Origin of the sequence: Pseudomonas sp. CBS (genome assembly GCF_024734645.1) — a bacterium.
In the GTDB taxonomy this organism is placed as follows: domain Bacteria; phylum Pseudomonadota; class Gammaproteobacteria; order Pseudomonadales; family Pseudomonadaceae; genus Aquipseudomonas.
The window spans coordinates 2,980,832-3,035,641 of record NZ_CP102929.1; the positions used below are offsets into that span (position 1 = coordinate 2,980,832).

General features: G+C 60.0%; 63 protein-coding genes and 2 tRNA genes (2 of these 65 only partly in view). 20 read left to right on the forward strand and 45 right to left on the reverse strand.

From position 1 onward, the window contains the following. A protein-coding gene (locus tag NVB75_RS13515) for an SDR family oxidoreductase (protein WP_258347556.1) crosses the window boundary here: on the forward strand, window positions 1–296 show its final stretch. It extends 463 nt beyond the left edge of the window; the window shows 296 of its 759 coding nt (coding positions 464–759); its start codon lies off the left edge, out of view; its stop codon occupies window positions 294–296. 15 nt (window positions 297–311) lie between these two features. Here the strand turns inward: NVB75_RS13515 and NVB75_RS13520 are convergent, their stop codons facing one another. Beyond that, window positions 312–1,319 (reverse strand): DUF481 domain-containing protein, encoded by a 1,008-nt coding sequence (locus NVB75_RS13520; RefSeq protein WP_258347558.1) that lies wholly within the window; start codon window positions 1,317–1,319, stop codon window positions 312–314. A 202-nt stretch (window positions 1,320–1,521) separates the two neighbouring features. On the opposite strand from NVB75_RS13520, the gene NVB75_RS13525 reads away from it, so the two are divergent. The 4 genes from NVB75_RS13525 to NVB75_RS13540 all read left to right on the forward strand — a co-directional run bounded on the left by NVB75_RS13525 (window position 1,522) and on the right by NVB75_RS13540 (window position 6,298). Next, window positions 1,522–1,836, forward strand: coding sequence for an MGMT family protein (locus tag NVB75_RS13525; protein ID WP_375378944.1), 315 nt, complete (start codon window positions 1,522–1,524; stop codon window positions 1,834–1,836). Between the two features lie 43 nt (window positions 1,837–1,879). Further along, a complete protein-coding gene (locus NVB75_RS13530) occupies window positions 1,880–3,421 on the forward strand; it encodes an AmpG family muropeptide MFS transporter (RefSeq protein WP_258347562.1) in 1,542 nt (513 codons plus the stop codon). Window positions 3,422–3,608: 187 nt separating this feature from the next. Further along, window positions 3,609–5,324 (forward strand): proline--tRNA ligase, encoded by a 1,716-nt coding sequence (locus NVB75_RS13535; protein ID WP_003208614.1) that lies wholly within the window; start codon window positions 3,609–3,611, stop codon window positions 5,322–5,324. A gap of 20 nt (window positions 5,325–5,344) precedes the next feature. Further along, complete coding sequence (locus NVB75_RS13540; protein WP_258347563.1) at window positions 5,345–6,298, forward strand: hypothetical protein; 954 nt, start codon at window positions 5,345–5,347, stop codon at window positions 6,296–6,298. Between the two features lie 115 nt (window positions 6,299–6,413). On the opposite strand, the gene dinB is transcribed toward NVB75_RS13540, so the two are convergent. Beyond that, a complete protein-coding gene (gene dinB, locus NVB75_RS13545) occupies window positions 6,414–7,472 on the reverse strand; it encodes a DNA polymerase IV (RefSeq protein ID WP_076015374.1) in 1,059 nt (352 codons plus the stop codon). A 291-nt stretch (window positions 7,473–7,763) separates the two neighbouring features. Between dinB and NVB75_RS13550 the strand changes: the two genes are divergently transcribed. The 4 genes from NVB75_RS13550 to NVB75_RS13565 all read left to right on the forward strand — a co-directional run bounded on the left by NVB75_RS13550 (window position 7,764) and on the right by NVB75_RS13565 (window position 12,333). Beyond that, window positions 7,764–7,840, forward strand: a tRNA-Met gene (locus NVB75_RS13550). A gap of 207 nt (window positions 7,841–8,047) precedes the next feature. Next, window positions 8,048–8,124: transfer RNA gene (locus NVB75_RS13555), tRNA-Met, on the forward strand. Between the two features lie 280 nt (window positions 8,125–8,404). Beyond that, window positions 8,405–11,047 carry a bifunctional lysylphosphatidylglycerol flippase/synthetase MprF gene (gene mprF / locus NVB75_RS13560; RefSeq protein WP_258347565.1) on the forward strand — a complete coding sequence of 881 codons (2,643 nt, stop codon included), beginning with the start codon at window positions 8,405–8,407 and terminating at the stop codon, window positions 11,045–11,047. After that, on the forward strand, window positions 11,047–12,333 hold the full coding sequence (locus tag NVB75_RS13565; RefSeq protein WP_258347567.1) for a virulence factor family protein: 1,287 nt from the start codon (window positions 11,047–11,049) through the stop codon (window positions 12,331–12,333). The genes mprF and NVB75_RS13565 overlap by 1 nt, the downstream gene beginning before the upstream one ends. A gap of 189 nt (window positions 12,334–12,522) precedes the next feature. Here NVB75_RS13565 and NVB75_RS13570 read toward each other — a convergent pair whose 3' ends face one another. Then, entirely contained in the window at window positions 12,523–14,424 is a 1,902-nt protein-coding gene (locus NVB75_RS13570) for a potassium transporter Kup (RefSeq protein ID WP_258347569.1), read from the reverse strand. A gap of 301 nt (window positions 14,425–14,725) precedes the next feature. Between NVB75_RS13570 and rimO the strand changes: the two genes are divergently transcribed. The 5 genes from rimO (at window position 14,726) to tsaA (ending at window position 18,664) form a co-directional block, all read left to right on the forward strand. Then, entirely contained in the window at window positions 14,726–16,066 is a 1,341-nt protein-coding gene (gene rimO, locus NVB75_RS13575; RefSeq protein WP_169386167.1) for a 30S ribosomal protein S12 methylthiotransferase RimO, read from the forward strand. A 103-nt stretch (window positions 16,067–16,169) separates the two neighbouring features. Then, on the forward strand, window positions 16,170–16,643 hold the full coding sequence (locus tag NVB75_RS13580) for a GNAT family N-acetyltransferase (protein ID WP_258347570.1): 474 nt from the start codon (window positions 16,170–16,172) through the stop codon (window positions 16,641–16,643). A gap of 71 nt (window positions 16,644–16,714) precedes the next feature. Further along, entirely contained in the window at window positions 16,715–17,425 is a 711-nt protein-coding gene (locus tag NVB75_RS13585) for an rRNA pseudouridine synthase (RefSeq protein WP_003208627.1), read from the forward strand. Window positions 17,426–17,502: 77 nt separating this feature from the next. Beyond that, window positions 17,503–17,964 (forward strand): DUF1456 family protein, encoded by a 462-nt coding sequence (locus NVB75_RS13590; protein ID WP_258347572.1) that lies wholly within the window; start codon window positions 17,503–17,505, stop codon window positions 17,962–17,964. Between the two features lie 4 nt (window positions 17,965–17,968). Further along, a complete protein-coding gene (tsaA, locus tag NVB75_RS13595; protein ID WP_258347574.1) occupies window positions 17,969–18,664 on the forward strand; it encodes a tRNA (N6-threonylcarbamoyladenosine(37)-N6)-methyltransferase TrmO in 696 nt (231 codons plus the stop codon). Between the two features lie 182 nt (window positions 18,665–18,846). Here tsaA and fpr read toward each other — a convergent pair whose 3' ends face one another. Then, complete coding sequence (fpr, locus tag NVB75_RS13600; protein WP_003189055.1) at window positions 18,847–19,626, reverse strand: ferredoxin-NADP reductase; 780 nt, start codon at window positions 19,624–19,626, stop codon at window positions 18,847–18,849. 124 nt (window positions 19,627–19,750) lie between these two features. Between fpr and NVB75_RS13605 the strand changes: the two genes are divergently transcribed. Continuing rightward, window positions 19,751–20,677: a LysR family transcriptional regulator gene (locus NVB75_RS13605; RefSeq protein WP_003208633.1), complete on the forward strand. Its 927-nt coding sequence runs from the start codon at window positions 19,751–19,753 to the stop codon at window positions 20,675–20,677. Here NVB75_RS13605 and NVB75_RS13610 read toward each other — a convergent pair. From NVB75_RS13610 to NVB75_RS13620, 3 genes are all read right to left on the reverse strand, one after another. Further along, the gene (locus tag NVB75_RS13610; protein WP_003208635.1) at window positions 20,674–21,036 is read right to left on the reverse strand and encodes a diacylglycerol kinase; all 363 of its coding nucleotides are present in this window, start codon (window positions 21,034–21,036) and stop codon (window positions 20,674–20,676) included. The two genes, NVB75_RS13605 and NVB75_RS13610, sit on opposite strands and share 4 nt — an antisense overlap. Window positions 21,037–21,111: 75 nt before the next feature. Then, window positions 21,112–21,762 carry a response regulator transcription factor ErdR gene (erdR, locus tag NVB75_RS13615; RefSeq protein ID WP_003208636.1) on the reverse strand — a complete coding sequence of 217 codons (651 nt, stop codon included), beginning with the start codon at window positions 21,760–21,762 and terminating at the stop codon, window positions 21,112–21,114. A gap of 254 nt (window positions 21,763–22,016) precedes the next feature. Then, window positions 22,017–22,727, reverse strand: a complete 711-nt coding sequence (locus NVB75_RS13620; RefSeq protein WP_177070521.1) for a tRNA-uridine aminocarboxypropyltransferase — start codon at window positions 22,725–22,727, stop codon at window positions 22,017–22,019. 209 nt (window positions 22,728–22,936) lie between these two features. Between NVB75_RS13620 and NVB75_RS13625 the strand changes: the two genes are divergently transcribed. Both NVB75_RS13625 and NVB75_RS13630 read left to right on the forward strand, forming a co-directional pair. Next, a complete protein-coding gene (locus NVB75_RS13625; protein ID WP_258347577.1) occupies window positions 22,937–23,377 on the forward strand; it encodes a quorum-sensing-regulated virulence factor family protein in 441 nt (146 codons plus the stop codon). A gap of 375 nt (window positions 23,378–23,752) precedes the next feature. Further along, on the forward strand, window positions 23,753–24,862 hold the full coding sequence (locus tag NVB75_RS13630) for a TIGR00730 family Rossman fold protein (protein ID WP_258347579.1): 1,110 nt from the start codon (window positions 23,753–23,755) through the stop codon (window positions 24,860–24,862). 168 nt (window positions 24,863–25,030) lie between these two features. On the opposite strand, the gene recX is transcribed toward NVB75_RS13630, so the two are convergent. From recX to NVB75_RS13820, 38 genes are all read right to left on the reverse strand, one after another. Beyond that, complete coding sequence (gene recX, locus NVB75_RS13635; protein WP_063027502.1) at window positions 25,031–25,498, reverse strand: recombination regulator RecX; 468 nt, start codon at window positions 25,496–25,498, stop codon at window positions 25,031–25,033. Window positions 25,499–25,506: 8 nt separating this feature from the next. Beyond that, on the reverse strand, window positions 25,507–26,565 hold the full coding sequence (gene recA, locus NVB75_RS13640; RefSeq protein WP_003208645.1) for a recombinase RecA: 1,059 nt from the start codon (window positions 26,563–26,565) through the stop codon (window positions 25,507–25,509). 83 nt (window positions 26,566–26,648) lie between these two features. Then, window positions 26,649–27,149, reverse strand: a complete 501-nt coding sequence (locus tag NVB75_RS13645; protein WP_063033904.1) for a CinA family protein — start codon at window positions 27,147–27,149, stop codon at window positions 26,649–26,651. Window positions 27,150–27,220: 71 nt separating this feature from the next. Further along, window positions 27,221–27,733 (reverse strand): lysis protein, encoded by a 513-nt coding sequence (locus tag NVB75_RS13650; protein ID WP_258347582.1) that lies wholly within the window; start codon window positions 27,731–27,733, stop codon window positions 27,221–27,223. Continuing rightward, entirely contained in the window at window positions 27,721–28,278 is a 558-nt protein-coding gene (locus NVB75_RS13655; RefSeq protein WP_258347583.1) for a glycoside hydrolase family 19 protein, read from the reverse strand. The genes NVB75_RS13650 and NVB75_RS13655 overlap by 13 nt, the downstream gene beginning before the upstream one ends. A gap of 28 nt (window positions 28,279–28,306) precedes the next feature. Next, window positions 28,307–28,744, reverse strand: a complete 438-nt coding sequence (locus NVB75_RS13660) for a phage tail assembly chaperone (protein WP_258347585.1) — start codon at window positions 28,742–28,744, stop codon at window positions 28,307–28,309. Further along, complete coding sequence (locus tag NVB75_RS13665; RefSeq protein WP_258347587.1) at window positions 28,744–29,865, reverse strand: hypothetical protein; 1,122 nt, start codon at window positions 29,863–29,865, stop codon at window positions 28,744–28,746. Before NVB75_RS13665 ends, NVB75_RS13660 begins: the two co-directional genes overlap by 1 nt. Before the next feature lie 11 nt (window positions 29,866–29,876). Beyond that, entirely contained in the window at window positions 29,877–30,476 is a 600-nt protein-coding gene (locus tag NVB75_RS13670; RefSeq protein ID WP_258347589.1) for a YmfQ family protein, read from the reverse strand. After that, on the reverse strand, window positions 30,464–31,504 hold the full coding sequence (locus NVB75_RS13675; protein ID WP_258347590.1) for a baseplate J/gp47 family protein: 1,041 nt from the start codon (window positions 31,502–31,504) through the stop codon (window positions 30,464–30,466). The genes NVB75_RS13670 and NVB75_RS13675 overlap by 13 nt, the downstream gene beginning before the upstream one ends. Then, entirely contained in the window at window positions 31,494–31,892 is a 399-nt protein-coding gene (locus tag NVB75_RS13680; RefSeq protein ID WP_258347592.1) for a phage GP46 family protein, read from the reverse strand. Before NVB75_RS13680 ends, NVB75_RS13675 begins: the two co-directional genes overlap by 11 nt. Then, window positions 31,892–32,401, reverse strand: a complete 510-nt coding sequence (locus tag NVB75_RS13685) for a phage baseplate assembly protein V (protein ID WP_017480159.1) — start codon at window positions 32,399–32,401, stop codon at window positions 31,892–31,894. Before NVB75_RS13685 ends, NVB75_RS13680 begins: the two co-directional genes overlap by 1 nt. A 16-nt stretch (window positions 32,402–32,417) precedes the next feature. Continuing rightward, window positions 32,418–33,455 carry a phage baseplate assembly protein gene (locus NVB75_RS13690; RefSeq protein ID WP_258347595.1) on the reverse strand — a complete coding sequence of 346 codons (1,038 nt, stop codon included), beginning with the start codon at window positions 33,453–33,455 and terminating at the stop codon, window positions 32,418–32,420. Between the two features lie 3 nt (window positions 33,456–33,458). Then, window positions 33,459–34,697 carry a DNA circularization protein gene (locus NVB75_RS13695; RefSeq protein WP_258347597.1) on the reverse strand — a complete coding sequence of 413 codons (1,239 nt, stop codon included), beginning with the start codon at window positions 34,695–34,697 and terminating at the stop codon, window positions 33,459–33,461. Further along, window positions 34,684–36,300: a hypothetical protein gene (locus tag NVB75_RS13700; RefSeq protein ID WP_258347599.1), complete on the reverse strand. Its 1,617-nt coding sequence runs from the start codon at window positions 36,298–36,300 to the stop codon at window positions 34,684–34,686. The genes NVB75_RS13695 and NVB75_RS13700 overlap by 14 nt, the downstream gene beginning before the upstream one ends. Then, window positions 36,300–36,425, reverse strand: coding sequence for a hypothetical protein (locus tag NVB75_RS13705; protein ID WP_010170085.1), 126 nt, complete (start codon window positions 36,423–36,425; stop codon window positions 36,300–36,302). The genes NVB75_RS13700 and NVB75_RS13705 overlap by 1 nt, the downstream gene beginning before the upstream one ends. A gap of 5 nt (window positions 36,426–36,430) precedes the next feature. Further along, on the reverse strand, window positions 36,431–36,727 hold the full coding sequence (locus NVB75_RS13710; RefSeq protein ID WP_017480155.1) for a phage tail assembly protein: 297 nt from the start codon (window positions 36,725–36,727) through the stop codon (window positions 36,431–36,433). Further along, entirely contained in the window at window positions 36,724–37,071 is a 348-nt protein-coding gene (locus NVB75_RS13715) for a phage tail tube protein (protein WP_010170089.1), read from the reverse strand. The genes NVB75_RS13710 and NVB75_RS13715 overlap by 4 nt, the downstream gene beginning before the upstream one ends. A gap of 64 nt (window positions 37,072–37,135) precedes the next feature. Then, on the reverse strand, window positions 37,136–38,632 hold the full coding sequence (locus tag NVB75_RS13720; protein WP_258347604.1) for a phage tail sheath subtilisin-like domain-containing protein: 1,497 nt from the start codon (window positions 38,630–38,632) through the stop codon (window positions 37,136–37,138). Further along, window positions 38,632–38,814: a DUF2635 domain-containing protein gene (locus NVB75_RS13725; protein WP_010170093.1), complete on the reverse strand. Its 183-nt coding sequence runs from the start codon at window positions 38,812–38,814 to the stop codon at window positions 38,632–38,634. The genes NVB75_RS13720 and NVB75_RS13725 overlap by 1 nt, the downstream gene beginning before the upstream one ends. Continuing rightward, window positions 38,811–39,395: a hypothetical protein gene (locus tag NVB75_RS13730; protein ID WP_258347606.1), complete on the reverse strand. Its 585-nt coding sequence runs from the start codon at window positions 39,393–39,395 to the stop codon at window positions 38,811–38,813. Before NVB75_RS13730 ends, NVB75_RS13725 begins: the two co-directional genes overlap by 4 nt. 59 nt (window positions 39,396–39,454) lie before the next feature. Continuing rightward, complete coding sequence (locus NVB75_RS13735; protein ID WP_258347608.1) at window positions 39,455–40,465, reverse strand: contractile injection system protein, VgrG/Pvc8 family; 1,011 nt, start codon at window positions 40,463–40,465, stop codon at window positions 39,455–39,457. 9 nt (window positions 40,466–40,474) lie between these two features. Continuing rightward, on the reverse strand, window positions 40,475–40,687 hold the full coding sequence (locus NVB75_RS13740) for a tail protein X (protein WP_017480150.1): 213 nt from the start codon (window positions 40,685–40,687) through the stop codon (window positions 40,475–40,477). Further along, window positions 40,680–41,063 (reverse strand): phage tail protein, encoded by a 384-nt coding sequence (locus tag NVB75_RS13745; protein ID WP_017480149.1) that lies wholly within the window; start codon window positions 41,061–41,063, stop codon window positions 40,680–40,682. Before NVB75_RS13745 ends, NVB75_RS13740 begins: the two co-directional genes overlap by 8 nt. Beyond that, window positions 41,063–42,490: a tail tape measure protein gene (locus NVB75_RS13750; protein ID WP_258347611.1), complete on the reverse strand. Its 1,428-nt coding sequence runs from the start codon at window positions 42,488–42,490 to the stop codon at window positions 41,063–41,065. The genes NVB75_RS13745 and NVB75_RS13750 overlap by 1 nt, the downstream gene beginning before the upstream one ends. Before the next feature lie 128 nt (window positions 42,491–42,618). Continuing rightward, complete coding sequence (locus NVB75_RS13755) at window positions 42,619–43,200, reverse strand: phage tail assembly protein (protein WP_258347613.1); 582 nt, start codon at window positions 43,198–43,200, stop codon at window positions 42,619–42,621. Window positions 43,201–43,251: 51 nt separating this feature from the next. Further along, entirely contained in the window at window positions 43,252–43,758 is a 507-nt protein-coding gene (locus NVB75_RS13760) for a phage major tail tube protein (RefSeq protein ID WP_258347615.1), read from the reverse strand. Next, on the reverse strand, window positions 43,758–44,924 hold the full coding sequence (locus tag NVB75_RS13765) for a tail protein (protein WP_010170109.1): 1,167 nt from the start codon (window positions 44,922–44,924) through the stop codon (window positions 43,758–43,760). The genes NVB75_RS13760 and NVB75_RS13765 overlap by 1 nt, the downstream gene beginning before the upstream one ends. Window positions 44,925–44,926: 2 nt before the next feature. Next, window positions 44,927–45,100: a hypothetical protein gene (locus NVB75_RS13770; protein ID WP_003208665.1), complete on the reverse strand. Its 174-nt coding sequence runs from the start codon at window positions 45,098–45,100 to the stop codon at window positions 44,927–44,929. Between the two features lie 89 nt (window positions 45,101–45,189). After that, a complete protein-coding gene (locus tag NVB75_RS13775; protein WP_258347617.1) occupies window positions 45,190–45,450 on the reverse strand; it encodes a tail fiber assembly protein in 261 nt (86 codons plus the stop codon). Next, entirely contained in the window at window positions 45,450–46,067 is a 618-nt protein-coding gene (locus tag NVB75_RS13780; RefSeq protein ID WP_258347619.1) for a hypothetical protein, read from the reverse strand. The genes NVB75_RS13775 and NVB75_RS13780 overlap by 1 nt, the downstream gene beginning before the upstream one ends. An 80-nt stretch (window positions 46,068–46,147) precedes the next feature. After that, the gene (locus tag NVB75_RS13785; RefSeq protein WP_258347621.1) at window positions 46,148–46,690 is read right to left on the reverse strand and encodes a hypothetical protein; all 543 of its coding nucleotides are present in this window, start codon (window positions 46,688–46,690) and stop codon (window positions 46,148–46,150) included. Next, on the reverse strand, window positions 46,687–47,325 hold the full coding sequence (locus NVB75_RS13790) for a phage tail protein I (RefSeq protein ID WP_258347622.1): 639 nt from the start codon (window positions 47,323–47,325) through the stop codon (window positions 46,687–46,689). Before NVB75_RS13790 ends, NVB75_RS13785 begins: the two co-directional genes overlap by 4 nt. Beyond that, a complete protein-coding gene (locus NVB75_RS13795; RefSeq protein ID WP_258347624.1) occupies window positions 47,322–48,317 on the reverse strand; it encodes a baseplate J/gp47 family protein in 996 nt (331 codons plus the stop codon). The genes NVB75_RS13790 and NVB75_RS13795 overlap by 4 nt, the downstream gene beginning before the upstream one ends. Further along, a complete protein-coding gene (locus NVB75_RS13800; protein ID WP_010170122.1) occupies window positions 48,314–48,646 on the reverse strand; it encodes a phage baseplate protein in 333 nt (110 codons plus the stop codon). The genes NVB75_RS13795 and NVB75_RS13800 overlap by 4 nt, the downstream gene beginning before the upstream one ends. A 12-nt stretch (window positions 48,647–48,658) precedes the next feature. Beyond that, entirely contained in the window at window positions 48,659–49,267 is a 609-nt protein-coding gene (locus NVB75_RS13805) for a phage baseplate assembly protein V (protein WP_258347626.1), read from the reverse strand. 3 nt (window positions 49,268–49,270) lie between these two features. Next, window positions 49,271–49,786 (reverse strand): hypothetical protein, encoded by a 516-nt coding sequence (locus NVB75_RS13810; RefSeq protein WP_258347628.1) that lies wholly within the window; start codon window positions 49,784–49,786, stop codon window positions 49,271–49,273. Window positions 49,787–49,808: 22 nt separating this feature from the next. Then, on the reverse strand, window positions 49,809–50,147 hold the full coding sequence (locus NVB75_RS13815) for a phage holin family protein (RefSeq protein ID WP_017480135.1): 339 nt from the start codon (window positions 50,145–50,147) through the stop codon (window positions 49,809–49,811). Between the two features lie 595 nt (window positions 50,148–50,742). Then, window positions 50,743–51,477: an XRE family transcriptional regulator gene (locus tag NVB75_RS13820; RefSeq protein WP_258347630.1), complete on the reverse strand. Its 735-nt coding sequence runs from the start codon at window positions 51,475–51,477 to the stop codon at window positions 50,743–50,745. 142 nt (window positions 51,478–51,619) lie between these two features. Between NVB75_RS13820 and NVB75_RS13825 the strand changes: the two genes are divergently transcribed. The 3 genes from NVB75_RS13825 to mutS form a co-directional block, all read left to right on the forward strand. Then, on the forward strand, window positions 51,620–52,372 hold the full coding sequence (locus NVB75_RS13825; RefSeq protein WP_258347632.1) for a zeta toxin family protein: 753 nt from the start codon (window positions 51,620–51,622) through the stop codon (window positions 52,370–52,372). Then, window positions 52,372–52,542: a hypothetical protein gene (locus NVB75_RS13830; RefSeq protein WP_003208685.1), complete on the forward strand. Its 171-nt coding sequence runs from the start codon at window positions 52,372–52,374 to the stop codon at window positions 52,540–52,542. Before NVB75_RS13825 ends, NVB75_RS13830 begins: the two co-directional genes overlap by 1 nt. Window positions 52,543–52,774: 232 nt before the next feature. Continuing rightward, on the forward strand, window positions 52,775–54,810 hold the 5' portion of the coding sequence (gene mutS, locus NVB75_RS13835) for a DNA mismatch repair protein MutS (RefSeq protein ID WP_258347634.1). Its footprint extends 544 nt past the window's final position; 2,036 of the gene's 2,580 nt are visible here — the first part of the coding sequence; it begins with the start codon at window positions 52,775–52,777; its stop codon lies off the right edge, out of view.

Here is a 54,810-nt window from a genome sequence, read left to right on the forward strand (position 1 = left end):
GCAACGTCGGCCAGACCAACTACTCGGCCGCCAAGGCCGGTGTAGCGGCCGCTACCGTGACCTGGGCCAGGGAGCTGGCGCGCTATGGCATACGCGTCGCGGGCATTGCGCCGGGGTTTATCGAGACGGAAATGACCTTGGGCATGAAGCCCGAGGCACTGGAGAAGATGACGTCGGGCATTCCCCTCAAGCGCATGGGGCGGCCTGAGGAGATTGCCCATTCAGCGGCGTACATCTTCGAAAACGACTACTACACCGGGCGAATCCTGGAAATGGACGGCGGGTTACGCCTTTAATTACCAGGCGGCTCGTTACCAGGCGACGCCGAACCCTGCGGTATAGCGGGTCTTGCTCAACGCGCTTTCCGAGTCGCCACTGATCACGTCGCGCTCGGCCTTGAGGTTGAGAGAAGCCCACTCGGTGACTTTGTAGCGCAGGCCCACTTCCGCATCCAGGGAGTAGTCGGACGGCCCGGCCAGTGGCTTGCCCAGCTCGCCATTGGTGAAGAATTCGACGGTCTTGCCCACCAGGTAGCGGTTGTAGTTCCACTTCATCGCCAGCGAGTAGAAGTTGTCTTTGCCGCCGTCCTGGTATTCATAGTCGGTGCGGTTGACCAGCGAGCCGAGAGAGAAGGCGCCCAGTTCGTCGTCCCAGAATTGGTAGCCCGGCCCCGTACCCACGGTGCGCTGGCGTGACAGGTCTTCAACCTTGTCGCGCTTGTAGGTCAAGCGGCCCTGCCAGAACCAGTGTTCGGTGATAAACCGGTCCAGGTCGTATTCCAGCGCCCAGTTGTCAGTGGTGGTCACGTCGTCCTGGAATTCGCGGTTATATTCGCCCTGGCCGGTATGGCGCCACTGGCCATGGCGGGCTGTGGTCTTGAAGTCGATGTCGTAGTCGTTGGTGTCTTTTTCCGCGCGCTTGTAGTCCAGCGCCATGTCGACATTGCCCTTCCACACCAGGTCTTCGATCACAGGCTTGGGCTTGATGATCTGCTGGATGCTCGCCAGCTCGACGGTCTTGGGCGCCTCACCGTTGGCCAGGATGACTTTGCCGTCATCGGCCGCGTGCAGGGATTTGGCCTTCTCGCCGGTGTAGGCATCCTGCTTGACCAGCAGTTCCTGATCACTTTCAAGGGTTTTGACCTGCTTCCAGTCCACCGGGATAGCACCGGCATAAGCAGTCTGGATCAGCAGCTTGCCGCCGTCGAAGACCTTGATCTTGCCGGTCAGACGGTCACCGTTCTTTAACCAGACGGTATCGGCGAGCAGAGGCGTGGAGGCGCTGAATACAGCGAGGCACAGCAGGGTTCTGGACAACATAAGCGGATATTGGGCTCGAGTTTGACGAAAAAACGGGCATTATCGGGTTGGATAACTTCTTAGCAAGGACTGACTCGGGTATTGGTATCGAGTTCCCCGTCCGGCAGCTCATTTTGCAGACATTTCCTACGAATAGACGGATATTTTCATCGGACATGCCACCGTGAACGAAACGACCGACACTCCGCAAAGCCCCGCTGAAATGCGCCGCACCGTGCTGTACCTGACTCTCGCCCAAGTACCTGAAGGCTGCGTGATCAGCTACGGGGAGCTGGCGCACCTCGCCGGTTTGGGTCGTGCCGCACGCTGGGTAGGGCGCACCCTGAGCCAACTGCCCGAGGACACCAAACTGCCCTGGCACCGTGTGTTGGGTGCCGGTGGTCGGATAAGTCTGCCAGTGGGCAGTGCTTCAGGTGACGAGCAACGCGCGCGTTTACGCGCCGAAGGTGTCAGCATCCTGAACAATCGTGTTGATATTCAGCGTCATGGCTGGCGCCCGGTAGAGCACAGCGGTTAGAGTGCGCGCTTTATTTGCGTAATTCTGAGGCAGACTCCAGCCCATGCCCCGTAAAACCTGGCGCGCCGCGCTCGCCGCCTATGCCAGCCCCTCGACGTTAGTACTGCTGTTGCTCGGCTTTGCTGCCGGCATGCCTTACATGTTGGTGTTCTCGACGCTCTCGGTGTGGTTGCGTGAGGCCGGTGTGGCCCGCGAAACCATCGGTTACGCGAGCCTGATCGGCCTGGCCTATGCCTTCAAGTGGGTCTGGTCGCCCTTGCTTGACCAATGGCGCCTGCCACTGCTCGGCAAGCTCGGACGGCGTCGATCCTGGTTAGTCTTGTCCCAGACGCTGGTTATCCTTGGATTGATCGGCATGGGGTTCTGCGATCCGCAAAAACACCTGTCCTGGCTGATCGCTATCGCGGTAATCGTCGCCTTTGCTTCCGCCACCCAAGACATCGCCGTAGACGCCTACCGCCTGGAAATCGCCGACGACAGCCGCCAGGCTGCGCTGGCCGCCAGCTATATGTCCGGCTATCGAATTGCGGCCCTGCTGGCGACCGCCGGCGCGCTGTTTTTCGCTGAAGGCTTTGGCTCCACTGGCTTCAATTACAAGCACTCGGCATGGACCGGCACCTACGTGCTGTTTGGGGTGCTGATGGTGCCCGCGCTGCTGACCACGCTGCTGATGCGCGAGCCCAATGTGCCATTGCGCACCCAACTGCAGGCCGGGCGCTACAGCTTTGCTCACCAGTTAGTCTCGGTGTTCGTGTTGATCGTGCTGCTGGTGTCGGTGCCGGCAATGTTCACCCAGCTGTACAACACTGACTTCGCCAGCGTGCTGTTCCAGGGCGTGAGCCTGCTGGATCTGCTGCTGGAAGACCGCGCGTTCCTGCGGGCCATCCTCTATATCATCCTTACCACCCTGTGCCTGTCGACCATGGGCCGCCGGGGCCTGGCGCCGGTACTCACACCGGTCAACGACTTTATCCTGCGCTACCGCTGGCAGGCCCTGCTGCTGTTAGGGCTGATTGCCACCTATCGCATGTCGGACACGGTAATGGGCGTCATGGCCAACGTGTTCTATATCGACCAGGGTTTCACCAAGGACCAGATCGCCGGCGTCAGCAAGATCTTCGGCCTGATCATGACCCTGTTGGGTGCCGGCATGGGCGGCCTGCTGATCGTGCGTTTCGGGATCCTGCCGATCCTGTTTATCGGCGGCATTGCATCGGCCGGCACTAACCTGCTGTTCGTGATGCTCGCCGACATGGGCCCGGACCTGCAGATGCTGATTTTCACCATCTCCCTGGATAACTTCAGTTCCGGCATGGCGACCTCGGCGTTTGTCGCGTACCTGTCGAGCCTGACCAACCTGAAGTTCTCCGCCACCCAATACGCGTTGCTCAGCTCGATCATGTTGCTGCTGCCACGTTTGATCGGCGGGTATTCGGGGGTAATGGTCGAGAAGTTCGGCTACCACAACTTCTTCCTGATCACCTGCCTGCTGGGTGTGCCGACGCTGCTCCTGATTGCCTTGCACTGGTTCCAGGAAAGCCGGCGGATTCGGTTGAATCCTCCCGAGGACACCTCCCCGCTGTAGGAGCAAGCTTGCTCGCGAAGCACTCACAGGCACCGCGTTTATCCCGGTTTCCCGTGTAATCGTTGACGATCTTCGCGAGCCAGCTCGCTCCTACAGACAGCTCTGCATCCTGATGCCTGTACGTCGGCGACAAGCGCCCGTACAATCCAACGTCATTTCAAGTCCAAGCAACCGACAACGGCCTACCATGCGCACCAGTCAATATTTGCTCGCCACACAGAAAGAAACGCCTTCCGACGCGGTCGTGATCAGCCACCAGCTGATGCTGCGCGCCGGCATGATCCGCAAACTGGCCTCGGGCCTGTACACTTGGCTGCCCATGGGCTTGAAGGTGATGCGCAAGGTCGAAGCCATCGTTCGTGAAGAAATGAACGCTGCCGGCTCTCTGGAAGTGTTGATGCCGAGCACCCAACCGGCTGAGCTGTGGCAGGAATCCGGGCGCTGGGAAGAGTACGGCCCTGAATTGCTGCGCTTCAAGGACCGTCACGGCCGCGACTTCTGCGCCGGCCCGACCCACGAAGAAGTGATCACCGACCTGATGCGCAACGAGTTGAGCAGCTATAAACAGCTGCCCCTCAACCTGTATCAGATCCAGACCAAATTCCGTGACGAAATCCGCCCACGCTTCGGTTTGATGCGTGGCCGCGAATTCATCATGAAGGACGCCTATTCGTTCCACGCTGACCAGGCGTCCCTGCAAGTCACCTACGACCGCATGCACACCGCCTACTGCAACGTGTTCACCCGCCTGGGCCTGAAATTCCGCCCGGTTGAAGCGGACAACGGTTCCATCGGCGGTGCCGGCTCCCACGAATTCCACGTGCTGGCCGAATCCGGTGAAGACGACATCGTGTTCAGCAACGGTTCCGACTACGCGGCGAACATCGAGAAAGCCGAAGCCGTGCCACGGGAAACCTCCCGCCCAGCGCCAAGCGAAGAGCTGCGCCTGGTGGACACGCCCGAGACCAAGACCATCGCGGCCCTGGTGGAGAAATTCAATCTGCCGATTGAAAAGACCATCAAGACCCTGATCGTGCGCGCCGAGGAAGAAGGCAAGCTGATCGCCCTGGTGATCCGCGGCGACCACGAGCTTAACGAAATCAAAGCCGCCCAGCAGCCAGGCGTTGCCAGCCCGCTGGTCATGGCCACCGACTCAGAACTGCGCGACGCCATTGGTGCCGGTGCGGGTTCCCTCGGCCCGCTGAACCTGCCGTTGCCAATCATCATTGACCGTTCGGTTGAGCTGATGAGCGACTTCGGCATCGGTGCGAACATCGATGACAAGCACTACTTCGGCGTGAACTGGGAACGCGACCTGCCGGTTCCGACCGTGGCCGACCTGCGCAACGTGGTTGCAGGCGACCCGAGCCCGGACGGCAAGGGCACCCTGGAAATCAAGCGCGGCATCGAAGTCGGGCACATCTTCCAGCTGGGCAACAAGTACAGCAAGGCGATGAAGTGCGAAGTGCTGGGCGAGAACGGCAAGCCGATCACCCTGGAAATGGGCTGCTACGGCATTGGTGTTTCCCGTGTGGTTGCCGCTGCCATCGAGCAGAACAACGACGAGAAAGGCATCATCTGGAGCGACGCCCTGGCGCCGTTCCAGGTTGCCCTGGTACCGCTGCGCTACGAAACCGAGCAAGTACGCGAAGCCACCGACAAACTGTACGCCGAACTGACGGCTGCCGGTTTTGAAGTGCTGCTGGATGATCGGGACAAGAAAACCAGCCCGGGCATCAAGTTCGCCGACATGGAACTGATTGGCATCCCGCACCGGATCGTGGTCAGTGACCGCGGCCTGGCCGATGGCAATCTGGAATACAAGAGCCGGACCGAAGCCGAAGCCCAACCGTTGCCGGTGGCTGACGTGCTGTCTTTCCTTCAGGCGCGTATTCGTCGCTGAAAACCAGATCAAGAGTCGTCATGTTCAAGCGAAACACCATAGCCCTGGGGGGTGCCACGTTATGTGGCGCCCTGCTGGTCAGCGGCTGCGCCAACCAAATGTCGCAACGCAGCGAGCACGAGGAACGTATCGAGCGCAAATTGCTCGATCACAGCCTGCAGATCGACGTGGGCGAACCCAAGGTGCTGGAGCTGCCGCAACGCCGGGTTCGCATTCACGAGCAAAAGACCTTTGAGGTCACCGAATTCGAAGTCACCCGTCGTTACGACCGCTACACGCCCTACCAGCCTTGGCGCAAACTCTATGAGATGCCCCTCGGCGCGGTTGCGCTCGTGGCGGGCGTCGGCGCCAACGTGGCGAATATCTTTGCCCTGGGCAACTTGCCTACCAGCGTGACCCGTGACTGGCTCAGCTACGGCGTAGACGGGATCAACCCGTTCATGAACGTGCAATCCCATGGTCGGGCGCAACAGAACCTGGCGGGCATCGATGAAGTCCAACGCGACAAGCGTGTGGAGTATTCGAGCCTGCCCTGGAGCGAACGCCCGGTGCAGGTGACCGCCGGCAAGCAAACCCATGAGCTGACCACCGACCGTAATGGCGTGCTGCGCCTGAACCTGCTGGACAGCCCGTTTGCCGAGCAGGACCTGAACCGCATCAGCATCCTGAAAATCAGCGTTGAAGATGCTCAGGATGACGTGCACTCGGACTCATCCCTGGCCGTCAGCAGCAGCCTGCGCAGCAAATTGCTCGAAGCTCACGGGTTGATCTACGACGACCTCGAAGACGACGAAGTCAACGAGTGGGTGCACCGGGTCAAGCGCCTGTCGGAGTTGGGCCTGGAAGAAGAAGCCAGCGAGCTGGAACAAAGCCTGATCGAACTGACCCGCAATGATCCGGAGTTGCAGCAGGAATTTTTGCAGGCATTGACCAAGGATGCGGGTCGGCTGGTGGCGGACCCCGGGGCACGCTGAAGCCGTTAAATGTGGGAGCGGGCTTGCTCGCGAATGCGGTGTGCCAGTTGATGCATGTGCTGGCTGACACGCCGCATTCGCGAGCAAGCCCGCTCCCACATTTGGTTTCCGGTTTCTACCAGGGAAATTGGAGCTGCTCGTTGCCGCTGCTCAAATCCAGCAAACGCACACCTATTCCCAGCAATCGCACCGGTTTGCCGCCGCGATTGAACGCCTGGGTCAGCAACTGCCGGTAACTCTCCAGATCCCGCCCTGCCCCGGCCTGCTCCAAGGTGGTTTGGGTAAAGTCGTGGAACTTCACTTTGACGAACGGCTTGCCCGCCCGGTAGCTGCTGTCGATGCGCGCCATGCGCCCGGCCAGGGTGTCCATCAGTTCAGGCAGTTTTTCCAGGCAACTGGGCAAGTCCGGCAGGTCGACATCGTAGGTGTTTTCCACGCTGATGGATTGCCGGCGGCTGTCGTTCTGTACGACACGGTCATCGATCCCACGGGCCAGGCTCCAAAGCCGCTCGCCGAAGCTGCCAAATTCACGCACCAGGGCCAGCTTGTTCCACTCTCGCAGTTGCAGGCAGTCTTCGATCCCCAGCCGCGTCAGCTTGTCGGCCGTTACCTTGCCCACGCCGTGGAGCTTTTTCACCGGCAACGCGGAGACAAAGTCTTCCACCTGATCGGGGGTGATCACAAACAGTCCGTTGGGCTTTTTCCAGTCGCTGGCGATCTTGGCGAGAAACTTGTTCGGCGCCACGCCCGCAGAAACGGTGATATGCAATTGGTTGGAGACCCGCCGGCGAATGTCCTGGGCAATGCGCGTGGCGCTGCCGCCGAAATGCGGGCTGTCGGAGACGTCGAGGTAGGCTTCGTCCAAGGATAACGGTTCGATCAGGTCGGTGTAGTCGCGAAAGATCGTCTGGATTTCCTTGGAGGCTTCTTTATAGGCATCCATGCGCGGTTTGACGATGGTCAGGTCCGGGCACAGCTTCAATGCGTGCCGGGATGACATGGCCGAACGCACACCGTAGGCCCGCGCCTCATAGTTGCAGGTGGCGATCACGCCGCGTCGATCTGCCGAGCCACCGACCGCCAGGGGCTTTTGCGCCAGGGTCGGGTCGTCGCGCATCTCGATGGCGGCGTAGAAGCAATCACAGTCGACGTGGATGATTTTGCGCTGCGTCATATATAAGGCGGTGGTTCTGGGCAGAAAACGAACAGGCGGGCAGTATCTCACTCACACCTGTATATAGCACCAGTAGTTTGAATCTTCCGCCTAAGCGGTAGGAAAATTCGCAGATGAATTCATTTTCTCAATCGAAACACACCCCCCAATAGAGCTGAAAGCCTCGGCCAGACTGGCCCCGCGACCTATCAAGGGGCCACCTTGGAGAGCTAACCGATTGAACCACAAGCGCTTTTCTTTGAATCAGCGGTTGACACACTCGCGTTCCTCTGTAGAATGCCGACACACAGACGCGGGATGGAGCAGTCTGGTAGCTCGTCGGGCTCATAACCCGAAGGTCGTCGGTTCAAATCCGGCTCCCGCAACCAAACATCAAAAAAGGCTACTCGAAAGAGTGGCCTTTTTTGTGCCTGTCTGTTTTAGCCCCTCTTTTCGATTGTCTGACAAAAATCCTTTCCCAATCGCGCACTTACCGCACGCGCGTGACAATCCGACGCTAATTTGCACTTATTTGACCCATCGTTCGATTAACGGTTGACACCCCGCCGTTGCTCTGTAGAATGCCGCCACACAGACGCGGGATGGAGCAGTCTGGTAGCTCGTCGGGCTCATAACCCGAAGGTCGTCGGTTCAAATCCGGCTCCCGCAACCAAACATCAAAAAAGGCTGCTCGAAAGAGTGGCCTTTTTTGTATCTGACGAAAAAGTCCTTTTGAAACAATGGCATGGCATCTTTCATGAAACCGTACACGGTTTGTAGAGTCCATCTCATTGCAAGCTATGCTAAGTCTTCAAGCACTGTCCTTCTACGACCAATGGGCGCTGTCGCCGCACTTCGCGATACGCGTTAATATTTGTAATTATTTTGTCCATAGGGATTGGTAACTTGGCTGGATACCTCCATCCTGTCGCGCACAATCCACGAGGTGATTGATGCGCGCCAACTCGTCTGAACCACAAGACTCTGTCACAGCGACACAACCGATCACTCCCACCCGTTTGCGCTGGCTGGATCTGTTGAGCAAGTACCGCCAACCCATCGGATTGGCCGTCACCTTGTTGCTGTTCGCAATCGCCCTTATCGCCTGTCGCCACCTGCTGCTTGAGCTGGACCTGTACGCGCTCCACGATTCGATCCTGGAAGTGCCGAAGCCTGCCCTGCTGGGCGCATTCGGTGCCGCTGTCGCCGGCTTTATCATTCTGTTGGGCTATGAATTTTCCGGCGCCCGTTATGCCGGCGTGAAACTGCCTGCCAAGACCCTGGCCTACGGCGGCTTTACCGCTTTCGCCATCGGCAATGCGATTGGTCTGTCGATGCTCTCGGGCGGTTCGGTACGTTACCGCTTGTATGCACGGTACGGCATTGGTGCCTCCGAAGTGGCCCGCATGACCGTGTTTGCCAGCCTGGCCCTGGGTTGCGCCCTGCCGCCACTGGCGGCCCTGGCCACCCTGAGCAACTTGCCCGCTGCGTCCAACGCGCTGCATTTACCCGCGAGCCTGCTGGGTGGTGTCGCAGGCGCCGTGCTGTTGTTGACGGTGGCACTGTGCATCGGCATCTACCGCCGCCGCCTGCCGGAACAACCGTATCCGGACAACCTGCTGGTCAAGGCCGGGCGCCGCACCTTGCGCCTGCCGGGCCGTCGACTGACCTTTCTGCAACTGATCATCACCGCCCTCGACGTCGCCGCTGCCGCCACCGTGTTGTATATGCTGCTGCCGGAAGCGCCACCCTTTGGCCCGTTCCTGCTGGTGTACCTGCTGGCCCTGGCCGCCGGCGTACTCAGCCATGTCCCGGGCGGCGTCGGGGTGTTCGAAGCGATCCTGCTGGCCGCCTTTGCCGACAAGCTTGGCGCCGCCCCACTGGCCGCCGCATTGCTGCTGTACCGGATGATCTATGTGGTGCTGCCACTGTTGATCGCCTGTGTATTCCTGCTGGTCAATGAAGCCCAGCGCCTGTTCCATACACAGCAAAGCCTGCGGGCGGCCTCGGGCCTTGCTGCACCGATCCTGGCCGTACTGGTTTTTTTGTCAGGCGTGGTCCTGCTGTTTTCCGGCGCAACCCCGGAAATCGACTCACGCCTGGAAAACATCGGCTTCCTGATTCCTCATCGCCTGATTGACGCTTCGCACTTCGGTGCCAGCCTGATCGGCGTGCTCTGTCTGCTCTTGGCCCAGGGCCTGCGTCGCCGGTTGTCCGCCGCGTGGATGCTGACCATGGTGCTGCTGCTGACGGGCGCCCTGCTCTCCTTGCTCAAGGGTTTCGACTGGGAAGAAGCCAGCCTGATGACCATGACGGCGGTGCTGCTGGCGATCTTCCGACGCTCGTTCTATCGCGCCAGCCGCCTGACCGAACTGCCGTTCTCGCCGCTGTATCTCGTTGCCAGCGTGTGCGTACTCGGTGCGTCGATCTGGCTGCTGTTGTTCGCCTACCAGGACGTGCCCTACAGCCATCAGCTGTGGTGGCAGTTCACCCTCGACGCCAACGCCCCACGTGGCCTGCGCTCGCTGCTGGGCGCTGCCGTGGTGCTGGTGGTGGTCTCGCTGACCTGGCTGCTGCGTACCGCGCGCCCGATCATCCACCTGCCGACACCCGAAGAGCTGGAGCGCGCCACCAAGATCCTGATGAACTCGGCGCAACCCGACGGCGGCCTGGCCCTGACCGGCGACAAAGCCCTGCTGTTTCACCCCAACGACGAAGCGTTCCTGATGTACGCTCGTCGCGGCCGCAGCCTGGTGGCGTTGTATGACCCGATCGGCCCGACCCTGCAACGGGCCGAGATGATCTGGCAGTTCCGTGACCTGTGCGACATTCACCACGCGCGCCCGGTGTTCTACCAGGTGCGGGCGGAGAACCTGCCGTACTACATGGACATCGGCCTGACCGCGATCAAACTGGGTGAAGAAGCCCGGGTCGACCTGAAGCGCTTTGACCTGGAAGCCAAGGGCAAAGAGATGAAGGACCTGCGCTACACCTGGAACCGCGGGACCCGAGACGGCCTGTCCCTGGAGATCCACGAACCCGGCCAGGCGCCGATGGAGGAGCTGAAAGTCATCTCCGACGCGTGGCTGACCGGCAAGAACGTACGGGAAAAAGGCTTTTCCCTGGGACGATTCAGCGACGACTACCTCAAGCACTTTCGGATTGCGATCATTCGCTTCGAAGGGCGCCCGGTAGCGTTTGCGAACCTGCTTGAGACCTACAGCCATGACCTGGCCAGTCTCGACCTGATGCGTGCGCACCCGGACGCGCCGAAACTGACCATGGAATTCATGATGGTCGGCCTGATTCAACATTATAAGAACCATGGCTACGCCCGCTTCAGCCTCGGCATGGTGCCGTTGTCGGGCCTGCAACCACGACGTGGCGCCCCGCTGACCCAACGCCTGGGCTCGATGGTGTTCCGCCGTGGCGAGCAACTGTATAACTTCCAAGGCTTGCGCCGCTTCAAAGACAAGTTCCAGCCTGACTGGGAACCCCGTTATATGGCCGTGCCCGCAGGACTTGATCCGCTGGTGGCACTGGCCGACACCGCCGCCCTGATTGCGGGCGGCTTGACTGGATTGGTGAAACGCTGATGATTCGACGCTCCTGGCGGTATGTATTGGCATTTTTGGTGGTACTGGCACTGATCCTTGGTGGCGGCTACTGGTACTGGAACCGCCCTGCACCGCAACCGACTCTGGAACAACTGCCACAGGCTGACGGCTCGGTCCTGACCCGCGTAACCCCGGGCACCGCGCCCAAGGCACGTGTAGCCGTGGCCGTGCTGGCCGATGAAACCCTGACCGACAGCCAACTGATCGCCCTCAGCCAGGGCGGCGCAGCGCAGATCGTCCAGGTGGTCCTGCCCAAGGACGACTGCAAGTTGCAGGAACAAGCCCTGCAAACCGCCCTGGGCCAGCTTGCCGGCCCGGCGACCCTGGTCAGCGGCATCGGCCCTGGCGCAGCCCTGGCCTGGCGCTGGCTGGCCGCGCAGAACGACGACAAGGCGAATGCCATTTCCGTCGGCTTCGCGCTGGCACAACCCGGCTGCAACGACCCGCTGCCGAAAACCTCGGCCCACGGCAACTGGTTGGTGGCCTGGAACGATAACCCTGACGATGATGCCGCCAGTTTCGTACGCGACACGCCGCGCGCCACTACCAGCATCAGCGACTATGACGTTCACTACCCGCAAGTGCTGAACAACGAGCTGCGCAAGCAACTGGTGGGTTCGGACAACGGTGGCCTGGCAATCCCGGTGGTCGAAGTGCCGGCTGGCCAGGCCAAGGACACCGTCACCCTGTTCCTCTCCGGTGACGGCGGCTGGCGTGACCTGGACCGTGACGTGGCCGGTGAAATGGCCAAGATCGGCTACCCGGTGGTCGGCATTGATACCCTGCGCTACTACTGGCAGCACAAGTCTCCGGAACAAAGCGCCAAGGACCTCGCCGAGCTGATGCAGCACTACCGGCAGAAATGGGGCACCAAGCGCTTCGTGCTGACCGGTTACTCGTTCGGCGCCGACGTGTTGCCGGCCATCTACAACCGCCTGCCGGAAAACGAGCAGCAGCGTGTAGACGCAATCATTCTGCTGGCCTTCGCCCGCACCGGCAGCTTCGAGATCGAAGTGGAAGGCTGGTTGGGCAACGCCGGCAAAGAAGCGGCTACCGGCCCGGAAATGGCCAAGCTGCCAGCCGACAAGGTGGTGTGCATCTACGGTGCCGAAGAAGTCGACGAGAGTGGCTGCACCGACAAGACGGCAGTCGGTGAAGCCGTGAAGCTGCCTGGCGGCCATCACTTCGACGAGAACTACCCGGCGCTGGCCAAGCGTTTGGTCGATATCATCGAGAAGCGCCAGGGCAAAACCCCGGCCGAATAAGCGCCCACAAAAAAGCCCCCGCTGCCGCAAGGCACCGGGGGCTTTTTGTTGATTGCACGTAGCAGCTGTCGAGCCCCGGCGAGGCTGCGTCGGCAGCACCGCCGCTTCACGATAAGACCTCTGGACCAGGTCGCGCCCCTCGCAGCCTCGCCAAGGCTCGACAGCTGCTACGGGGGACGCTGCCAGGGCTTACATTTCTACCTGGGTACCGAGCTCGATCACCCGGTTAACCGGCAGCTTGAAGAAGCGCAGGTTGCCGTTGGCGTTCTTGAGCATGAAGGCGAACAGCCCTTCGCGCCAGCGCGCCATGCCTTTGATGCGAGAGGCGATCACGGTTTCGCGGCTGAGGAAGTAGGTGGTGCGCATCGGGCTGAAGTCCAGGTCATCCAGATGGCACAGCTTCAGCGCCTCGGGCACGTCCGGCTCGTCGGTAAAGCCGAAGTGCAGGATCACGCGGAAGAAGCCTTCGCCGTAGGAGTCCACCTCAAAACGGCGCGAGACGGGCACCCGCGGAATGTCTTCGTAGACCACCGTCAACAGCACCACTTGCTCGTGCAAGACCTGGTTATGCAGCAGGTTGTGCAACAGCGCGTGGGGCACGGCATCGGGCCGCGCGGTGAGGAATACCGCAGTGCCCTGCACGCGGTGAGGCGGCTGCACGCGGATACTGCTGATAAAGATCGGCAACGGCAGGCCACCCTCGTCGAGGCGGTCCACCAGCAACTGCTTGCCGCGCTTCCACGTGGTCATCAGCACGAACAGCACAATCCCCGCGAGTACCGGGAAGGCGCCGCCCTGGACGACCTTCGGCACGTTGGCCGCGAAGTACAGCCCATCCACCAACAGGCAGCAGACCAGGACCGGCACTGCCAATATCGGTGGCCATTTCCACAGCAGCAGCATGACTGCCGACACCAGGATGGTGGTCATCAGCATGGTGCCGGTCACCGCTACACCGTAAGCCGATGCCAGTGCGTTGGAGGACTCGAAACCCAGCACCAGCAGGATCACGCCGACCATCAGCGACCAGTTCACCGCGCCGATGTAGATCTGGCCCTGTTCGGCACTGGAAGTGTGCTGGATGTGCATGCGGGGGATGTAACCCAGCTGGATCGCCTGGCGGGTCAGGGAAAACGCGCCGGAGATCACCGCCTGGGACGCGATCACCGTGGCCAGGGTGGACAACACCACCAGCGGGATCAGCGCCCAACTCGGCGCCAGCAGGTAGAACGGGTTGCGCGCGGCTTCAGGATCGCCGAGCAGCAGGGCGCCCTGGCCGAAATAATTGAGCACCAGCGCCGGCAACACCAGAATGAACCAGGCGCGGGCAATGGGCTTACGGCCGAAGTGGCCCATGTCGGCGTACAGCGCCTCGGCGCCGGTCAACGCCAGTACCACCGCGCCTAGGATGGCCACGCCAATGCCCGGGTGAGCCTCAAAGAAACGCACGCCCCACATCGGGTTCATGGCGTTGAGTACTTCCGGATGCTGGGTGATGCCGTAGGCACCAAGGCCGCCCAGCACCAGGAACCAAGTCACCATCACCGGCCCGAACAACTTGCCGATGCGATCGGTGCCATGCTTCTGGATCAGGAACAAGGCCACCAACACGACAAGAGCGATCGGCACGACCCACTTTTCCAGACCATCGAACGCCAGCTCCAGACCCTCCACCGCCGATAACACGGAAATCGCCGGGGTGATCATGCTGTCGCCGTAGAACAGCGCCGCACCGCACAGGCCACATACCACCAGGAAACTGCGCAATCGCTTGCGCTCACCTGCCGCCCGTCGCGCCAGTGCGGTCAAGGCCATGATGCCGCCTTCACCCTGGTTATCGGCACGCAGCACGAACAGCATGTATTTGATCGATACCACCCAGATCAGCGACCAGAAGATCAGCGCCAGGATCCCCAGCACACCGTCATGGTTGACCTGGACCCCATAACCACCGGTAAACACCTCTTTAAGGGTGTAGAGCGGGCTGGTACCGATATCGCCGTAAACCACCCCCACTGCCGCCACCAGCATGCCGATCGGCTTTGCGTTGGACTGCTCGGCACCTGCTGCCTGACTACTTGCCTGACCCATCAACCACTCCTGCCCTTTGACCTGCGGTCTTTTATAAACAGCGCGCCTGCTGCGGGCGCCTATGCTGTCCACAGCATGCGCTGTTTTACTTCTCGTTACAGACGATTTATTGACCGAGGAAATTCACTCAGGTGCAACGGCGCGAAGCATAGCGCAGCACTCGTCGTATTTCCCTGCATAAAGCTGGTCAAGAGCGATTCCCGTCGATAGAATTGCGCACTTTTTGATCAGAGGCACACCAAGTGCCCGTCCGCCGCCTTTCGTGCACGACTGGTGGCGTCATTCAATACCGAGGTTAGACATGTCCACCACCATCGCAAAAGCCAACCCCAAGGTCGGCTTTGTATCCCTGGGTTGCCCAAAGGCTCTGGTCGACTCCGAACGCATCCTTACCCAACTGCGCATGGAAGGCTATGACGTCGTGTCCACCTACCAGGACGCGGACGTGGTGGTGGTCAACACCTGCGGCTTCATTGACTCGGCCAAGGCAGAGTCCCTGGAAGTGATCGGCGAAGCCATCAAGGAAAACGGCAAGGTGATCGTCACCGGCTGCATGGGCGTGGAAGAAGGCAACATCCGCAACGTGCACCCGAGCGTGCTGGCCGTGACCGGCCCGCAGCAGTACGAGCAAGTGGTCAACGCCGTGCACGACGTAGTGCCGCCGCGCCAGGACCACAACCCGCTGATCGACCTGGTGCCGCCGCAAGGCATCAAGCTGACGCCGCGCCACTACGCCTACCTGAAGATTTCCGAAGGCTGCAACCACAGCTGCAGCTTCTGCATCATCCCGTCGATGCGCGGCAAGCTGGTGAGCCGCCCGGTGGGCGACGTACTGGACGAGGCCCAGCGCCTGGTCAAATCCGGCGTGAAAGAGCTGCTGGTGATCTCCCAGGACACCAGCGCCTACGGCGTCGACGTCAAATACCGCACCGGTTTCTGGAACGGCGCGCCGGTGAAAACCCGCATGACCGAACTCTGCGAAGCCCTGAGCAGCCTCGGTGTATGGGTGCGCCTGCACTACGTTTACCCGTACCCGCACGTTGACGAGCTGATCCCGCTGATGGCCGCCGGCAAGATCCTGCCGTACCTGGACATCCCGTTCCAGCACGCCAGCCCGAAGATCCTCAAGGCCATGAAACGCCCGGCCTTCGAAGACAAGACCCTGGCGCGCATCAAGAACTGGCGCGAGATCTGCCCGGAACTGATCATCCGTTCCACCTTTATCGTCGGCTTCCCCGGCGAGACCGAAGAAGACTTCCAGTACCTGCTGGACTGGCTGACCGAGGCCCAGCTGGACCGCGTCGGCTGCTTCCAGTACTCCCCGGTGGAAGGTGCTCCGGCCAACCTGCTGGACGCTGCCATCGTGCCGGACGACGTCAAGCAGGACCGTTGGGAGCGCTTCATGGCGCACCAGCAGGCCATCAGCTCGGCGCGCCTGCAACTGCGCATCGGCCGTGAGATCGAAGTGCTGATCGACGAAGTCGACGAACAAGGCGCGGTTGGCCGTTGCTTCTTCGATGCGCCGGAAATCGATGGCAACGTGTTCATCGACGATGCCAGCGGCTTGAAGCCTGGCGACAAGGTCTGGTGCACCGTGACCGACGCCGACGAGTACGACCTGTGGGCTGAAAAGCGCGCATAAGATGTAAAGAATTGAAAAAGCCCTGCTTCTGGACAAGATGCGGGGCTTTTTTAGGTCTATCGTTTGGCCCATCAGCGCCAAACATCAGCAAGGGGCAGCGGGCATGCGCCAGCATTCGGTTATCCATACACCCAAATCCAGCGACTATCAGGAACTGACCCGCATCTGGGAGGCGTCGGTGCGGGCCACCCATGACTTCCTGCCGGACAGTTACATCGAGTTGCTGAAAAACCTGGTGCTGACCCGCTACCTCGACGCGGTGATGCTGATCTGCACCAAGGACGCGCGCCAGCGCATTACCGGGTTTGCCGGCGTGGCGGCGGGTAAGGTCGAGATGCTGTTTATCGATCCCGAGCACCGCGGCCAGGGCCTGGGCCGGCAATTGCTGCGCTATGCCATCGAGTCCATGAACGCCGACCAACTCGACGTCAACGAACAGAACCCACAGGCCCTGGGCTTTTACTTCAAGCAAGGCTTCGAGGTGATCGGACGCACGGACCACGACGGCATGGGCCAGCCTTATCCGTTGCTGCACATGCGTTTGCGCCAGGCCCAGCAACAGGCACGTCGCGGCTAAATGAAATGGAGCCGGGATTAACCGGCGCCACACAGGTACAATAGCCGCCCCCTTTTGTTTCGGCCCTTGTCATGACTGAACCCCTACGCCTCTCCAAACGCCTCATCGAACTGGTCGGTTGCTCCCGTCGGGAGGCTGAGCTGTTCATCGAAGGCGGCTGGGTCACGGTGGACGGCGAAGTGATCGACGAGCCGCAGTTCAAGGTCACCACCCAGAAGGTCGAGCTTGACCCTGAGGCCAAGGCCACTGCGCCGGAGCCGGTCACCATCCTGTTCCACGCGCCTGCCGGTGTGGATGCCGAGACGGCCATGGCGTCGATCAACGCCGAGACCCTGTCGGAAGAACACCGCTTCAGCAAACGCCCGCTCAAAGGCCACTTCCTGCGCCTGACCGCCAGCAGTGACCTGCAAGCCAAGGCCAGCGGCCTGCTGGTGTTCACCCAGGACTGGAAGATCCTGCGCAAGCTGACCGCTGACGCGAACAAGATCGAACAGGAATACGTGGTGGAAGTGTCCGGCGACATGGTCGCCCACGGCCTGAACCGCCTCAACCACGGCCTGACCTACAAAGGCAAGGAATTGCCGGCGGTGAAAGCCAGCTGGCAGAACGAGAACCGCCTGCGCTTTGCGTTGAAAAACCCGCAACCGGGTGTGATTGCCTTGTTCTGCGAAGCCGTTGGCCTGAAAGTCGTCGCCATTCGACGCATCCGCATTGGCGGAGTCTCCATCGGCAAAGTGCCGGTAGGCCAATGGCGCTATCTGTCCGGCAAAGAAAAGTTCTAAGACTTTTTTCGCCGCCGAATCTCTCGACACCGCCTGCCTGGGCGGTGTCCACAGTTGAATGACCAGGATTGCCCACCATGATTCACAATGACGTACTGCGTAGCGTGCGCTACATGCTCGACATCAGCGATAACAAGATGGTCGAGATCATCAAGCTCGGCGGCATGGAAGTCACCAAGGACGACCTGCTGACCTACCTCAAGAAAGACGAGGAAGAAGGCTTCGTGTTCTGCCCTGATGAAGTCATGGCGCATTTCCTCGATGGTTTGGTGATCTTCAAGCGCGGCAAGGACGAAACCCGTCCACCGCAGCCAATCGAACTGCCGGTGACCAACAACATCGTCCTGAAGAAACTGCGCGTGGCCTTCGAACTGAAAGAAGACGACATGCACGCGATCCTCAAGGCTTCGGAGTTTCCGGTGTCCAAGCCTGAGCTGAGCGCGCTGTTCCGCAAGTTCGGCCACACCAACTACCGCACCTGTGGTGACCAGCTGTTGCGCAACTTCCTCAAGGGCCTGACCCTGCGCGTTCGCGCCTAAGCCCGTGAGCTACAGCGTCTCGCCCATCGGCTTTGTCCGCTCCTGCTTCAAGGAGAAGTTCGCCATCCCGCGCCAGCCACAACTGGCGCCTGCCGCCCGGGGCGTGCTGGAACTGGTGGCGCCGTTCGACCAGGGTGAGGCGGTGCAGGGTTTGGAGCAGGTCAGCCATGTGTGGCTGCTGTTCCTGTTCCACCAGGCACTGGAAGACAAGCCCCGCCTGAAAGTGCGCCCGCCGCGCCTGGGCGGCAACACGTCCATGGGCGTATTCGCCACCCGCGCGACTCACCGACCGAATGGCATTGGCCAATCGGTGGTCAAGCTGGACAAGGTGGAGGACGGCCGTCTGTGGATATCCGGCATCGACCTGCTGGATGGCACACCGATTCTCGACATCAAGCCGTACGTGCCGTACGCGGACATCGTTGACACCGCGACCAACAGCATCGCCAGCGCTGCGCCACCGCTGATTCCCGTGCAGTGGCTGAAGATTGCGCTGCAACAGGCTGAAGGCCACGCTCAGCGCCTTGGCGAGCCATTGGTGGCGTTGATCGAGCAGTGTCTGGCGCAGGATCCAAGGCCGGCGTACCAGACGCCGGGGCCGGAGCGGGAATACGGGGCGCAGTTCTGGGATGTGGATGTGCGCTGGCACTATCCCGAAGCCGGGATGATTTGTGTGCTGGAAGTGATTGGCGCCAAGTAAATCCCGAAAACGAAAAAGCCCGCGCTGCCTCTAAAGGCAGCGCGGGCTTTTCTTTGGTGACTCAGTCACCTGTAGGAGCGAGCTTGCTCGCGAAGAACGCAAGTACACCGCGCTAATCCAGGATACCCGGGTTATCGTTAACGTTTTTCGCGAGCAAGCTCGCTCCTACCAGTGACCCACGGTCACTTCTCGACGAACGCACGCTCGATCAGGTAGTCACCCGGCTCACGCATACGCGGGGAGACCTTCAAACCAAAGCTGTTCAGCACTTCGCTGGTTTCGTCCAGCATGCTTGGGCTGCCGCACAGCATGGCGCGGTCGTCTTCAGGATTGATCGGCGGCAGGCCGATGTCACTGAACAGCTTGCCGCTGCGCATCAGGTCGGTCAGGCGGCCTTCGTTTTCGAACGGCTCGCGGGTCACGGTCGGGTAGTAGATCAACTTGTCACGCAGGGCCTCGCCGAAGAACTCGTTCTGCGGCAGGTGCTCGGTGATGAATTCGCGGTAGGCGACTTCGTTGACGTAACGCACGCCGTGGCACAGGATCACTTTTTCGAAACGCTCGTAAGTTTCCGGGTCCTGGATCACGCTCATAAAAGGCGCCAAGCCAGTACCAGTGCTGAGCAGGTACAGGTGTTTGCCCGGCTTCAAATCGTCAAGCACCAAGGTGCCCGTCGGTTTTTTGCTGATGATGATCTCGTCGCCTTCCTTCAAGTGCTGCAACTGGGAAGTCAGCGGGCCATCGGGCACCTTGATGCTGAAGAACTCCAGATGCTCTTCCCAGTTCGGGCTGGCAATGGAGTAAGCGCGCATGAGCGGGCGGCCATTAGGCTGTTGCAGGCCGATCATCACGAACTGACCGTTCTCGAAGCGCAGGCCCGGATCGCGGGTGCACTTGAAGCTGAACAGAGTGTCGTTCCAGTGATGAACACTGAGGACACGCTCGTGGTTCATGTTGCTCATGTACGGGGGACTCCTGGAAATGGGTCTGCGCCAAATGATGGATGCGCAATTGCACAGCATTCTAATGGCGGCGACAATATCTGTTAACTGGATTATTAAGATAAGGGTTATCGGTTATATCGATATGCGATTTACTCTACGTCAACTGCAAGTCTTCGTCGCCGTCGCCCAGCAGGAAAGCGTCTCGCGCGCTGCTGGCCTTCTGGCCTTATCTCAATCCGCCGCCAGCACCTCGATTACCGAGCTGGAGCGTCAATCCAGCTGCCAATTATTCGACCGCGCCGGTAAACGCCTGAGCCTCAACGCCCTCGGGCATCAGCTATTGCCCCAGGCAGTGGCGCTGCTGGACCAGGCCAAGGAGATCGAGGACCTGCTCAACGGCAAGTCGGGCTTCGGCTCCCTGGCCGTCGGCGCGACCCTGACCATCGGCAATTACCTGGCCACACTGCTGATCGGCAGCTTCATGCAGCAGCATCCCGAGAGCCAGGTGAAGCTGCATGTGCAGAACACTGCGCATATCGTGCATCAGGTGGCCCACTACGAAATTGATCTGGGTCTAATCGAGGGCGACTGCAGCCACCCGGACATCGAGGTGCAAACCTGGGTGGAAGACGAGTTGGTGGTGTTCTGTGCGCCCCAGCATCATCTGGCCAAACGCGGCCAGGCCACCATGGAAGAGTTGACCCATGAAGCGTGGATCCTGCGAGAACAAGGCTCCGGTACGCGCCTGACCTTTGACCAGGCCATGCGGCATCACCGCAGCGCGCTGAATATCCGCCTGGAGCTGGAACACACCGAGGCGATCAAGCGCGCGGTGGAATCAGGATTGGGGATTGGCTGCATTTCCCGGCTGGCGCTGCGCGACGCCTTCCGGCGCGGCAGCCTGGTACCGGTGGAAACCCCGGACCTGGACCTGGCCCGGCAGTTCTACTTCATCTGGCACAAGCAGAAGTACCAGACCTCGGCCATGCGCGAATTCCTCGAGCTGTGCCGTTCCTTTACCGCCGGGGTGCAGCGCAGCGACGAGATTGTACTGCCGACCATTGCCTAGATCAGGATCACAGCCCACACCAGGGTAATCATGGTCAGCGCGACGAACTGCGCGGCGCTGCCCATGTCCTTGGCGTTTTTCGACAAGGGGTGCAGGTCCAGGGAAATCCGGTCGATCGCCGCTTCAACGGCGGAATTGAGCAACTCGACGATCAACGCCAGCAAGCACACCGCAATCAGCAGCGCCCGCTCTACCCGGCTTACATTCAGGAAGAAACTCAGCGGGATCAGGATGACATTGAGCAACACCAACTGACGAAAAGCCGCCTCGCCGGTGAATGCCGCACGCAGGCCATCCAGGGAATATCCCCCTGCGTTGAAGATACGTTTGATACCGGTTTGACCTTTGAAAGGCGACATAGAGTAGGCAACTGAGCAAAAAGGTGTGGGGAAACTAGAGCACGCAAAGTCAAAAAAACGTGAATGAACAGTGTCTTAATGCTGCGAAATTGACTCAAGTTGTTGCAAGAGCAGCGCCGCCTGGGTCCGCGTACGCACGCCCAGCTTGCGGAAAATCGCCGTGACGTGGGCCTTGATGGTCGCTTCCGACACACTCAACTCGTAGGCAATCTGTTTGTTCAACAGACCTTCGCAGACCATGGTCAATACGCGGAACTGCTGGGGCGTCAGGCTGGCCAGGCCATCACGGGCGGCCTTGGCTTCGTCGGAAACATTGATCTCTTCAAAGGCTTGCGGCGGCCAGGAGACATCGCCATCCAACACCGTGCGCACGGCTTTCTGGATATCTTCCATGGAGCTGGACTTGGGAATGAAACCGCTGGCACCGAACTCCTTGGAGCGCACCACTACCGAAGCCTCTTCCTGCGCCGACACCATCACCACCGGAATTTGCGGGTATTGCCCACGCAACAGTACCAGCCCGGAAAAACCGTAGGCACCGGGCATATTCAGGTCCAGCAGGACCAGGTCCCAGTCGGATTTTTCGGTAAGGCGGGTTTCCAGCTCGGCAATGCTGGCGACTTCGACGAGGCGTACATCCGGCCCCAGGCCCAGCGTGACCGCCTGATGCAGCGCGCTGCGAAACAGCGGGTGATCATCGGCAATCAGGATTTCGTATGTGGCCATTTATTAAATGATCCTGTTTTTTATCGGGGCACTGATGGGTTCAGTGCTCGCCAACGCGCGAGGTGTCTGCCAGGCCAGCAGTCACCAAAGGGCGCGCTCAACGTCAAAAGACGACGTATCCAATCTGTGACAGCGCCCCAATCGGCGCCAAGCATGCCCAGCGTAGCCTGGGTGGTCAAGCGCTACGCCCGTGGCCATTCTAGCCGGCTGCGCGTTTGCGCAGCCATCATGCAAAGGTCGGCTGGCCATGACGCCTATAGATAAGGTGCAAGACGAGTATGGACGACATCGGCCGGGTCCAACGCCAATTGAAACTTGGCGGCCAGGTAGTGGGTGCTGAACACGTCCAGATAGGCGTCGAGTACTTCGCTGGCCGCGTGATCCTCAGCGAGCTCCAGACACAGGGCCGCCACTTCGGCGGTACAGAAATGATCATCACGCTTGGAGCGGCGCAGTTTGTAGCGCGAAAGTTGCTCGGGAGCCAGGCTCAGCACCGGCAAGTGCTCCAGGTATGGGCTCTTGCGGAACATCTTGCGCGCCTCACTCCAGGTACCGTCCAGCAGAATGAACAGCGGGCGCTTGCCCTCTTCCAGGCTGACCTGGTTGACCACCCGCTCCGGCGCCACGAATTCGCCAGGAAAGACGATGTAGGGCTGCCATTGCGGATCGGCCAGCAAGGCGAGCAACTCAGGCTCGACTTCAGTCCGCGACCAGGGGAATGCGGTAGTGTCGTTGATCACATCGGCAATCAGCCAGCCGGTGTTACTGGGCTTCATCGGCTCTACGTCATGCATCAGCAGGCACATGCCGGATTTGGCCTGGACCTTGGGCCGCCAGGCGCACAGGCAATATTCGGGAATCACCCGGCAGCCGGGACAGCGCTCGGCACGGGAGCCTCGAGCAACAAACGGCTTGACGGCGCGGGCCAGGCGCTGAGTGCGCAAACGGGAGACGGCATGGCTCATCGGGTGCGCCGCTGCATGAATGTGGAAATCGACACGGATAGAACTCGGGAAGGCAAAAGTTACCGCAGTTTACCAGAGGCGCCCTCGCCTACCTGCACTTCCCCGCAATAGGCTGGCCGTAGTGGCAGGCGGTCACCTATAATCCCGCGCCACTGAACGCACAGCGCAGTGGCTGGTCTATGCACCAGTAACCGAATCAGGAGAGTTTCATGCTGCGTCTTATGCCACGCCTTGTAGTTCCGTCCGTCGCCCTTGCGTTGGTATTGCCTCTGGGCGCCCAAGCAGCCTCGTTGCTGGAGGCTCAACTGAACAGGAAGCTGCAAAGCGTCGCAGAGGAAACCAACAAGAACCTGCCTCGGGAAATTGACGATAAAACCCTGGAAGTCGCCTACACCGTTGAAGGCCTGCAGCTGATTGATCATCTCAGCGTACTGCCAGACCGCGCCGAGCAAATGCGCGCCAATCCCAAGGCTGTGTACTTCCAGCTGGGTCAAAGCGTGTGCCTGAACGCGGGTTATCGCGAGCTGATGGCCAAGGGCGCGATCATGCGCTACGAAATCACCGAGAACAAAACCAACCGCCCGGTGGCGTCGGTGAAGTTCCAGGAAGCAGATTGCCCGGCGCCGGCTGCGGCGAAGAAGAAAAAGTAAGCGATGCTCCCTGTCGCGCGCCGCTGATCAGCGGCGCGCAATATGCCCCACCGAACTGTCCGCAAGTGCCTGTTCACGGCAACGTCTAAACTCCCTCAGAAGTGATCAATAAGCGGTTGCCAGCCAAGACTTTATAGGCTCATGATCAATTCATCCTGAAAGCCTGGAGCATCGGGTTTTCACACCGTTCTGTAACATTTTCAGGGCAAAAGAGGGTTGCCCTCCTGTGCGTGCAGTGCAAAGGTTTTTAAACATAAGGAACATACAGAACCGGTTTCGCCCACCTCGTTAATCAGAGGCAGCGACACATGCAGTGTCGTGGTCCCGACGAATTTCTCGCCGGCACCCAGGGTTCTGTGAAGAAGGAGAAGTTGAATGCCTTACGAACCGAATGAACTCCTGATCCGTCAATTTGAAGAAAACGGCACCGACCTCACGCAGCAGGTCGACGCGCAACTCCACCTGATTGCGCCCAACAGCCCGAATATCCCCCTTTATCGCGACATGATCTTCACCGTGTTGCGCATGGCCCAGGACGACCGCAGTCGCTGGAATGCCAAGATCACCTTGCAGGCCATCCACGAACTGGACCACGCTTTCCGGGTGCTTGAACAGTTCAAAGGCCGACGCAAAGTCACGGTGTTCGGTTCAGCGCGCACGCCGGTGGAAAGCCCGCTGTATGCCTTGGCCCGGGAAGTGGGCGCGGTTCTCGCCCGCTCGGACCTGATGGTGATTACCGGCGGTGGCGGCGGCATCATGGCGGCGGCCCATGAAGGGGCTGGCCTGCAACACAGCCTGGGATTCAACATCACCCTGCCCTTTGAACAGCATGCCAACCCGACCATCGATGGCACCGAGAACCTGCTGTCTTTCCACTTCTTCTTTACCCGCAAGCTGTTCTTCGTCAAGGAAGCCGATGCCTTGATCCTGTGCCCCGGCGGTTTCGGCACCCTGGATGAAGCGCTCGAAGTGCTGACCCTGATCCAGACCGGCAAAAGCCCGCTGGTTCCAGTGGTACTGCTGGATGCACCGGGTGGCAGCTTCTGGCAAGGTGCCCTGGACTTTATCCGCAGCCAGCTTGAAGCCAATCGCTACATCCTGCCCACCGACCTCAAGCTGGTCCGCCTGGTGTACAACGCTGAAGAGGCGGTGGAAGAGATCAATCAGTTCTATGCGAACTTCCACTCCACTCGTTGGTTGAAGCGCCAATTTGTGATTCGCATGCATCATCCGTTGAGTGACCCCGCACTGGCCCATCTGCAGGAGGCATTTGCCAGTCTTCGCCTCAGTGGCGACTTCCAACAAATCCCGTACACCGGCGAGGAGCATGACGAGCCAAGCTTCAGCCATCTGACGCGGCTGGTATTCAACTTCAACGGGCGCGATCAGGGCCGATTGCGGGAATTGGTGGATTACATCAACTTGCCGGAAAACTGGGCCGAGGCTCAGGGGAAAACGCAGCAGCGGGTGACGGAGACGGCGTGACCTGACATTGAAACGAAAAAAGGCCCGCTATTTTCATAGCGGGCCTTTTGGGTTGTGTCAGGTAGAACGATGCGCAGGTTGGGGCCGCTGCGCAGCCCAGCGGGAGCAAGCTCCCTCGCCACATCAAGCCCCACGATAATCAGAGCAACCATTTATCAGGCGCAGCCTTCAGTCATCCATATCCCGACCGCTCAACAGGCGGCTGATCATCTCCATCGAAAACCCCCGATAACTCAGGAAGCGACCTTGCTTCGCCCGCTCCCGCGCATCAATGGGCAGATGACCGGCAAACTTGCGACGCCAGGTATCTTCCAATTGCGCCTGCCAGTTGATACCGCACTCACGCAAGGCGAGCTCGATATCAGCACGTTGCAGGCCACGCTGACTTAGCTCTTCACGAATTCGCGCAGGGCCATAGCCGGATCGGGCTCGGTAGGACACAAAACTTTCGAGGTAACGGGATTCCGACAGCAGCCCTTCTTCCGTCAAACGGTCAAGGGCTGCGTCGATCATCTCAGGATCTGCGCCGCGCTGACGCAGTTTACGCGTCAGCTCGACTCGACCATGCTCGCGTCGTGCGAGCAGGTCCATTGCAGTGCGCCTTACGGCGACGGGTGTATCGAGGACAACGCTCATCGTTTGCTTCAGATGTCAGTGTCGACTTCTTCTACTTCTTCAACCGGCTCGCGGTTGGCGGCGGCCTTGACGTCAGGTGCCGGGGTCAACAGCTTGTCGCGGATCTGCTTCTCGAGCGTAGCGGCAACATCCGGGTTATCCGCAAGGAACTTGGCCGAGTTGGCCTTGCCCTGGCCGATCTTGCTGCCGTTGTAGGCATACCAGGCACCGGACTTCTCGACGAAACCGTGCAGCACGCCCAGGTCGATCATCTCGCCGTTCAGGTAGATACCCTTGCCGTAGAGAATCTGGAACTCAGCCTGACGGAACGGCGGAGCCACCTTGTTCTTCACGACTTTGACGCGGGTTTCGCTACCGACAACCTCGTCACCTTCCTTCACCGCGCCAGTACGGCGGATGTCCAGACGGACCGAAGCGTAGAACTTCAGCGCGTTACCACCGGTGGTGGTTTCCGGGCTGCCGAACATCACGCCGATCTTCATCCGGATCTGGTTGATGAAGATCACCAGGCAGTTGGCGTTCTTGATGTTACCGGTGATTTTACGCAGGGCCTGGGACATCAGGCGGGCTTGCAGGCCCACGTGCATGTCGCCCATTTCGCCTTCGATCTCAGCCTTCGGTACCAGGGCTGCCACGGAGTCGACCACGATCACGTCGATGGCGTTGGAGCGCACCAGCATGTCGGTGATTTCCAGCGCTTGCTCACCGGTGTCCGGTTGCGAAACCAGCAGGTCGTCAACGTTGACGCCCAGCTTGCCGGCGTATTCTGGATCCAGGGCGTGCTCGGCATCGACGAACGCACAAGTGGCGCCCATCTTTTGTGCCTGGGCAATCACCGACAGGGTCAGGGTGGTTTTACCGGAAGATTCAGGACCGTAGATTTCAACGATACGGCCTTTTGGCAGGCCGCCAATGCCGAGCGCGATATCCAGACCCAGAGAGCCAGTAGAGATAGCCGGGATCGCCTGACGGTCGTGATCGCCCATACGCATTACGGCACCCTTGCCGAATTGACGTTCGATCTGACCCAGGGCCGCAGCCAAGGCTTTCTTCTTGTTGTCGTCCATTAAAGTCCTCACGTAATCAATAAGGCCTGGCGGCCAACACCTGTATAAGTAGACAGTATTGTTCCACAAAGATCCGTGATCGCCTACCCCTGTTTTTCTATTTCTGCTGCAGCTCGTCGCAACAAGCCCTCTAGCGCGGCCTTTACCGTTTGTCGGCGGACCTCGTCGCGGTTGCCGGGGAAGTGTTCGAGCTCGGTGGTGACCTCATCGCCCACGCCCCAGGCCAGCCATACGGTGCCCACCGGTTTGTCCGGCGAACCGCCATCGGGGCCCGCCACACCGCTGACCGCTACGGCAAAACGCGCCAGGCTTTTCTCCTGGGCACCTCGCACCATCGCCTCCACCACTTCGCGGCTGACAGCCCCGACTTTGGGGAACAGCGCTTCCGACACATTCAACTGCCGGGTCTTCTGGCGATTGGAATACGTGACATAGCCCGCCTCGAACCAGGCCGAACTCCCGGGAATCCGCGTGATCGCCTCGGCGATGCCACCGCCGGTGCACGACTCGGCCGTAGTGACGTGGGCATTGAGAACCTGCAAGCGTCGACCAAGTTCAGCGGCGAGTTGAGTAATTTCCTTCACGGTCATCTCCTGGAGTGGACGGGCATTTACCTACCCTACAGGAGCCCATGGGCCATGCAAGTTACAAGAGACTAACGCGCGACGGCCTGGACATACGCCTGGCAGGCGCGCAAGGCGATCATGGCGTTATCGCCGTCGTCGGTGATGGCGATAATTCGTTGAGCATGCGCCGGGTCAAGTCGGGCTCGCGGGGCGCCATGAACCACGCTGCCGGGGGTGGCGGTGGCTGGCATTGGGCAGCCGTTGGTTGGGTCGCTGGTGTCGAGAAGGACTGACAACCGCACATCAGCAGTGGCCAGGCGATCCCGCAGGTGAGCCTGATCGCGCTGTGCATCGGAAAGCTCCCGGGTGTGTTGTTGGTCGCTGGCATTGAGTTGTTGCTCCAGTGCCAGCCGTTTGTCCTGTTCAGCCTTTTGTTGACGCTGTGCAGACTGGCTTTGCTGGCTGAGCGCTTCTGCATGCAGAGCCTCCTGGCGCTCAAGTTGTGTGCCATACCGCCAGGCCTGTACCTGCCAGGCAATCCCCGCCGAGACCGCCGCCAACAGGAAAAAGCCAAGCAGGCGATATGACGTCAGAAAGCCCATAGAACCGCCTTCGCCCGAGCCCACAACTGCATACGGTTTTCCAAGCCATTGAGGCCGCCATTGATACGCCGGGTGATGGTGGTGAACTGGTCTTTGTCGGCCAGTTCGTTCAAGCCATTGCTCTGCCAGAACCACGCGGCGGATTCGCAGGCCCATTGCGGTTGCTCCAGCAACTCCGGTTGCTGCAACAGACGCTCATCGCCGAACAACGCCTGGCTGCATGCCAGGTAGTTGCGCCGGCCGGTGATCTGGATCAGGCCACGCCCGCGATACTTCTGGCCATCGCCATCGGCTTCGGGGGTGTTGCCCAGGCGAGCGGCCAGGATGCCGGTGTCGTACTTACTCAGGTATTGATCACTGCCCAATTCACGCACGTAGCGCAGTTCGCCGGATTCGTGGCCGATTTGGGCGAGGAAGGCGGCGATGCGTTTGGGGGTGGTGATTTGGTGAGCTGCGGTAGCTGCATTTAAAGAAGCTAAAAAAAGGCCCGCTCTAAGGCGGGCTCCAGGCATTACTTGAATAAGTTGGGGAAGGGTTATCTCCATTGATTTCTACTCTCGCACGCCGACACGTTTACTGAGCAACAGCATCCAACCAAGGCAATACAACGGGCCGCTTGGTAATCAAGGGAAAGCTCTCAGCCTGGGGCCAGTCACGCAATGCTTGAGTGTAGTTGAGCAACTCTTTGAACTGCTCAGTGGAAAGCGTGGTTTCCAATCCCATGTCCAACTGATCACGATGACGATCACGTACCCAACTGATGCGCTGTATTTCTGAATCACGCCACATGCGCTCGTTTGCCTGGGCTTCAGCATCGGAAATGACGGGATCGATGTACTCCTGGCACTGCTCACCCGAATCAATCAGTAAACGCACTGCACGATAAACGTCCGGTGTTTCTGCTTCAGTCACATGGTAGGGATAGCCATCCAAGGTGACTAAGTAGCTACCGTCCTTTTTAAGATAAATGTCCTCTATGTTGTACTGCTCAGGACGTTGTTCGTTATCCATTACTGAATCCTCCATGCAAAACCGACACAGTTTCCATTACCTACCGCAGTGCCACCAGCTGCCACTCCGGCGTTGCCACCAAGCGCAGCCCCGTTACCGTTGTAATTGGCACAGAAAAAGGCCCACGTTCCGCCTGCTGGAAGCACACCGCTCCCCCCTATCTGGATCCATTGCCCAGCTACAGGTTTGAGAAAGCTGGAAGCTGACAGCGCATCGGTAATCCCGTAACCCGCCAGCGTAGTCGCCACGTTCGCTTTACGCGCGGGGTCAAAATTCCCGGAAGTCCAGGCTGTCTGTGATCCCCACATGAGTTCGCCTGCAGAGTTCATCGCCAAAGACCTGGCAACCAGCCCCGACCAGTGGAACAGGATTCGCGGTGCATAGTCGAAACCTGTCTGGGTATTACTGACTTCCTGCGCCTCGCGAATTTCCAACGCACCACCGGTACCATTGCCAAGCTCCCCCAGAACTTGCGCGGACAAACTAGGTCGTTGACGGCTAGTCCCTCCAACCACTAATGCATCAGTAATTCCATATCCTGCCAGCGATGTTGCCTTATCTGCTTTGGCAGCCGGATTGAAGTTGCCGTCATGCCATAACATTCGCCATGCGCCACTGCCATCCTCAGCAAGCCTGCGCATACCAAACCACTCCCCCGTAACGCCTGAAAGAAGATCAAAGCCATACTTTCGATCGGGATACTTTATGTGCAGCCCAGCGCCATAGCTCACAGCTGCAGGTTTATCAGTAGTCGCCTCCGTCAAGCTCACAAACTGAGAGACGGGAAGATCAGACACTTTGCCTTTAACAATAGGAGCAGCCGCAAGAAGGCCTCCCGCCTCCGCAGGCATACCATCCGTAATCCCATACCCCGCCAACGTCGTGGGCTTATTCCTCAACCTCAACCAATCACTCAAAACAGTCAACGCCTGCGCCAACTGATCCGTCTTGGTCTCATCCGGCGCAATCCCCGCCGCCGCCAGCACATTCAAAATTTCCTGCGTAACCCCATTCCCCCAAGCCGCCGGAATCAAACTCCCCGGCGTCCCGGTCACCGGGTTTTCATCCACAAACTTGCCATTCACCAGCCCAACGCTGGGCACACTCTTTGGATAATCCACGCTTCTACCCTCTAGTCATAATTGATGTGCACCTGCGTATGAGCAGGTGCGCTGCGATGAATCAGGCACTCCAGGGCGTTCCCCGGATTGACGCCAAACCGCTCTCCCCAATAACTCGCCCCAAACCGCCGCCCCAGGTGCTGGCGGCCGCCAGTGTTGAGCGTCCACATGAAGTGCACCTGCCAGGTGCCAAAATGCGCGGCGCCAAACCGTGAGCGGCCCATGCGCGGTGCGCGGTGCTCTGTGACACTGGCGTCGGGATAACCCTGGCTGCGGGCGATTTCGATGTAGTAGGCGGCGCGCTGGCTGCCCACCGCCAACAGGCGTCGACGCACCGCCAGGCGACGGTCGTCGTACAGCGGGCTCAAGCCCAGGCAGGGATCGGGCAGTTGCATCACCCTTTCCCACTCCGGCACCAGTTCGCTGACGGTCGCCGGGTCCATTTCGTTTTGCAGGTCGCAGGCCCGGGCGTCGATGCGCGTGAGTTCTTCGGCGATGCCTTTGAGCACCGTCTCCAACTGCGGCACGGTCTCCAGATCCCAGGCCGGCCCGCTGGGCAACAAGGCGATCAGTTGTTCCTGATACTGGCCAGCGGTTCTCACTCCAGCCATGTGATACCTCCGAACACCAGTAACTGATTCGTCGCCGCTGTAACGTCCGCCAACGGGTTTGTGAGGGTGTGATCGGTCTCGCCGGTCGCAGTGCTGATGGCTTCGGCGATATGGGTCAGCAACAAGGTGTCGCCCAAGCCGGCTTCGCGGTTGTGCAGGTCACGCAGTTGGGCCTCGACAGCCGCGCGCACGGCGCTGGTGTCGGGGGTCAGCCGCAGTTGATAAGCCACCGGTTTCATCACTGGCGCCAAAACATACACATCAGCGGTGACTGGCCGCAGCGGCTCGATATGGGCTTGAACCTGCGCCAGCTGCGCAGCATTGGGGATCGGCTGCGGGTCGTCGTCACGCATCACAAACACTCCCACCGTCCCCGGCCCCAGGTAATTGCCGCGACACCACGCGCGAGTAATGCCGGGCACTTCGAGGGACCAGGTCTCGTAATCCTGTGCCGAACCGCCCTGGGGGATAACGCGATAGGAACGAATCACCCGCGCCCGCAGCGACTCCAGGGTTTCTCGCGCCACACCGCCGGTCAGCCCCGGCGCCAGCACGGTAAAGGTCGAACCAATACCTTGCAGCGGCTGGACCGCAATCAGGCTCAGCCCGGCATCAGCGTTGCCCAGGGTGCCGGCGTCAATCGCTTGCACGGTGGCAGTGTTGAGGCCCGCATGGGTCGTGGCGGCAGCGGTGACTTTGAAGCTGCGCCCATCACTGCTTTGCAGCACCGTATCCACATCCAGTACCGCGCCCGCCGTCGCGGTAAAACTCACGCTGCCACTGGCGGCCACCGCCGCCTTGCGCGCCTGGTTCAACCGCAGCGCGGCGATGCGCTCCAGGGTGGATTCATCCGCGGTATCCGGCAGGATCTGCTCAGCGATCCAATCGAGATAACCGTACAGGCCGAACGCCGCACCACTGAGTGTGCGCGCCAGGACCTGGGCATCGGACTGGCGCAGCGAATCGCTGGCCAGGTCGCTTTGGGTGCGTTTGATCAGCACCGGCAGCGAAGGGGTTTCAAACGGCATAGATCACCTGCCAACTGTTATCAGGGTTGATGTCCAGGCGCTCGCCATCGGCCAGGGTCAGCTGCGTGCGCAGGTTGAGACGCTGAGCGTCAAGGCGTTCACTAAGGACTTCGATGGCGCTGCAATGCCCATCATCGATCAGCCATTGCAGGGCCTCGCGGGCATAGAATTCGGCGTCCAGTTGCGTCTGGCGGGTCAGCTTGACCCGCCGCAGCAGCCACAGCCTTGAGCCGATACGGTCGTCGGCCACGCTGGGGAAACTGTCGCCCCACCAGCCGAAGCGCTCGTCATCGTCAACGGGGTCATCCGGCGCGGCACGGCGCCAGGTGAACAGGCTGATCAGCACCGAGCGGGTCAGGGCATTTTTCAGGTTGTCGGAGACAAACATCACTGGCCTCCCGCCGGCGCGCCGGTCTGGCCGCTGCCGGGCTGTACGCCCACATGCACGTGCCGGATCTGGCTGATGCCGCCGGCAATCTGATCGCCCTGGGAGATGATCTTGCCGCTCTGGGTCAGGGTCGGCGTATCGATGTTCACCGCCTGGCTGGCGCGGATATTCAGGGTGCCGGTTTCAATGTCGATCACCCGCCCGCGCTTGAAGTGAACCTTGTCGCCTTCGTCGGTGTAGATCGCTACTTCGCCCGGCGCCAGGGACTGCAACCGATAGCGACGGTCAGCCACCACCAGCACGATGGCATGAGAGCGGTCCCCGCCCAGGAACGTGGCGATGCCTTCAGCACCGGCCAGCGGATTGCTGGTGAAACCGTAGGGTTCGAAGTGCTCCATGTCGTCGTTCACTTCGCCTGCGGTCAGGCGCATTTGCAGCGATTGCAGCTTGGTGGCCGAGTGGGCGAGCACGACAGTGCCGCGCGCCAGCAGGCGAGTCAGTAGGCTCATGGAAATTCCTTGATGGTTAAGCGGATGGCAACGGATTGGCATCAAAGGTGGACGGCGGCGCCACCTGTAGCGTGGTGATCGAACCTTGGTCGGAGAGCGAATAAGTAATCCTGGAGATCAGCATGTCCTGGTCAAATCCAAGCACCGGATCGACCACCCGCACCAACAGGTTGTGGCGCCACAAATCGCCGTTGGACTGCCGCCAGCCTTGCACGGTGTAGGTGGTGGTCAGGGCTTTCCCAGTACGGGTAGCGCGTTCCCAGTCGGAACGTTGCTGGGCCAGCTCGGGGGTCAACTGCGTCGGTTCGCTGATCACCGTGACGCGTTTTCGCGCGGCGCTTTCATCCCGGGAAATCCCTGAAACCTCACTGACCGCCGCTGCACTTTTCTGATCATCGCCCTTGTGCTGGCCGATGACGCGGTACTCGGAAAACACCGAGCCAAAGTCCATCGGCGCGTTAGCCGAAAGGATGTTCTTGCCCAGTTCCAGGCCGTCATTCGCACGCCCTGCACTCCCCGGCAATGCCAGCACCAGGCGTCCGGCCGCATCGTCGGTGGAGAACACCCGATACAGCGTCAGCAAGCGGTCGATGGACTGGAATACCGTCTCCCCGGGCACAATGCTGTGGGTCTGCAAACGTGTGGTCTCGGCAATCTCGCTGTGCACCTCGACGCCATAGGTGGCCGTCAGCGCGCGGACGATGTTCAGCACACTTTGCCCGCGCCACTGGCCGGGCTGGTTTATCGCAGCGCAGTCCACCAGGTCCTGCGTCACTGAACCGCCTTGAATACTCAGGCTGATCTGCTGGCCGTCGTAACTGACGGGGGCCTTGAACACAAAGCCGGTGAGCACCAGATCGCAACCGATGCGCACCTGGCAACGGACTCCAGGCTTGATCGGTACCGCAAGGGTTTGCCCGGGCCATTGCCAGGTGATGTTAAGGGTGAAGGTGCGAAATTGACGCTCCAGGTCGGCGCTGATTTCCACGCTTTTCCAGCCGCCATAATCCAGGCCGTCCACGGTCAGGGTGACGGCATTGTCCAACTCGTTCATGGGTTACTCCCTGACCACTTGCAGATCTGCTGGTGGCAGGAAGCCCGGATGGGCCACCCGATTGCGCTGCACCACCTCGCCCACTCGCGTCGCGTCCCCGAAACGCTGATACGCCAACAGCAAGGCGGGCATGCTGCGCATTGGCGTCAGGTTGACCAGTCGCACACCGGACGAAGCCACCGCGGTCAGATGCGTGAACATCTGTTGGCGCAAGTCGTTCAGCGCAACGTAGTGCCCGGCGTCGGCCTTCAATGCGGCTTGCCACATGGCTTCGTTCAGAAGGTCACGCAGCACCAGCACATCGTCGGCCACCGGCACTTCGCGGCGCTGCACCGGCTGTGCCGCCTGTTGCGCCAGGGACGGCGTGACGCTGAGGGTCACCGCTTTGGTCGCCACCGGTACGTCCGCCAGCCAATGGGCGATCTTCACCCACAACGCGTCCTGTACCAGATTGGCGGTGGCCTGCACGGCGGCCATGCTGTCTTTGCCGGTGGTCAGCTTTGGCACGTCGATAGTGCGAGCCGCTTCCAACTGCTGCGAGAGGTTGGCCAGCATGCCGCGATAGCCGCTGCGGGCAAACGCCTTGAGGTCCTTCACATCGCCGAGCAAGCCCTTGAATTCGGCGCTCAATTCCTTGGGTACTTCCTTGATGGCTTTGACCAGTGCGTTCAGGTCGCCATACAACTGAATCAGCGGGGCAAACTGCTGTTCAATCACTTGGTAAACCTCAGCCAGGCCATTGCGCAACGCCTGGATCCCCACCCGAGCCTGCTTCACCAGTGCGACGGCCTGCTCAAAACGCAGCACCGCCGACCCCAGCAAACTGTCGGCCGACACCAGCAACAGCTGGCGGGTATTGACCGCCGTAGTGGGAAACTTCAAGGGTTCGTCGGGATAGAACTTCAGGGCAAAGGTCACCAGCCCGCCGTCCTGGCGAGTCTGGGTCATCTCGCATTCGCCGACCTTGACCTGCAACCGTCCAAGCCACGGGTGCACCAGCTCGCCAGCGCCCTCCTCCAGGGCCTTGAGCAACTTGTCGCGTTGCTCCAGGCAATCCTCGCCCACTACAAATGCCGTCAGCTCATGCACCCGGGACTGTTGGCCCAGCCCTTCAAAAAACGGCAGGTCGCGCTGAGGGTATTCGTGCAACTGGCCCTTCTTGCCGACCGGGACTTTCGCCTGGTCAACCCAAAAACCGACGCCACGAAACGACGCCGGCAACAAACGATCACGCCAGCTCATTGGAGCCTCCAAGGGACAAGGAACGGTAGCCGACACGTGGGGTGACACTCAGGCCGGGCTGGTTGGTTCTGGGCTGGTCGACCCGCAGGCCGGCCGGTGCATTGTCGAAGCTCACCCGCAAGTCGCCGTTGAGCTGCGTGCGGTTGTTGGCCGCGGTTTGTTGCAGCAGCGAACTGGAGCTGGACGCCAGCGGTGATACCAAGCCAGGCCCCTTGCGGAACCAGGATGGGTTACGCGCGCTTTCGGCATTGCGTTCCTGTTGCTCGGTGGTCAACTCCAGCACACTGCCGGTCGCCTGGTTGATCACTTCACCCAGCCCACCGTTGAACAGCTTGCGAATCGGCGCGGTGATCACCGCAAGATTCTCCGACAGCGCCGTGAACCAACTCAGCACCGGTGCCCACATGGCTTCAAGTTGCTCCATCGGATGCCAGTCGTCGAACAGGCCACTCAGCACCACAAAGGCGTCCTGGGCCTGCAACTTGAGATCACTCCAGATCGAGGCAAATGCTCCGCTGACGCTACCCCAGACGGCAGAGATCTTGTCCAGAGGCGACCAATCGAAGTAACTGCTGACGATGGTAAAAGCCGCCAGCGCGGTGAGTTTGAAGTCACTCCAGATCGCCGCAAACATCTCACTGACCACCCCCCAGTTGGCAATGATTTGCCCTTGGGGTGACCAACTGAACAGGCTTTTCATGAGCTCGACCACTGGCACGCTCAGTGCTTTGAGCAAGTCCCAGAGGGCCGCAAAAAAGCCGCTCAACGGCGTCCAGTTGTTGACGATCAAACCCATTGGCGACCAGGAAAATAGTGTGGTGAAAAAGCCGGCCAAGGGCTGCGCCATCACCTTCAGCGACGTCCACAACCCTGCAAAAAAACCTGTGATCGGCCCCCACAGGCGCATTACTTGTTCCAGCGGACGAAACGCAAAGACCGTCTGAAAAAATGCGCCCAGGGTTCCAATCGCCGCCATGACCCGCTCGCCAAGCCCGACAAAAAACGCCGAAATCGGCTTCCAGTTGGCAACGATCAATCCCGCCGCCACGGCGATGCCCACGGCCACCAACACTATCGGGTTGGCGCTGAGCACCAGTTGCATCAGCCCCAGCGCCTGGGACACGCCGGTGACAGCCGCTTGAATGGCGGTAAACGCCACCGCACCGGCTGCGAGGCCCTGCACCAGTTGCGGATTCTCGGTAAGCACTTGGGCCACCGAGGTCAGCAACGGCTCCAGCCCGACCACCACTGCCGTGACGGCTGGCAACAGCGCGGTACCGAAAGCCACTGATACCTTGTCCAACGAGGCGTTGAAATCCTTCAGGCCCTGCGCTGCGGTTTCGGTAACGCCCTGCCCCACGGCGGCATTCACTTCGCCGACCTCAGCCTTGAACGCCAAAGCCGATTTAATGCCGCTGACAAACGGTGCCGCCAGCCCGCCGCCCTTCACCAAACCGGCGATATCCAGCTTGCCGAGGCCCGTCTGTTCCAGGTTCTGCCTGAAGCGCCCGACCGTGGCCTGCAGCGCAGCGAGCTTGGGCGACAGCTGGTCGATCCCGGTCAGGCGCACGGCGGTACTTTCTACTTTCTGAGCTTCTGCCATCACTGCACCTGCTGCATCGCATTGATCCGTTGCGCATGCTCCAGGGATTCCCGGAGCGTATCCAAAGGCCTGGCCAGCATCTGTTCGGGGTCAACCTTCCAGAACCAGGCCAGGTCGTAGGCCACCGCAATCAGCTCGGCGACGGAGCCTGCGCCGCACTCATGAAAAAACCGGCGACGGCCCAGCTCAGCGCGTTGAAGTCCACCAGGTCGAGCTGGTTGACCGACGACGGCGGAATGCCCGCGCACACCGCGATGTACTTGGCGGCCACGTCGAGGTCGAGACTCACGTCTTCACCCTTGTCGATCTTGTACGGCAGCGCCTTGATCGCCCGTACCTCCTGCACCGTCGGGCGGCGCAGGGTGAGTTCGGTCAGTGGCTCGCCGTGGGCCTCGATGGCCACTTGCAGCTTCACCGTGTCGGTCATTGCCAGGTCCCCTTGATGCCTTCGAATTTCAGCTCGATCACGGCGTCGTCGCCCTTGGCCACTGGCTCTTCCACCAGGTAGGCACCGGCCAGCACGTAGACCTTACCGTTGTTGAATTCGCAGGTGACGGTCATGTCGGTGCCGGCGATCAGTTGCTTCAATGGAAAATCCGGCGTGTGCAGCGCGGTAACCTTGAAGGACGGGGTGATGTCGGTTTCCTTGTAGAAACCCGGCACCACGGTTTCCCGCTTGACGGCCATCAACGGTGCTTCGCAGCCGCCGTTGATGGTCAGTTGAGCGCCGTCCACTTTGACGTAGCAGGTGCCCGCAATCAGTTGACCCATGATGTTTCTCCCAAAAATAAGCCCGCACTCGGCGGGCTGGAATCAGTTGCGAAAAGCGCGGGGCTTACACCGCCGCGTCGTACTGCAAACGGAACTGGTTGAGCAGCGCAAACACCCGCAGCCCGTTGACGTAATCCGGCGGGAACAGCACGTTGACCCGGCTCGGGTCCTGGCTGTCGCGCTCGACGATCAGGTGCTCGGCGAACAGCTCGGCGTTCTCCACATGACCTTCCAGTTCCAGCTTGGCATACTGGGCAATCAGCTCACCGCGGATAGTGCTCGGGGTGACGATCGGCTGGCCGGCGCCAAAACGCGTGCCGTCAGCGGCGAGCTTGTGGCGCCCGTACTTGCTGGTGATCACGCTTTGCAGACGGCGCACGATAAAGGCCGACTGGTGCAGGGTTTCGCTGTCCAGGTAGGAGTTGTCCGCCTGGCCGAAAGCGTTCTTCTGGTAGGTGGTGATCGCCCGCTGGATGCGCACGTAACCGCCTTCGTAGTAAGCGGTGGCGATGCCGTAGTTGAGCAGCGATTGGCGCTCGGTCAGGGTGAAGCGCTCGCTGGCGTCCGCCGGGTCGAGGCCTGGCAGGCTGCCGCTTTGGGTCGGACGGCTGGCATCGGCGGAGATAAACACCGCCGTGCGTGCGGCCAAGGCGGCTGCCTGGACCCAGAACGGTTGCGGTACGCCCGGCTCCATGGCCTGAATGGTCACGTGCTGGTCGTTACGCCCTTGCCCGGCAGCCACCAGGGTGCCGATGGTGCCGCGCTTGGCGGTGTAGACGTGACCGAACAGTTGCTTGGCCCAGGACCAGCGGCCGCTGTTGTCATCCATCACCGCTTGCCAGGCGTTGAGGCTGGTGGTGTCGGCCCACGGCATGCAGATGAACTCGAACGGCTCATCGCCCAGCGCAGCCAGCGCCGCGAGTTGGTCAGGTACACCGGCACCCGCGGCCATTTTGCCGAGCACGGCGGTCAGGCCGTCGGGGATTTGTTCACCGTTGCTCTGGCCCAGGCGGTTGAGTTGCAGGCTGATGTCGTTGCCACTGTCACCGGTCCATTTGGCGGTCAGGGTGACCGTGCCATCGGCGGCCACCGCACTGACCGGCAGGTCGGCGCTCGCGTTGATTTTCAGCGCCAGGGCGGTGGCGGCCACGGCAGCGGTCGCGCCATTGATCACGGTCGCTTGAACGCGGGTGCCGCCAACGTACAGGCTGAGAATGCCACCTTGGGTCGCGGCGCCGGTCAGCTTGAGCTCGGCCTTGGCCGCGCTGCCTTCGGTACTGTGCAGCGGCAGGCACCAGATCTCGCCCACCGGGTCACTCTTGCGGAACGTCTCGTACATCGATGCCAGCATCGAACCCTGGCCACCGATACGTTTGGCCATGGCCGCGCTCGACACCAGCACCAGGCTGCCGATTTCCGGGCTGGTGACGTTGTCGTTGACCTGGGCCACAATCAATCGGCGCAAGGCGGACGACGCACTATTGGCTGCCGAATTGTCCATCTCGGCGTAGAACAGCGGCACACGAATGTCCGCCGGAATATGACTGAATCCAATCGCCATTATTTGGCTCCCTGTGGTTTTGCCGCCTTGACGGCTTTGGTTGTGATGTCGCCATCGGCCAGACGTCGACGCCACCAGGCGTTGTCCGGGACTTCGCGGCCTTCGGCGGGCAACAGATCGCCCGCCTCCGGGTCAGGTACGGCACGGCCGGAAACCGGCAGTACGGTGATGCGTTTGCTCATGGTTTTACCTCGGCAGAAAACGTCATTTCCAGGCGCCCGTCGGGGCCTGGGCGTTGCAGATTGGGGTCAGCCGGGTCGATGGCATCGACCCGCACCGTCACCCCGTTGAAGGACGGCAGAGCGTCCAACTCAAGCTCGAGCCAGGTTTCCGCTGGCTGTGTGCTGAGGTTGCGTCCCAGTTGGAACTCGGCGAAAAATCGCAGCCGGTAGAGCCCGCGGGTCTTCGTCAGCAGCAGCCAGTCGCCGCCTTCGTACTGAATGGGCTCGTAGAAGCGCTCGGGCTTGAATCCCACCAGGGCGCGCCAGACTTCGGCGCGCAGGGCGTGGAGTTGGTCCATGGCTAGCGCTTGTTGGCCGTCCACCAGGTCGAGTACCAGCACCACGCCAAAATGCTCGCGGATAGTTTGCCGGGTGGTGTTTTGCGAACTGTTCGCGGTGGCTGCGTCAGTGATCGGCGTAACGACCGTAGCGGGTGCACCAAGCAGGGTTTGCAGCGCATCGAGATCGAGGCCAGCGTGCACCTGTTGGTTGAAACCGGGGCAGTGATCACGCAGGTGAGTCAGTAACGGGGTGATCTTCATAGGGTTCACCGGGCAATAAAAAACCCGCTCGGGAGCGGGTCTGGTTAGAGGGCGCGCGGCTAGACCGTCAAGCCACTGGCGACAATCGAACTGCGATAGCCCGCCTTCGGCACCCCGGTATGCGTCACCGTTTTGATCGACCATCGCCCTTGCATATACGTCGGCCAGGTTTCGTCCAGCAGCAAAAGACCTTCGGCCGCCAGCAACGGGTTACCTGGGCAATCAATGGTTAGCGTTCGTCCTTTAAGGCTGGCCCGGCCCAACTCGCGCTGCGCCACCACCCGGGCTTCATTTTCGCTCTGATAGCGCTGGCGCAGGACGGTAAACGGGGCAATCCCAACCTGAACCACCCGCAGCTTGCCTGCCGCGGCATCCCACCAACTGGTTTGGCAACCTGCGTATTTAGCGCGGGCTTTTTCCTCAAACTTGGCGCTGATAAATGCCTGCTCGCCGGGGCGGTTGTTCTGGGTCACGGAGAGTTTTACCTCTGGCAGCATCTGGCCAGAAAGCGATTTGACCTGCCCGCTGTCAGCCAGTACATACAGCTCGTTGAAGGGCTTGCTGACCCCACCGTACTTCCCGGCAAGCCGGGTGATAAAGGCCATGTCGCTTTCATTGGACTGATCGATATGGGGAATGAAAATACCCTCCAGGCTCGGCGCAACACTGGGTGAAAAGCCGTGGCGGGTCACCAGTTGGCGGAACAGCGCCCCCAGGGTAGTCGGCCCGTAACTGGCGGAACGACGCTGCCGATAGCCGGTTTGATCCTGCACACTGAACGGAGCTGCGGTGGCTCCCACCACCAGACGCATGGGAAACAGGAACGGCGTTAGATGGGTAACCACAAACTCGCCCTTTTCCACCAGCCCCGTCTCCAGGTAGCCCGCCCGAAAACCGATCTTCCCGCTCAGGCTCGGCAAGCCTTCCAGGCCTTCGATGTTGAGGGTGAGTTCCAATTGGTCAGATTCAATACCTGTGGTATCCGTATGGCTCCACTGCATGATTCGCTCGTTGAGCAGGGCCGCGTTGGCGCCGTAGAACTCGACGATCGGGGTAAATCCCATTGCCATGAAACCTCCTTAATCCCAGGCCGACACCGGACGCACCGCAGCCGGTCGCGACTCCACTTCGGGCACGATTACCCAAACACCCGCCGGCAAGACCGGGCCTTGCTCGGCAAGATCGGGGTTCAAGCGCCAGAGGTTTTCTTCAGCCTTGTCATCGCAGCGGCCAAGCTCGCGGTAGAGCAGCAGGTTGACCGAGTCACCGGCAATACTTCGTACTCTACGCATTGACGAACTCCTCCAGCACCAGTGTCCAGCCGATCACCAGAGCGGTGCCGTCATCGATCACACAGGACTGATCTTCCGTGACCGAGGTGATGCGCCACAGTCCCCAGTTACGACCGATACCGTCCACCAATGGCAGCGGCGCCCGACCGTTCTGCAGCGCGCGCAGCTCGTCCAGTCGTTGCATGCCCACGGCGTACGCGGCTTTACCTGTGAACGTGAGCTTTTCCAGGTTTTGCCCTTTCTGCCGCGACTGCGGCTTGCTGGCAATAATCTCCAGATTCGCCCAGCCACCGTCCGTGAGGCGGTTGAGACCGGAGTAGGCAAACCCGCGCGACAACCCGAAAATAAAATCCCCCAGTACCATTTGCTGTCGCATCAGGCATATCCCCTTAAATCAGTCAGCGATGCGTTACGCCGCACGCTCAAGGCGTCGGTCAGTATCGGTAAGGTTTGGTATTGCAGCGCCTGAATCACGCCATCGATGATGGGTTGGGCATCGGCAAGACTTACACCGCTGATCTGAATGCTTGGCGCGATGGTGATCTGCAGGTTGTCGGTGCTGGCGCTACTGAGTTCCTTGCTTACCGTGTTGGGTGATGGCAGACGGTCACTTGGGCCGAACAACTTGTCACCGAGCCAGGTTCCCGCCTCGCTGCCCAACAAACCACCGATGGCGCCGCCGACAGCAGTGCCGACACCGGGAAAAATCAGGGTGCCGATAGCGGCGCCGGCGGAGGCTCCCGCCCAGGCGCCGCCCGCGGTGCTGAGGCCGGAGGCGACCGCTTTTGCGTCGCCATTGCGCACGCCCTGCACCACATCCATGGCGGTGTCGACGTACTTCAACGGGCCGAGGCGGCGGGTGCCTACCGATTCCAGTCTGGCAAACGCTCCCGATAAACTCGCGGCCAGGCCTTTGCCTGCACCGCGCGCCACACGGCGGTTTGCCGACGGCGCCGCGTAGGAGGCAAACGAATTACCAGGTAGGTTGGTCGACGCCTGGGCGGCCTGTTTGGCAGAGAACGGAACAAGCGGCTGGCCCATCGCATTGAGCTGGGGCGCGGCATTTGCCGAGGCGGGAAGATGAAGAGGTTTGAGATCCGCGGCTTTGCCATCGACGGTTGCCTTCGATTCACGCGGAATCGTTTGGCCAGGCTTGGGAAGCTTGACGCGCCGCTTCTTCAAATCCCCGGGGGTGCGAGCTTTGTCTTTCTTGCGGACCGTCTCTCCAACGCTTTCGGGTATCTGTGCGGCCGCCGTTTCAAGTGGGCCGGTGGTGCCAGGGCAACATTGCTTGTCGCCACCCTTGTCCTTGTCTTTATCAAGCCCCCCGTCCTTGAACAGTTTCCCTACTCCGGGAATCTTGCCGAACGTCACATCGACCAGATTGCCGATCACTCGGGTCTTGACCGTATCCAACAGGCTCGAACCCAAATCCTTGCCGATATCGGCCCCGGCCTTGAGGCCCTTGTCCACCCAGGAATCGGAGGCTGTTGCTGGGTCCTTTTGCTCGTTCTTCGGCGCACCAGCGGCGACATCGACCGTCTTGGTCTCCAGCGAGTTGCCGTTAATGAACAACGTGCTGTTGAGCGATTCGAGGGTCTCGCGCAGCCGCACCTGCTCCAGGGTCAGGCCGTTGATTTCGAGGCTGGCACTGGCCAGCGCCAGGCTAAGATCCGTCAGTGCGGCAGGCACCGCATCCAGGGAGGCAGGCCCGGTCAAATCCTCGGCCGCCGGTGACAAGTCCCCCGAAAGCCCTCGGTCATACGTTTGCCCGGCAAATGCCAGCGCATAGTTAATCTGCATCCCGCTCTACTCCTTTTTGACGCCAAGGCGAGTGATCGCGATGTCGTAGCGGCGCAATGCTTTTCCGGCGTCCCAGTCCAGGATTTCCGCTTCGTTTACCGAGTAAACCAGCGGCACAACATCGAGGATTACTTCGATGTCGCGCTCTGAAAGAAGGCCGCCGGTTGATTTAAAAAATCGTCGATTCGCCCCTGCAGTTCGGTCCAGTCGGGCACGGTCAGGCCCGCCAGGTCGGGGATCATCAGCCCAGAACAATGGGCAGTGATGAACTCAGCGCGCTCCTTGGCCGTGGTGAGTTTTTTCATCACTTTGGTGGCACGCAGCGCGGGCATTTCCAGGGTCACGTCGGTCAGGGTTCGGCCCGCTGCATTCAACGGCAGCAGCAGCTTCACCTGTTCGGTGGTGCTTGAGTCGCCAGGCGTGCGGGACTCGTCCAGGAAGAACGAAGCCGGGCGGGTCGACATGTCATGCACGTATTGCGCGATGCTCACGTAGTCCGGGCGTTTGAGCTGGTCGAGCTCTTTTTCCGACAGGCCGGTGGCGAGTTTCGCCAGTTCGAAAAACTGGTCGTCCTCATCGTCACCAGCCCGGGCCAGCGCGTCTTTTTGCGCGGCATAGAACAGCGGTTTGAGTTGAATCTGCTCGACCGTCGCGCCGGTATCGGCGGTGATCGGCGACAGCAGGATGTGCAGCGGAGGCATCCAGGCCATGAATCAATTCCTTGATGAAGTATGGGAGCGGGAAAACCCGCTCCCGGGGACTTACGGCATCAGCACCGCGCGACGGGCATCACCGAGGATGTCGACACCGTTGAGTACGAACTTCTGGGTGCGCACGTCGATGTCGATTACCGGGATGCCGTTTTCCAGGCGGTTGTAGGTGCGGCAGGAGAACTCCAGGGTGATGGCGGGTTTTTCGCCCATCTTCAGCGTTGTCTCGGTCAGCGTTTTCAGCTTGCCGCCGATGGTGTGGTAGGTGAAATAAGTCTTGCCATCCTGGTCCTGGCCGGCTTCACGCACGTTCAGCAAAATGTCGTCGCCCAGGCGCACGCCCAGGGCAAGCATGATTTCCGGACCCGCGCCTTGCAGCTCCAATGTGGCGTTGAGCACTTTGGCGCTTTTGGCCATTTCTTCGGCGATGAAACGTCCGCCGGTCATCATTTCCATGTCGAAGTCGATCTTCGGCGGTGCGAACGAGGTGACCGTCGCCGACAACGGCAGGCCTTGGAGGGTGGCCGCCATGGCCTGTCTGATTCGGTTGGTAAACATTAGAGAACGTCCTCCAGGAACTGCTCGATGATTTCATCGCGGGCGTTGAGTTGATAAATCATGTGTTCGTTCGGCGCGTAGCGGCCGTAGTCGATGACGATGAACCAGGTGCCGTTCTTGTACTTCTCGACACTGTTCAATTCCGGGTGCAGGTACACGCTGCCGCCAGGAATGGTTTCGTCGGCCACCAGGGTTTGCAGCCAGTCGTTGATGCGCTTGACCTCCTGGTCCATGAACGACTTGGTGAGGTTCTTGGCCATGGCTTTCTGGCCGGCCTTGACCAGCTTGCGGCTGATCGCATCTTCCAGGCCCACGTAGCTGATGAACTTGCCGGTAATGGAGCGGTTACCCAGCAGCGAGAAACCGCCGAGGATGGTGCGGGCGTAGTAGCTCACGCCGTAGCGGTTAAGCAGGTCGCCTTCGGTGGAGGTGTCGAGGATGTTGTACTCAACCACGCGGGACACGTCTTCGGCGAAGGTCACCTGATTGCCCGGGCTTTCCCACTGCTTGACCTTGGCCAGTGCAGCGATGGCCAGGGACGACGGCGCCAGGAACACGTTTTTCTTCGCAGCCTTGGAGTACACCGACGGCATGTTGTGCACCAGCAGGCAACGGTCGAAACCGAGGTCGGCACCGCCCAGTTCGCCGCTGTAGGTCACCTGGTCGGCGACGGTTGCGTCCTTGCCATCCAGCACCACACGGGCCTTGATGCGTTTGCCGAAGGAGGCGAATTCGCCGGCCACGGCTTTGGTGCCGGTGAAACCCGGGGCGCCGATGATGGTCAGGTCTTCGGGGACGCTGGCCAGGGCGGCAAGGCCCAGTTTGCGGCCGGTGACCGGCTCTTCACCGCCGATTACGTTATTGAGGGTGTCGGCCGGGGTGGTGCCCTCGTCGACGATCACTACGTAGACCGGCACCTTGACCACTTTGAGGATCTGGTACACGGCGTGGAACAGCGTGCCGGTTTCAGCGCCAGTCGGGTCCAGCAGTGCCTGGGTGGTGAAGCTGTTGATGCGGAACGGAGCGTTTTTCGGGATCGACGCATGAGCATTGGGGGCGGTGCCGACCAGGCCGATGACGTTATCGCCCAGGCCACCCATGGCCTCGGGGGATTCGGTGGCATTCACGGTGATGCCGTTGTGTTCGAAGTTCAAAACCTCAGCCATGGTTAGTCAGCCTTCTTGGGGGTGGAGTTGAGGACGCTGGTGAGTTCCAGGCGGCCAGCGGTGCGCAGGGCGGATGCTTCGACGTCCAGCAGTTCCAGTTCCTCGCCGGCGGTAGACCAGTGGCCGTTGCCGGTGGGGAATGGAATGAGGACGGTGTAGGTTTGGCGGTTGAACATGAGTGGAATTCTCCGGGTGGAAAATGCCAAAGCCCCTGCGAGAGGGGCTTTGGGCTGGCGAAAAAAAACCGCTTTCGCGGTGGATATCGTTACTTGAGAAAGCCAGGTTTTTCTGGCCATACAACTGTGAAGGGATCGCCTATATCTTGCGGGACATCCCGCAACAGTTTGCGGTAAGCAGCGACTTCGGCTCGCTGAGTTTCGCTCAGAGGGCTGTCCTGCACTTGGGTATGGTCGGTTTCTCTCAACAGTTGATCGCGACGGACACGAATGGAAGACCACTCCAAACACTCAAGACCTTCTTTGCTGGGAATATGAGATGGCATCAGCGTAATAAGTGCTTCAGTCATTAGAAAACCACCGTAGGGGAAAGGGAAAGTTTCGACTTGATCTCACCAACTTTGATCGCGCGATAGCCACCAATCTGCATAGTGTCAATTCGCAACGATGTCACATAGACATTGGGGATTTTAATCCGGCAGATGGCATTGCCAGCCGTATCTGCATAAATAGCGGGTGCAAACTTCCCAAAGCAAGATTGATTTATGACCGCACGCTGAGGTGCATACACATACCCCGCAAATGTTTCGTCCAACACCAACGAGCTGCCATAACTATAACCACGAATATTGAGCCAGAACATCTGGTCATCCGTATTGATGGAGAATGGCAACTTGAAGTGGGCATAAACCTCCATCGAGGATCCAAGATCGGTCGCGGTCATACCGCCGGAAGCACCGACGTCATAAGGCGCTCCCGTACCCCAGATCAGCCCTTGGAACACACTCATCAACAATGTTCCGGGGGCACCGGGCTCTCCGATTACATCTTTAAGTGCACGATACTGATCAAATTCCGCGCGGGCTTGATCCATTCGTTTATCAATATCGCCAATCTTGCCATTTACGGCGGTGGTCAGGTTATTGGAGGCCTGAACCAAGTTGGCTATCTGCGTTTCCGTACTCAAAATAGAAGCTCCTTTATTTTGTCATTCTCAGACCACTCAGTACCGGCAATTAACCATAACTAAAGAGGCCCGCCCAATATCTAGTTCACAACCCTAGCGTCTTCCAACTTCATTACACGAAACAAAACCCCCAGATGGCGAGCCATATTATCAATATTGGCTGTAGCCACAGCGGCCAGTTCTTCTGCAATTAAAATATTGAGATTTTCCATACCCACTATTACCGTGACACTATCGACCGGCAGTGGTGTCAGGTCCAGCGTGAACTTTTGCAATACACGGGCCGCGGCCGCTTTGTAGGTGAGCAGTTTCCCGGCAACGGAATAAATTGCCAGCAAGGTCCCGCTGGCCAGATAGAACCCAAACTCTCCAATCTCATACTCAGCCTCGCCGTCAAAAAGCGCGGCCATTCTGAGTTGTTGATTACCCAGGTCTTCGTAATCGGCAATTGCTACCCGCTGGCGTTCATCCCGCAAGGCAATCTCACTGCCGTCGGGGTTATAACGGCCAGTCCCGGCGCCTATATGGGTAATTTCACCTTTCAAACCCTGGTTTTTTGCCTGCAACACTTCACCCAAACCTTTGGAGGTGAAGCGCACCAGGCGCGTAATGTCTTCTGTCATGGCTGCGCCCTGAGGTCGTAATCGTTAATGGTGTAGTACCGGGCCACCCCAGTACTGTGAAGTCGGGCGCCAAGCACCAGTTCAGGCAGCGCCCCCGCAAGAGAAATTTCACTGTCGCAAAGCGCAGCATGAGCAACACCGCTCATCGCCAGCCCACCAGCCGTCTCGTGCACGATGGTGATGGTGGCCAGGTCCCGCTCGCTCTTGGCCGCGTTGATGCGGCGGATCAAACGGTTGTGATCGCCACTGGACCAACTGCGACCGATGATTGCCTGCACATCAAAGGTGTAAGGCAGACCGGTTGGCCGCTGTTGATACCAGGCGCTGATGTTGGGGGTGAATCCCAGTGACTCAACCGCGTAGCTCAGCGCCTTGGGCGTACCGGCCTGACGTTGGATCTGCCAGGACAAGGCCACGGTGAGGCGCTTCTCAGACTCGCTGGCAGCGGCGTCCCATTCACTGACGCCGCGATCAGCGGCCAGATAGGGAAGGAACTCAACCGGCGTTTGCAGCGGGTTCATCAAGGCGGGAAAGGGTGGCGTCACCCGGTCAAGCAACTGCCCGAAACCCAAGTCCAGTGCCTTCTCCAACGGCGAACTGTTGGCGGGCAGCAAGCTGCCTTTTGTCTCGTTCATAGCGTGCGCACCTCCACCTCGACACCCGTGCAATACGGCGCCTGGAACGCCGTGGTGACGATCGGCTCCAGCGGCTCAAGGATTTGCAGTTGCGCAGCGCCCGCCGAGTGGATGGCGTAGTCGATCCAGCTCGGGTCCACCCGCCCTTCCAGGCGATGGCAAGACTCTGCATAGTCTTGCAGCAGTTTCTGGGCGGCGACTTGAGTGAGCCCGGAGTCCGGGCCGGCGTTGATCTTTGCCACCACGCGGATTTTGTAACGCAGGATTTGTGCGCCCTGCACCGAGACGAGATCCGTTTCCGGTCGCACATCAGGCCGGGCGAAATGCCGGCGTACGCCGTCGAGTAGATCCGCAGAGGGTGTGCCATCCCCGTCTCGGGACAGAACGGTGACCATCACTTCGCCAGGCGCGGTTCGACGGCCGTTGCCATCCTTGACCCGCGCCGCGTAGCCGTCCGGGTCGAAGGTATAAGTGACCGTTACCACACCCGGCGTAGCACTTTGCACTTTCACCGATGGACGCTCACCGAGGGTGAAAACCTCCCGGCGATACTGCATCCGCGAGCCTGCAGCCGGAGCGTGGGGCGCCAGGTAATAACGCAACCGGGCGTCGTCGTCGCTCTCCAACGTCGGCGGCACGGGCGGGAAAGCCGCCGGGTCACCAGGGTCGAGCACTTGACGCTCCAGGCCCATGTCGGCAAGGCGTGCATCGAGGTTACTGCCGGTGGCCCACCACGCCAGCATCTGCTTGATGCGGGCGTTGTATTTACGCTCGTGGGTTTGCAGGCGAACGCAAAAAGCTTCCAGCGCCAACGTCAGCAGCTCGCTTTCGTTCTCCAGGCTGACCTTCAGCTTGGCGGCATTTTCGGGCGCACGAGTCGAGACGTAATCAACGACAAATGCCTTGAATTCTGCCAACAGTGGCTCGAATTCATCGACGGCAATGATCGCTGGCTCAGCCAACTGGTTCTGGCCGGGTATCAGCATGCTCATGTCACCACCTCGAAGGTTTGTTTGCGGTTTTTCCAGGTGCCGGCGAAGCGCAGCAACAGGCCGGCGCCCTGGCGGTTGGCGACGATGACTTGCGGCTCGAAATCGGCGATGCCGTTCTGCGGGTTGTAGAACGCCTGGGCGGCATGGCTCTGGGCGAGAATCAGCAGGTCATCGCCGAGGTTTTGCCCAAGCAGTTGCGGGATCATCGAGCCGTACAGCGGGCGCTTCTGGCGAGTGCCCAAGGGAGTGGTCAGCGCTCGGGTGGCGCGCTGGACGAATTGCAGCCAGTCATCGACGGCCGCCCCGGTGTTCCGATCGATTCCGATCATGGGATGTCCTTATCAGGGGCTGATGACTCGGCCTTGGTGGTCCACCACCGGGCCGCTGAAGTGCGCGCCGCCGGCATCCAGCAACAGACGGGTACCACCGACTTGCAGCGTGATGCTCTGGGCATTCATCGTCAGGCTGGCGGCGCCGACCTTGACGTTGACCTGCTCGCGGGAACCGGTGAACGTGGTCGGGCCGTTGATCCAGTTGAAGGTATGGCTGGCGTCGTCGTAGTCGCTTTGGGTGCCGTCTTGATGGCGGCGCCGGGTCAGTGACGGAACGCTGGAGACCGCCGGAAAACGGTCGCTGTTCAAGCCGAACAAGGCCACCGATTGCGCTCCGCCCTCCCCGCCGCCGTAGTTGAGCAGCAAGCATTGCTCGCCCACGGACGGGATGCGGGTTTCCGTCTGCGCACCGGCGCTGGGGTTGAAAAAGCGAATGGCTGGGGTGAGCAGTTCGCCGTGGCTGACCTTGCAGGTATTGCTGGCGGCGTCGACCTCCTGGCACACGCCGATGCGGCAGAAACTTTCAGCGCGTCGATACAGGTCTTCGAGCTGGTTTTCCATTTCCGCCAGTCGCTCGACAATCGGCCCCAGTTGCATGCGTAACAGCGCGTCGAACATGGGCTACTCCGTCAGCGGCTTGTATTGGTCGGGGTCGTCGATGTTCGAGACTTCCCAGGTGCAGGCGAACAGTGGTTTGCCTGTGGGATCGTTGAGCAACGGCGGTCCGATATAGAGGGTTTGGGTGAAGCTGACGGTCCAGGTGTCGTAGTCCGTTTCTGCGGTGGTGCCTATTGAGGGCGCAGCGACGATATTGCTCGGCAGGTCGCACTGCTCCTGCGGCAGGTTCCAGCGGTTATCCAACACCAGGTCCATCAGTTGGCTGGCTAGGTCGCAGGCATCAAAGGGCAAGGCACCTGGGGCAACCATAGCCTTGAGTGAAATTCCCAGAGCGTGGGCCTTGCGCCCTTCGCGGGAGCGAATGCCGGGGCCATTGCCTTCGACCGTGATCAACACACCGGTGTTATCCGTTGTGCCCTGGAAGTCCTGATGATTGCCGACCTTCAGATTCGGAAAGGCAACGCGCAACGCCTCGTTGATGGCCTGGGGCAGTTGGGAGGGTTTTTCGATGAGTGTCATTTAAGTCGCGTCCTTGCAACGGTTACTGCGGGTCCCGGCCGGGACCTTCGTTGACGCCGATGCGCTTGGCTGCCCAGCGTTCATAAAGGCCGATGGCCACGTCGGCGCCGGCCATGGCGGTCAGGCAACCAATGGCGCCGGCCGTCCAGATCGACATGCCGGCGGCGTAGCACAGCATCAGGGCTGACACCCCGCACACCATGCAGGCCCCGGAACGCAGGGCCAGGCGCCGCACCAGCGACCAACCGCGGGCGCCCTCCTTGTCGGCGCGCCACATTTCTCCGGAGACACCGCCGATCAGGGCCAGTGCGATCACTAACCAGATAGGCATTTCCGCTAACGCTTGCTGCTCGTTTGTCATGTCACGCCTCCTGGCTGAGCATTACCGGCGCAGTGCCGGGTTTTGGGTAATTCCATTTATAGGTAGGCATTCCAAAAAGCCCGGTTGCCCGGGCTTTTCAGTAATGCTGTCCTCGAACTTTCGGCGCTACTGGCGCGGTACGGTTCTTTCCTCAATGTTTTTCCGACCACGATCCCTGTCTGCCGGATAACTGCTTCTGGTGCTTTACGCTGCACACCCGGGCCAGTTGCCAACCCTCTGAACCGTTAAGGCCGGTTCATCGCTGCCTGTTCTTGAAGCGGTTTGAAACTAAAGAGCGTCGGCATCCTTGCCGGTGTTGCCTGGCATCCGTGCCATCGCTTCGATGGCGTCCTTGCCGGTGTTGCGTAACGTCCTTGTCTTCCTTGGCAGCATCCTTGCCGCCTCCACCAGGCCTTCTTGGCTGGCTTGAGATGAAGAATATGCATGTATGCATATACAGTCAATGCACAAATGCATTTATTTTTGCAGTGCATATGCATGGATGCATTCGCAGCCTTATGGGCAAAGGGTTTGGTGGTTTTGCAAGGACGAAAAAAAGCCCGCTCATTGGCGGGCTTTGTCTTACGAAGAAGGGTTAGCGGGCGTACATGCCCCACCAGAAGACGTGACCGAGGATGCTGATCTGCTCATCCTGGATGTCCTGGAAGCTGTAGTCCTCATCCGGGTGTTCATCGCGGTTGAAGCTACGCAGGCGAATCCCCGAAGGCAGGCGATAGAGCTGTTTCACCCGCAGTTGGCCATTGTGGTTGATGGCATACAGGTCGCCGTCGACGATGTCACCAATCCCGCACTTGCCGGCGTTGACGCCGACGGTCGCGCCGTCACGCAGCACCGGCAACATACTGTTGCCACGCACCGTGACGCACTTGGCCTGGTCGAACTGCACACCGTTATGCCGCAGGCTGCGCTTGCCGAATCGCAGGCTGGCCTTCTCGCTTTCCTCGATGACGAATCTTCCTGATCCAGCAGCCAATTCAACCTCGCGCAGAAAGGGGATCGACACCTCGTCATCATTAACGGGCGTGTCGTCGTCCCACAGGCTTATGTCCTTGAGTTCCGAATGCATCGGGTCACGCTCGTCCGACCGCGCCGGCACCAGCCCTGCGCGCCCGCGCAGCTGATCGGTGCTGACCTGAAAGTAATCGGCGATGCGTGAGATGTGCTTGTCCGACGGATCAACGATCTTGCCGCTGAGGATCCGGGACAACGTGGATTGAGGCACGCCAGTACGCCGGTGAAGCTCCGTGGGGGAGATCCGGTCGCGGTCCAGCAGCTCTCTTAAGACGATAGAAACGTTGCGTTTTTGCATAACGCGGATAGTGCAGGCAGTTTTGATGCTTGGCAAATGCTAATTTGCATATTTAATGCATTGATTGCAGATTTTTACCTAACCATTTGTGGTCTGCCTCGCATGCTAACCTGCGCCTATCGGAAAAATGCTGGGTTTGTTGATGACGCACTTTGCAGATCCAATCAGAAAAGTCATGACGCACTCAGAGCAGGAAGTCTCAGACGAAGCGCTGCGCTTTGCTCGCTCAAACAAGAAAATGATTGCCAGGCGTCTGACCGACAAAGCTATCTATCCTCCGGAAGAGGCGCCTGTATCGGTCTACATGGCCGGCTCACCGGGTGCAGGAAAAACCGAGGCATCAATCGCGCTCGTGAATCTTTTTGCCGACACCCCGATCCTTCGAATTGACCCCGATGAGCCTCGTAGCGAATTTGTTGCCTATACCGGCGGTAACTCCTGGTTATTCCAGAGAGGGGTTTCTATTTTGGTGGAGAAGATTCTGGATCTTGCGATGGACCAACAGCAGTCGTTCCTTCTTGACGGAACATTTTCAAACATTGATGTTGCCAGGCGGAATGTGGATCGTTCCTTAAGAAAAGGCAGGTTCGTACAGATTCTGTACGTCTACCAGGATCCGATGCTCGCTTGGGACTTCGTCAAAGCTCGCGAAGAAGCAGAAGGAAGAAGGATTCGTAAAGAGCATTTCATCGACCAGTACTTTGCCGCACGTGACGTCGTCAACGCACTTAAGCTAGAGTACGGCGGCGATATCCACGTGGATTTGCTGCTCAAGCACATTGACAACTCGGGACGATTGTACGAAGCCGGTGTCGAAAAAATTGACTACCATATTCCTGAGCGACACACGCGGGCCGATCTTGAGGCCAGACTCGGGCAACCATCAGGAGCGTAATGATGATTTCGATTAAGCTGGGCTTGACCAAAGGTGCAAAAAGCCCCTTTGCCGACTTTATTCGTAACGCTAAATCTGATCAAAAAAAGCGCGTATACAGCGAAGTGCTGACCGAAGCGACCAAACAGCAGAACCTTGTATTGATGGCAGCTGAGGCAAAACGAGCCTGACATCTACTAAGGCACTGCAATAAAGAACCCGACCCAGCGTCGGGTTTTTTTATTGATCAACCGAATCCGTTCTGCCTTGGTTTCTATCGTAAACCATAGGACAAACACATCGTTTATAAGGCTCGTAGCGAGAATTCAACATCGTATAGCCGCCCACAATGCATAAAAAATCAATGTACCATTAGCCTATTTACCCTTGCCAAAAATCGACAGGAAGAGCTGAACCCCGCGTATGACCGACCTTTCCAGCCACACCCCGATGATGCAGCAGTACTGGCGCCTGAAAAACCAGCACCCTGATCAGTTGATGTTCTACCGCATGGGCGACTTCTACGAGATCTTCTATGAAGACGCGAAGAAGGCCGCCAAGTTGCTGGACATCACCCTGACCGCACGCGGGCAGTCGGCCGGGCAGGCGATTCCGATGTGCGGGATTCCTTATCATTCGTTGGAAGGTTACCTGGTCAAGCTGGTGAAGCTGGGCGAGTCGGTGGTGATCTGTGAGCAGATCGGCGACCCGGCCACCAGCAAGGGCCCGGTGGAACGCCAGGTGGTGCGCATCATTACGCCGGGTACAGTGAGTGATGAGGCGCTGCTGGATGAGCGTCGCGACAACCTGATCGCGGCGGTGCTGGGGGATGAGCGGCTGTTCGGCCTGGCGGTGCTGGACATCACCAGTGGCAATTTCACGGTGTTGGAAATCAAGGGCTGGGAAAACCTGCTGGCGGAACTGGAGCGCGTCAACCCGGTGGAGTTGATGATTCCGGATGACTGGCCAAAGGACCTGCCGGCGGAACGTCGTCGTGGGACCAAGCGTCGCGCGCCGTGGGATTTCGAGCGTGATTCAGCGCTGAAAAGCCTGTGCCAGCAATTCTCCGTGCAAGACCTCAAGGGCTTCGGTTGCGAGACTCTGACCCTGGCCATCGGCGCTGCCGGTTGCCTGCTGAGCTATGCCAAGGAAACCCAGCGCACCGCCCTGCCGCATTTGCGCAGCCTGCGCCATGAACGTCTGGACGACACCGTGGTGCTCGATGGCGCCAGCCGTCGCAACCTTGAACTGGACACCAACCTGGCGGGCGGTCGCGACAACACCCTGCAATCGGTGGTCGACCGTTGCCAGACCGCCATGGGCAGCCGCTTGCTGACCCGCTGGTTGAACCGTCCGCTGCGGGATTTGACCGTGCTGCAAGCCCGTCAAACTTCTATTACGTGCCTGCTGGATCAATACCGCTTTGAAAAGCTGCAACCGCAGCTCAAGGAAATCGGGGATATCGAGCGGATCCTGGCGCGGATCGGCCTGCGCAACGCGCGGCCCCGCGACCTGGCACGCCTGCGGGATGCCCTCGGCGCCCTGCCACAACTGCAAGCGGCGATGACGGAACTGGAAGCGCCGCACCTGCAGCAGCTTGCCGTCACCACCAGCACCTACCCGGAACTGGCGGCGCTGCTGGAAAAAGCCATCATCGACAACCCGCCCGCGATCATCCGTGACGGTGGCGTATTGAAGACCGGTTACGACACCGAGCTGGACGAACTGCAATCCCTGAGCGAGAACGCCGGGCAGTTCCTGATCGACCTGGAAGCCCGCGAAAAAGCCCGCACGGGCCTGGCCAACCTGAAAGTCGGCTACAACCGCGTGCACGGCTACTTTATCGAGTTACCGAGCAAGCAGGCCGAGCAGGCGCCGATCGATTACCAGCGTCGCCAGACCCTCAAGGGCGCCGAGCGCTTTATCACCCCGGAACTTAAAGAGTTCGAAGACAAGGCGCTGTCGGCCAAAAGCCGCGCCCTGGCTCGGGAGAAGATGCTCTACGAGGCCTTGCTCGAAAGCTTGATCGACAAGCTGGCGCCGTTGCAGGATACAGCCGCCGCCCTGGCCGAACTGGATGTACTGAGCAACCTGGCCGAGCGTGCCCTGAACCTTGACCTGAACTGCCCGCGGTTTGTCAGCGAGCCGTGCATGCGCATCGTGCAAGGTCGCCACCCGGTGGTGGAGCAGGTTCTGACCACACCGTTCGTCGCCAACGATCTGTCGCTGGACGACGACACCCGCATGCTGGTGATCACCGGTCCGAACATGGGCGGTAAATCCACCTACATGCGTCAGACCGCATTGATCGTACTGCTGGCGCATATCGGCAGTTTCGTGCCGGCGGCCAGTTGCGAACTGTCCCTGGTGGACCGCATCTTCACCCGGATCGGCTCCAGCGATGACCTGGCCGGTGGCCGTTCGACCTTTATGGTGGAAATGAGCGAAACCGCCAACAT

Coding starts and splice junctions, on each gene's coding strand:
- NVB75_RS13760 (WP_258347615.1), bottom strand. CDS start 43,758: ATGTTTACCAACCGAATCAGACAGGCCATGGCGGCCACCCTCCAAGGC.
- NVB75_RS13815 (WP_017480135.1), bottom strand. CDS start 50,147: ATGACAAACGAGCAGCAAGCGTTAGCGGAAATGCCTATCTGGTTAGTG.
- recX (WP_063027502.1), bottom strand. CDS start 25,498: ATGAGCGTTGTCCTCGATACACCCGTCGCCGTAAGGCGCACTGCAATG.
- erdR (WP_003208636.1), bottom strand. CDS start 21,762: ATGGCCACATACGAAATCCTGATTGCCGATGATCACCCGCTGTTTCGC.
- NVB75_RS13655 (WP_258347583.1), bottom strand. CDS start 28,278: ATGGAGATAACCCTTCCCCAACTTATTCAAGTAATGCCTGGAGCCCGC.
- NVB75_RS13740 (WP_017480150.1), bottom strand. CDS start 40,687: ATGCGTAGAGTACGAAGTATTGCCGGTGACTCGGTCAACCTGCTGCTC.
- NVB75_RS13755 (WP_258347613.1), bottom strand. CDS start 43,200: ATGGCCTGGATGCCTCCGCTGCACATCCTGCTGTCGCCGATCACCGCC.
- NVB75_RS13750 (WP_258347611.1), bottom strand. CDS start 42,490: ATGCAGATTAACTATGCGCTGGCATTTGCCGGGCAAACGTATGACCGA.
- NVB75_RS13685 (WP_017480159.1), bottom strand. CDS start 32,401: ATGAGCCTACTGACTCGCCTGCTGGCGCGCGGCACTGTCGTGCTCGCC.
- NVB75_RS13765 (WP_010170109.1), bottom strand. CDS start 44,924: ATGGCTGAGGTTTTGAACTTCGAACACAACGGCATCACCGTGAATGCC.
- NVB75_RS13630 (WP_258347579.1), top strand. CDS start 23,753: ATGCCTTACGAACCGAATGAACTCCTGATCCGTCAATTTGAAGAAAAC.
- NVB75_RS13525 (WP_375378944.1), top strand. CDS start 1,522: ATGCGCCGCACCGTGCTGTACCTGACTCTCGCCCAAGTACCTGAAGGC.
- NVB75_RS13650 (WP_258347582.1), bottom strand. CDS start 27,733: ATGGGCTTTCTGACGTCATATCGCCTGCTTGGCTTTTTCCTGTTGGCG.
- NVB75_RS13565 (WP_258347567.1), top strand. CDS start 11,047: ATGATTCGACGCTCCTGGCGGTATGTATTGGCATTTTTGGTGGTACTG.
- NVB75_RS13825 (WP_258347632.1), top strand. CDS start 51,620: ATGACGCACTTTGCAGATCCAATCAGAAAAGTCATGACGCACTCAGAG.
- NVB75_RS13570 (WP_258347569.1), bottom strand. CDS start 14,424: ATGGGTCAGGCAAGTAGTCAGGCAGCAGGTGCCGAGCAGTCCAACGCA.
- recA (WP_003208645.1), bottom strand. CDS start 26,565: ATGGACGACAACAAGAAGAAAGCCTTGGCTGCGGCCCTGGGTCAGATC.
- NVB75_RS13620 (WP_177070521.1), bottom strand. CDS start 22,727: ATGAGCCATGCCGTCTCCCGTTTGCGCACTCAGCGCCTGGCCCGCGCC.
- fpr (WP_003189055.1), bottom strand. CDS start 19,626: ATGAGCAACATGAACCACGAGCGTGTCCTCAGTGTTCATCACTGGAAC.
- NVB75_RS13520 (WP_258347558.1), bottom strand. CDS start 1,319: ATGTTGTCCAGAACCCTGCTGTGCCTCGCTGTATTCAGCGCCTCCACG.
- NVB75_RS13700 (WP_258347599.1), bottom strand. CDS start 36,300: ATGGCAGAAGCTCAGAAAGTAGAAAGTACCGCCGTGCGCCTGACCGGG.
- NVB75_RS13710 (WP_017480155.1), bottom strand. CDS start 36,727: ATGACCGACACGGTGAAGCTGCAAGTGGCCATCGAGGCCCACGGCGAG.
- NVB75_RS13820 (WP_258347630.1), bottom strand. CDS start 51,477: ATGCAAAAACGCAACGTTTCTATCGTCTTAAGAGAGCTGCTGGACCGC.
- rimO (WP_169386167.1), top strand. CDS start 14,726: ATGTCCACCACCATCGCAAAAGCCAACCCCAAGGTCGGCTTTGTATCC.
- NVB75_RS13530 (WP_258347562.1), top strand. CDS start 1,880: ATGCCCCGTAAAACCTGGCGCGCCGCGCTCGCCGCCTATGCCAGCCCC.
- NVB75_RS13690 (WP_258347595.1), bottom strand. CDS start 33,455: ATGAACGAGTTGGACAATGCCGTCACCCTGACCGTGGACGGCCTGGAT.
- NVB75_RS13800 (WP_010170122.1), bottom strand. CDS start 48,646: ATGATCGGAATCGATCGGAACACCGGGGCGGCCGTCGATGACTGGCTG.
- NVB75_RS13680 (WP_258347592.1), bottom strand. CDS start 31,892: ATGTTTGTCTCCGACAACCTGAAAAATGCCCTGACCCGCTCGGTGCTG.
- NVB75_RS13795 (WP_258347624.1), bottom strand. CDS start 48,317: ATGAGCATGCTGATACCCGGCCAGAACCAGTTGGCTGAGCCAGCGATC.
- NVB75_RS13625 (WP_258347577.1), top strand. CDS start 22,937: ATGCTGCGTCTTATGCCACGCCTTGTAGTTCCGTCCGTCGCCCTTGCG.
- NVB75_RS13670 (WP_258347589.1), bottom strand. CDS start 30,476: ATGGCTGGAGTGAGAACCGCTGGCCAGTATCAGGAACAACTGATCGCC.
- NVB75_RS13605 (WP_003208633.1), top strand. CDS start 19,751: ATGCGATTTACTCTACGTCAACTGCAAGTCTTCGTCGCCGTCGCCCAG.
- NVB75_RS13730 (WP_258347606.1), bottom strand. CDS start 39,395: ATGAAGATCACCCCGTTACTGACTCACCTGCGTGATCACTGCCCCGGT.
- NVB75_RS13535 (WP_003208614.1), top strand. CDS start 3,609: ATGCGCACCAGTCAATATTTGCTCGCCACACAGAAAGAAACGCCTTCC.
- NVB75_RS13720 (WP_258347604.1), bottom strand. CDS start 38,632: ATGGCGATTGGATTCAGTCATATTCCGGCGGACATTCGTGTGCCGCTG.
- NVB75_RS13580 (WP_258347570.1), top strand. CDS start 16,170: ATGCGCCAGCATTCGGTTATCCATACACCCAAATCCAGCGACTATCAG.
- NVB75_RS13810 (WP_258347628.1), bottom strand. CDS start 49,786: ATGACACTCATCGAAAAACCCTCCCAACTGCCCCAGGCCATCAACGAG.
- mprF (WP_258347565.1), top strand. CDS start 8,405: ATGCGCGCCAACTCGTCTGAACCACAAGACTCTGTCACAGCGACACAA.
- NVB75_RS13660 (WP_258347585.1), bottom strand. CDS start 28,744: ATGGATAACGAACAACGTCCTGAGCAGTACAACATAGAGGACATTTAT.
- NVB75_RS13675 (WP_258347590.1), bottom strand. CDS start 31,504: ATGCCGTTTGAAACCCCTTCGCTGCCGGTGCTGATCAAACGCACCCAA.
- NVB75_RS13735 (WP_258347608.1), bottom strand. CDS start 40,465: ATGGCAATGGGATTTACCCCGATCGTCGAGTTCTACGGCGCCAACGCG.
- NVB75_RS13695 (WP_258347597.1), bottom strand. CDS start 34,697: ATGAGCTGGCGTGATCGTTTGTTGCCGGCGTCGTTTCGTGGCGTCGGT.
- dinB (WP_076015374.1), bottom strand. CDS start 7,472: ATGACGCAGCGCAAAATCATCCACGTCGACTGTGATTGCTTCTACGCC.
- NVB75_RS13830 (WP_003208685.1), top strand. CDS start 52,372: ATGATGATTTCGATTAAGCTGGGCTTGACCAAAGGTGCAAAAAGCCCC.
- NVB75_RS13775 (WP_258347617.1), bottom strand. CDS start 45,450: ATGACTGAAGCACTTATTACGCTGATGCCATCTCATATTCCCAGCAAA.
- NVB75_RS13610 (WP_003208635.1), bottom strand. CDS start 21,036: ATGTCGCCTTTCAAAGGTCAAACCGGTATCAAACGTATCTTCAACGCA.
- NVB75_RS13715 (WP_010170089.1), bottom strand. CDS start 37,071: ATGGGTCAACTGATTGCGGGCACCTGCTACGTCAAAGTGGACGGCGCT.
- NVB75_RS13770 (WP_003208665.1), bottom strand. CDS start 45,100: ATGTTCAACCGCCAAACCTACACCGTCCTCATTCCATTCCCCACCGGC.
- NVB75_RS13790 (WP_258347622.1), bottom strand. CDS start 47,325: ATGAACGAGACAAAAGGCAGCTTGCTGCCCGCCAACAGTTCGCCGTTG.
- NVB75_RS13590 (WP_258347572.1), top strand. CDS start 17,503: ATGATTCACAATGACGTACTGCGTAGCGTGCGCTACATGCTCGACATC.
- NVB75_RS13805 (WP_258347626.1), bottom strand. CDS start 49,267: ATGTTCGACGCGCTGTTACGCATGCAACTGGGGCCGATTGTCGAGCGA.
- NVB75_RS13585 (WP_003208627.1), top strand. CDS start 16,715: ATGACTGAACCCCTACGCCTCTCCAAACGCCTCATCGAACTGGTCGGT.
- NVB75_RS13540 (WP_258347563.1), top strand. CDS start 5,345: ATGTTCAAGCGAAACACCATAGCCCTGGGGGGTGCCACGTTATGTGGC.
- NVB75_RS13785 (WP_258347621.1), bottom strand. CDS start 46,690: ATGACAGAAGACATTACGCGCCTGGTGCGCTTCACCTCCAAAGGTTTG.
- NVB75_RS13725 (WP_010170093.1), bottom strand. CDS start 38,814: ATGAGCAAACGCATCACCGTACTGCCGGTTTCCGGCCGTGCCGTACCT.
- NVB75_RS13745 (WP_017480149.1), bottom strand. CDS start 41,063: ATGCGACAGCAAATGGTACTGGGGGATTTTATTTTCGGGTTGTCGCGC.